59 protein-coding genes, 1 tRNA gene and 1 pseudogene (2 of these 61 cut by a window edge) are annotated in these 57,671 nt (G+C 48.8%); 30 read left to right on the top strand and 31 right to left on the bottom strand.

Annotation, left to right across the window (positions count from 1 at the left end; all coding sequences use genetic code 11):
* The 3 genes from OEY58_04695 to OEY58_04685 all read right to left on the bottom strand — a co-directional run.
* On the bottom strand, nt 1–109 hold the 5' portion of the coding sequence (locus OEY58_04695) for a hypothetical protein (protein MDH5324741.1). 1,523 nt of this gene lie to the left of the window's left edge; only the first 109 of its 1,632 coding nucleotides appear in the window; it begins with the start codon at nt 107–109; its stop codon lies off the left edge, out of view.
* A gap of 125 nt (nt 110–234) precedes the next feature.
* Nucleotides 235–603, bottom strand: coding sequence for a VOC family protein (locus tag OEY58_04690; GenBank protein ID MDH5324740.1), 369 nt, complete (start codon nt 601–603; stop codon nt 235–237).
* Nucleotides 604–664: 61 nt separating this feature from the next.
* Entirely contained in the window at nt 665–1,555 is an 891-nt protein-coding gene (locus OEY58_04685) for a DMT family transporter (GenBank protein ID MDH5324739.1), read from the bottom strand.
* 61 nt (nt 1,556–1,616) lie between these two features.
* On the opposite strand from OEY58_04685, the gene dapC reads away from it, so the two are divergent.
* The 4 genes from dapC (at nt 1,617) to dapE (ending at nt 5,347) form a co-directional block, all read left to right on the top strand.
* Nucleotides 1,617–2,816 (top strand): succinyldiaminopimelate transaminase, encoded by a 1,200-nt coding sequence (dapC, locus tag OEY58_04680; GenBank protein ID MDH5324738.1) that lies wholly within the window; start codon nt 1,617–1,619, stop codon nt 2,814–2,816.
* Between the two features lie 85 nt (nt 2,817–2,901).
* A complete protein-coding gene (dapD, locus tag OEY58_04675; GenBank protein MDH5324737.1) occupies nt 2,902–3,723 on the top strand; it encodes a 2,3,4,5-tetrahydropyridine-2,6-dicarboxylate N-succinyltransferase in 822 nt (273 codons plus the stop codon).
* Nucleotides 3,723–4,070, top strand: a complete 348-nt coding sequence (locus OEY58_04670; protein ID MDH5324736.1) for an ArsC family reductase — start codon at nt 3,723–3,725, stop codon at nt 4,068–4,070. The genes dapD and OEY58_04670 overlap by 1 nt, the downstream gene beginning before the upstream one ends.
* A gap of 149 nt (nt 4,071–4,219) precedes the next feature.
* Entirely contained in the window at nt 4,220–5,347 is a 1,128-nt protein-coding gene (dapE, locus tag OEY58_04665) for a succinyl-diaminopimelate desuccinylase (GenBank protein MDH5324735.1), read from the top strand.
* 148 nt (nt 5,348–5,495) lie between these two features.
* On the opposite strand, the gene OEY58_04660 is transcribed toward dapE, so the two are convergent.
* The 6 genes from OEY58_04660 to OEY58_04635 all read right to left on the bottom strand — a co-directional run bounded on the left by OEY58_04660 (nt 5,496) and on the right by OEY58_04635 (nt 10,712).
* Nucleotides 5,496–5,996 carry a very short patch repair endonuclease gene (locus OEY58_04660; GenBank protein ID MDH5324734.1) on the bottom strand — a complete coding sequence of 167 codons (501 nt, stop codon included), beginning with the start codon at nt 5,994–5,996 and terminating at the stop codon, nt 5,496–5,498.
* A gap of 8 nt (nt 5,997–6,004) precedes the next feature.
* The gene (locus tag OEY58_04655; protein MDH5324733.1) at nt 6,005–6,952 is read right to left on the bottom strand and encodes an HNH endonuclease; all 948 of its coding nucleotides are present in this window, start codon (nt 6,950–6,952) and stop codon (nt 6,005–6,007) included.
* A 5-nt stretch (nt 6,953–6,957) separates the two neighbouring features.
* Complete coding sequence (locus OEY58_04650) at nt 6,958–8,037, bottom strand: DNA cytosine methyltransferase (GenBank protein MDH5324732.1); 1,080 nt, start codon at nt 8,035–8,037, stop codon at nt 6,958–6,960.
* A gap of 11 nt (nt 8,038–8,048) precedes the next feature.
* A complete protein-coding gene (locus tag OEY58_04645; GenBank protein MDH5324731.1) occupies nt 8,049–8,240 on the bottom strand; it encodes a hypothetical protein in 192 nt (63 codons plus the stop codon).
* Nucleotides 8,241–8,523: 283 nt separating this feature from the next.
* A complete protein-coding gene (locus OEY58_04640; protein MDH5324730.1) occupies nt 8,524–9,771 on the bottom strand; it encodes a hypothetical protein in 1,248 nt (415 codons plus the stop codon).
* 62 nt (nt 9,772–9,833) lie between these two features.
* Nucleotides 9,834–10,712, bottom strand: coding sequence for a CPBP family intramembrane metalloprotease (locus tag OEY58_04635; protein MDH5324729.1), 879 nt, complete (start codon nt 10,710–10,712; stop codon nt 9,834–9,836).
* A gap of 164 nt (nt 10,713–10,876) precedes the next feature.
* Between OEY58_04635 and OEY58_04630 the strand changes: the two genes are divergently transcribed.
* The 3 genes from OEY58_04630 to OEY58_04620 all read left to right on the top strand — a co-directional run bounded on the left by OEY58_04630 (nt 10,877) and on the right by OEY58_04620 (nt 12,760).
* A complete protein-coding gene (locus OEY58_04630) occupies nt 10,877–11,497 on the top strand; it encodes a TetR/AcrR family transcriptional regulator (protein MDH5324728.1) in 621 nt (206 codons plus the stop codon).
* A gap of 165 nt (nt 11,498–11,662) precedes the next feature.
* The gene (locus OEY58_04625; GenBank protein ID MDH5324727.1) at nt 11,663–12,304 is read left to right on the top strand and encodes an arylesterase; all 642 of its coding nucleotides are present in this window, start codon (nt 11,663–11,665) and stop codon (nt 12,302–12,304) included.
* Between the two features lie 93 nt (nt 12,305–12,397).
* Entirely contained in the window at nt 12,398–12,760 is a 363-nt protein-coding gene (locus tag OEY58_04620) for a PilZ domain-containing protein (protein ID MDH5324726.1), read from the top strand.
* A gap of 9 nt (nt 12,761–12,769) precedes the next feature.
* Here OEY58_04620 and radA read toward each other — a convergent pair whose 3' ends face one another.
* The 9 genes from radA to rnr form a co-directional block, all read right to left on the bottom strand.
* Entirely contained in the window at nt 12,770–14,122 is a 1,353-nt protein-coding gene (gene radA / locus OEY58_04615; protein ID MDH5324725.1) for a DNA repair protein RadA, read from the bottom strand.
* A 39-nt stretch (nt 14,123–14,161) separates the two neighbouring features.
* A complete protein-coding gene (gene alr, locus OEY58_04610; GenBank protein MDH5324724.1) occupies nt 14,162–15,244 on the bottom strand; it encodes an alanine racemase in 1,083 nt (360 codons plus the stop codon).
* Complete coding sequence (dnaB, locus tag OEY58_04605; GenBank protein ID MDH5324723.1) at nt 15,241–16,635, bottom strand: replicative DNA helicase; 1,395 nt, start codon at nt 16,633–16,635, stop codon at nt 15,241–15,243. The genes alr and dnaB overlap by 4 nt, the downstream gene beginning before the upstream one ends.
* A gap of 776 nt (nt 16,636–17,411) precedes the next feature.
* On the bottom strand, nt 17,412–17,858 hold the full coding sequence (rplI, locus tag OEY58_04600) for a 50S ribosomal protein L9 (protein ID MDH5324722.1): 447 nt from the start codon (nt 17,856–17,858) through the stop codon (nt 17,412–17,414).
* A gap of 69 nt (nt 17,859–17,927) precedes the next feature.
* On the bottom strand, nt 17,928–18,860 hold the full coding sequence (locus OEY58_04595; protein ID MDH5324721.1) for a hypothetical protein: 933 nt from the start codon (nt 18,858–18,860) through the stop codon (nt 17,928–17,930).
* Between the two features lie 156 nt (nt 18,861–19,016).
* Nucleotides 19,017–19,247, bottom strand: coding sequence for a 30S ribosomal protein S18 (rpsR, locus tag OEY58_04590; protein ID MDH5324720.1), 231 nt, complete (start codon nt 19,245–19,247; stop codon nt 19,017–19,019).
* Nucleotides 19,248–19,290: 43 nt separating this feature from the next.
* Nucleotides 19,291–19,698, bottom strand: a complete 408-nt coding sequence (rpsF, locus tag OEY58_04585; protein ID MDH5324719.1) for a 30S ribosomal protein S6 — start codon at nt 19,696–19,698, stop codon at nt 19,291–19,293.
* 187 nt (nt 19,699–19,885) lie between these two features.
* The gene (gene rlmB / locus OEY58_04580; GenBank protein ID MDH5324718.1) at nt 19,886–20,656 is read right to left on the bottom strand and encodes a 23S rRNA (guanosine(2251)-2'-O)-methyltransferase RlmB; all 771 of its coding nucleotides are present in this window, start codon (nt 20,654–20,656) and stop codon (nt 19,886–19,888) included.
* On the bottom strand, nt 20,656–23,193 hold the full coding sequence (gene rnr / locus OEY58_04575) for a ribonuclease R (GenBank protein ID MDH5324717.1): 2,538 nt from the start codon (nt 23,191–23,193) through the stop codon (nt 20,656–20,658). Before rnr ends, rlmB begins: the two co-directional genes overlap by 1 nt.
* 355 nt (nt 23,194–23,548) lie before the next feature.
* Between rnr and OEY58_04570 the strand changes: the two genes are divergently transcribed.
* A tRNA-Leu gene (locus tag OEY58_04570) sits at nt 23,549–23,635 on the top strand.
* A gap of 152 nt (nt 23,636–23,787) precedes the next feature.
* Here the strand turns inward: OEY58_04570 and OEY58_04565 are convergent.
* The 3 genes and pseudogenes from OEY58_04565 to OEY58_04555 all read right to left on the bottom strand — a co-directional run bounded on the left by OEY58_04565 (nt 23,788) and on the right by OEY58_04555 (nt 24,810).
* Nucleotides 23,788–24,207, bottom strand: a complete 420-nt coding sequence (locus OEY58_04565; GenBank protein ID MDH5324716.1) for a type II toxin-antitoxin system VapC family toxin — start codon at nt 24,205–24,207, stop codon at nt 23,788–23,790.
* Nucleotides 24,194–24,427: a DNA-binding protein gene (locus OEY58_04560; protein ID MDH5324715.1), complete on the bottom strand. Its 234-nt coding sequence runs from the start codon at nt 24,425–24,427 to the stop codon at nt 24,194–24,196. Before OEY58_04560 ends, OEY58_04565 begins: the two co-directional genes overlap by 14 nt.
* A 209-nt stretch (nt 24,428–24,636) precedes the next feature.
* Nucleotides 24,637–24,810, bottom strand: a pseudogene (locus tag OEY58_04555) (NAD(P)H-binding protein).
* A 108-nt stretch (nt 24,811–24,918) separates the two neighbouring features.
* On the opposite strand from OEY58_04555, the gene OEY58_04550 reads away from it, so the two are divergent.
* The 3 genes from OEY58_04550 (at nt 24,919) to OEY58_04540 (ending at nt 29,080) form a co-directional block, all read left to right on the top strand.
* The gene (locus OEY58_04550) at nt 24,919–25,503 is read left to right on the top strand and encodes a TetR/AcrR family transcriptional regulator (GenBank protein ID MDH5324714.1); all 585 of its coding nucleotides are present in this window, start codon (nt 24,919–24,921) and stop codon (nt 25,501–25,503) included.
* Between the two features lie 158 nt (nt 25,504–25,661).
* On the top strand, nt 25,662–28,187 hold the full coding sequence (locus OEY58_04545; GenBank protein MDH5324713.1) for a PKD domain-containing protein: 2,526 nt from the start codon (nt 25,662–25,664) through the stop codon (nt 28,185–28,187).
* Nucleotides 28,188–28,336: 149 nt separating this feature from the next.
* Nucleotides 28,337–29,080, top strand: coding sequence for a glutamine amidotransferase (locus OEY58_04540; protein ID MDH5324712.1), 744 nt, complete (start codon nt 28,337–28,339; stop codon nt 29,078–29,080).
* A 12-nt stretch (nt 29,081–29,092) separates the two neighbouring features.
* Here OEY58_04540 and OEY58_04535 read toward each other — a convergent pair whose 3' ends face one another.
* A complete protein-coding gene (locus tag OEY58_04535; protein MDH5324711.1) occupies nt 29,093–30,511 on the bottom strand; it encodes an ankyrin repeat domain-containing protein in 1,419 nt (472 codons plus the stop codon).
* A 180-nt stretch (nt 30,512–30,691) separates the two neighbouring features.
* On the opposite strand from OEY58_04535, the gene gorA reads away from it, so the two are divergent.
* The 13 genes from gorA to OEY58_04470 all read left to right on the top strand — a co-directional run bounded on the left by gorA (nt 30,692) and on the right by OEY58_04470 (nt 42,237).
* Complete coding sequence (gene gorA / locus OEY58_04530) at nt 30,692–32,101, top strand: glutathione-disulfide reductase (GenBank protein ID MDH5324710.1); 1,410 nt, start codon at nt 30,692–30,694, stop codon at nt 32,099–32,101.
* Nucleotides 32,102–32,130: 29 nt separating this feature from the next.
* Nucleotides 32,131–32,616 (top strand): GNAT family N-acetyltransferase, encoded by a 486-nt coding sequence (locus tag OEY58_04525; GenBank protein ID MDH5324709.1) that lies wholly within the window; start codon nt 32,131–32,133, stop codon nt 32,614–32,616.
* 185 nt (nt 32,617–32,801) lie between these two features.
* Nucleotides 32,802–33,440 (top strand): CDP-alcohol phosphatidyltransferase family protein, encoded by a 639-nt coding sequence (locus tag OEY58_04520; GenBank protein ID MDH5324708.1) that lies wholly within the window; start codon nt 32,802–32,804, stop codon nt 33,438–33,440.
* The gene (locus tag OEY58_04515; protein ID MDH5324707.1) at nt 33,441–34,316 is read left to right on the top strand and encodes a phosphatidate cytidylyltransferase; all 876 of its coding nucleotides are present in this window, start codon (nt 33,441–33,443) and stop codon (nt 34,314–34,316) included.
* A 14-nt stretch (nt 34,317–34,330) separates the two neighbouring features.
* Nucleotides 34,331–36,154 carry a bifunctional alpha/beta hydrolase/class I SAM-dependent methyltransferase gene (locus OEY58_04510; GenBank protein ID MDH5324706.1) on the top strand — a complete coding sequence of 608 codons (1,824 nt, stop codon included), beginning with the start codon at nt 34,331–34,333 and terminating at the stop codon, nt 36,152–36,154.
* Nucleotides 36,075–36,614 carry a DUF4440 domain-containing protein gene (locus tag OEY58_04505; GenBank protein MDH5324705.1) on the top strand — a complete coding sequence of 180 codons (540 nt, stop codon included), beginning with the start codon at nt 36,075–36,077 and terminating at the stop codon, nt 36,612–36,614. Before OEY58_04510 ends, OEY58_04505 begins: the two co-directional genes overlap by 80 nt.
* A complete protein-coding gene (locus OEY58_04500) occupies nt 36,581–37,201 on the top strand; it encodes an isoprenylcysteine carboxylmethyltransferase family protein (protein MDH5324704.1) in 621 nt (206 codons plus the stop codon). Before OEY58_04505 ends, OEY58_04500 begins: the two co-directional genes overlap by 34 nt.
* Before the next feature lie 37 nt (nt 37,202–37,238).
* Complete coding sequence (locus OEY58_04495) at nt 37,239–37,655, top strand: hypothetical protein (protein ID MDH5324703.1); 417 nt, start codon at nt 37,239–37,241, stop codon at nt 37,653–37,655.
* Between the two features lie 164 nt (nt 37,656–37,819).
* Nucleotides 37,820–39,529 (top strand): galactose oxidase early set domain-containing protein, encoded by a 1,710-nt coding sequence (locus OEY58_04490; protein MDH5324702.1) that lies wholly within the window; start codon nt 37,820–37,822, stop codon nt 39,527–39,529.
* A gap of 231 nt (nt 39,530–39,760) precedes the next feature.
* A complete protein-coding gene (locus tag OEY58_04485) occupies nt 39,761–40,219 on the top strand; it encodes a hypothetical protein (protein ID MDH5324701.1) in 459 nt (152 codons plus the stop codon).
* Nucleotides 40,220–40,284: 65 nt separating this feature from the next.
* Complete coding sequence (locus OEY58_04480) at nt 40,285–40,593, top strand: DUF3240 family protein (GenBank protein MDH5324700.1); 309 nt, start codon at nt 40,285–40,287, stop codon at nt 40,591–40,593.
* On the top strand, nt 40,593–41,738 hold the full coding sequence (locus OEY58_04475) for a HupE/UreJ family protein (protein ID MDH5324699.1): 1,146 nt from the start codon (nt 40,593–40,595) through the stop codon (nt 41,736–41,738). Before OEY58_04480 ends, OEY58_04475 begins: the two co-directional genes overlap by 1 nt.
* 31 nt (nt 41,739–41,769) lie before the next feature.
* On the top strand, nt 41,770–42,237 hold the full coding sequence (locus OEY58_04470) for a DUF6488 family protein (GenBank protein ID MDH5324698.1): 468 nt from the start codon (nt 41,770–41,772) through the stop codon (nt 42,235–42,237).
* Nucleotides 42,238–42,330: 93 nt separating this feature from the next.
* Here the strand turns inward: OEY58_04470 and OEY58_04465 are convergent, their stop codons facing one another.
* The 3 genes from OEY58_04465 to OEY58_04455 form a co-directional block, all read right to left on the bottom strand.
* Nucleotides 42,331–43,095 (bottom strand): anti-sigma factor, encoded by a 765-nt coding sequence (locus OEY58_04465; protein ID MDH5324697.1) that lies wholly within the window; start codon nt 43,093–43,095, stop codon nt 42,331–42,333.
* Complete coding sequence (locus OEY58_04460) at nt 43,092–43,628, bottom strand: RNA polymerase sigma factor (protein MDH5324696.1); 537 nt, start codon at nt 43,626–43,628, stop codon at nt 43,092–43,094. The genes OEY58_04465 and OEY58_04460 overlap by 4 nt, the downstream gene beginning before the upstream one ends.
* A 111-nt stretch (nt 43,629–43,739) precedes the next feature.
* Nucleotides 43,740–44,168: a CoA-binding protein gene (locus OEY58_04455; GenBank protein MDH5324695.1), complete on the bottom strand. Its 429-nt coding sequence runs from the start codon at nt 44,166–44,168 to the stop codon at nt 43,740–43,742.
* 340 nt (nt 44,169–44,508) lie between these two features.
* On the opposite strand from OEY58_04455, the gene OEY58_04450 reads away from it, so the two are divergent.
* From OEY58_04450 to OEY58_04435, 4 genes are all read left to right on the top strand, one after another.
* A complete protein-coding gene (locus tag OEY58_04450; protein ID MDH5324694.1) occupies nt 44,509–47,034 on the top strand; it encodes a hypothetical protein in 2,526 nt (841 codons plus the stop codon).
* A gap of 313 nt (nt 47,035–47,347) precedes the next feature.
* Nucleotides 47,348–47,731: a hypothetical protein gene (locus OEY58_04445; GenBank protein ID MDH5324693.1), complete on the top strand. Its 384-nt coding sequence runs from the start codon at nt 47,348–47,350 to the stop codon at nt 47,729–47,731.
* A gap of 235 nt (nt 47,732–47,966) precedes the next feature.
* The gene (locus OEY58_04440; GenBank protein MDH5324692.1) at nt 47,967–48,917 is read left to right on the top strand and encodes a paraslipin; all 951 of its coding nucleotides are present in this window, start codon (nt 47,967–47,969) and stop codon (nt 48,915–48,917) included.
* Nucleotides 48,914–49,393 carry an NfeD family protein gene (locus tag OEY58_04435; protein ID MDH5324691.1) on the top strand — a complete coding sequence of 160 codons (480 nt, stop codon included), beginning with the start codon at nt 48,914–48,916 and terminating at the stop codon, nt 49,391–49,393. Before OEY58_04440 ends, OEY58_04435 begins: the two co-directional genes overlap by 4 nt.
* A gap of 55 nt (nt 49,394–49,448) precedes the next feature.
* Here OEY58_04435 and OEY58_04430 read toward each other — a convergent pair whose 3' ends face one another.
* A complete protein-coding gene (locus OEY58_04430) occupies nt 49,449–50,501 on the bottom strand; it encodes an LbtU family siderophore porin (protein MDH5324690.1) in 1,053 nt (350 codons plus the stop codon).
* 521 nt (nt 50,502–51,022) lie between these two features.
* Between OEY58_04430 and OEY58_04425 the strand changes: the two genes are divergently transcribed.
* Nucleotides 51,023–51,484, top strand: a complete 462-nt coding sequence (locus tag OEY58_04425; protein MDH5324689.1) for a hypothetical protein — start codon at nt 51,023–51,025, stop codon at nt 51,482–51,484.
* Between the two features lie 113 nt (nt 51,485–51,597).
* Here the strand turns inward: OEY58_04425 and OEY58_04420 are convergent, their stop codons facing one another.
* Entirely contained in the window at nt 51,598–51,975 is a 378-nt protein-coding gene (locus tag OEY58_04420; GenBank protein ID MDH5324688.1) for a hypothetical protein, read from the bottom strand.
* Between the two features lie 405 nt (nt 51,976–52,380).
* Between OEY58_04420 and OEY58_04415 the strand changes: the two genes are divergently transcribed.
* Nucleotides 52,381–53,109 (top strand): glutathione peroxidase, encoded by a 729-nt coding sequence (locus OEY58_04415; GenBank protein ID MDH5324687.1) that lies wholly within the window; start codon nt 52,381–52,383, stop codon nt 53,107–53,109.
* A 107-nt stretch (nt 53,110–53,216) separates the two neighbouring features.
* Here OEY58_04415 and OEY58_04410 read toward each other — a convergent pair whose 3' ends face one another.
* The 4 genes in view from OEY58_04410 to OEY58_04395 are tightly spaced (at most 34 nt apart) and all read right to left on the bottom strand, a layout consistent with a single transcriptional unit that may run on beyond the window.
* Nucleotides 53,217–54,548, bottom strand: coding sequence for a DUF58 domain-containing protein (locus OEY58_04410; protein MDH5324686.1), 1,332 nt, complete (start codon nt 54,546–54,548; stop codon nt 53,217–53,219).
* 34 nt (nt 54,549–54,582) lie between these two features.
* Nucleotides 54,583–55,569 (bottom strand): MoxR family ATPase, encoded by a 987-nt coding sequence (locus tag OEY58_04405; GenBank protein MDH5324685.1) that lies wholly within the window; start codon nt 55,567–55,569, stop codon nt 54,583–54,585.
* Complete coding sequence (locus OEY58_04400) at nt 55,566–56,837, bottom strand: DUF4350 domain-containing protein (GenBank protein MDH5324684.1); 1,272 nt, start codon at nt 56,835–56,837, stop codon at nt 55,566–55,568. The genes OEY58_04405 and OEY58_04400 overlap by 4 nt, the downstream gene beginning before the upstream one ends.
* Nucleotides 56,827–57,671: the 3' portion of a DUF4129 domain-containing protein gene (locus tag OEY58_04395; protein ID MDH5324683.1), read on the bottom strand. The gene runs 784 nt beyond the window's last position; 845 of the gene's 1,629 nt are visible here — the last part of the coding sequence; its start codon lies off the right edge, out of view; it ends in the stop codon at nt 56,827–56,829. Before OEY58_04395 ends, OEY58_04400 begins: the two co-directional genes overlap by 11 nt.

The raw sequence follows: 57,671 nt of genomic DNA, 5'->3' as shown, positions 1-57,671 counted from the left end.
CATCCGGGCGGGTATCTGCCGGCTCAGATCCGGATAGATTGGCAAACACCGGAGTGTTGAATAGCAATAAACCTGCGGGTAATAAATGCAAAAAACCAAGCGCCTTCATAACCACCGTAAACTCCGGAATTTCTGAACCCAATCTCAATTTATAACGACTTCCCACACCCAAACCTTAGACCCTTGAGCGCAGACAAGCTTCACATTCTCAACACAATGATTTACAGGGAATTCTTAACCCCCTACGAACTCCAAGGCATTACCGTCCGGATCGCGTAAAAACAACGCATTGCGCCCGGACCGGCTGCGGGTAAAGGAGATCCCGTGTTGCTCCAAGCGTTGTATCAATGCCTCTATATCATCCGCTGCAAAAGCCACATGGCGGTCATAGCCGCCGTGAAGCGGCCGTCCCTCAACCGGGTCGGGGTTGGGCTGCTGAATCAGGTGAAGCTGTTGTGGGCCCAACTCAAACCAAACACCGGGATAACCCAAATCCGGTCGATCTGAGGATTTTTCCAGGCCGATAATCTCCTGGTAAAATCGCTCTGATACGACAGTGTCCGCCACCAATAAGCTGACGTGTAGCAAGGTAGAAATGGTCATAGTTCCATCCGATAGTTTTATTAGTAAACGGGCAAAACGCTTTTACCCGGCGCGGCGGAATTTACGATTGTGGCGACATTTGCGATCGAGCTGACAAATACCCCGCCAAAACAATGAGTAAGCCACCCAACCATTCCTCTTGGCTCATGCGTTCATGACTTAACCAGTGGGATGACAGTGCCGCCGCAACCAACTCGAACAGCAATATTATGGCTGAACGGTGCAGGGGTAAATGGGTGACTCCATACTGCACTGTGAACGTCATGAGCATAACCAGCGCTCCACCAATAAACAAAGTACCGGTCACCACACCGGCACTTATCTGGGGCACACTGGCGCCCTGCACCAGTAGCAAAACCGCGCTAAGTACGGTGACTCCCAACCATGCCGCCAGATTTTTTGCCGGTACCGAGGTTTCCTGTAATTTACGCACCGCTGCATTGCCCAACGCAAATGCCATCCCCGAGGTGATAGCCAACACATCCGCCCTGGACTGGGGCCAGGGGAATCCTATAGCCGGGTCCCACAACATGATCAACGCCCCCACAATAGCCACAACCAACGTCGACCAGGACAACCATGTGAGCCGTTCCCCCAGCCACCAGCGACTCAGTAAGGTCGCCCACACCGGCGAGAGGTAAAACAGCAGTAACACCCGCATCACATTGCCTTCCAATATCGCCAGAATAAAGGCCACATTGCACCAGGCATTACCTGCCGCTACCAGAAACACAATGTGGGGCAATCGAGAAAACTCTTTCAAGTGTTTGTAATAAAACAACATACCTACGGATAGAGCGACACTATAGACCATTAATGTGATCCAAAGCCCACTCAGTCCGCGCGTTTCGAGAAACCTCAAGGGATACCAGGACACCCCCCACAGGGTGGCGGCTACCAATAGTGAAATAATGGGCCAAAATTGATTTTGGGTATTAGGATTGGTTGACATAGAGTGAATGATTTATACTACACAGTTTTGCGAAACCACATCGTGGCAAAAACCAGAATCAATGAATCCGGACCTGAACAAATTAAAATCCTACCCGTTTGAGAAATTGTTGCAATTGAAAACGGGCATCACTCCGCCAGAGGGTTTGGAGCCAATTGCGTTGTCCATTGGCGAGCCCAAACACGAAGTGCCGAATTTTGTCGCTCCCGAATTGCTCAAACACCTGAGCAGTCTGGGGCAATACCCCTTGAGCAAAGGCACGGACGAATTACGCCAATGCATTAGTGACTGGCTGACGCGTCGTTTCCATCTGAACGAAGGCAGCGTAAGCCCCGCCGAGCATGTCATTCCAGTCAATGGCACTCGCGAAGCCTTGTTTGCCTTCGCCCAGGCGGTGGTCGACCGACAGCAAAACCCGCTTGTCATCATGCCCAATCCCTTTTACCAGATTTATGAAGGAGCCGCCTTATTGGCCGGCGCCGAACCCTATTACCTTAATACTGTAGCAGAAACACATTTCGTTCCAGATTTTGAGCAAGTCCCGGCCCAAGTGTGGTCCCGCTGTCAACTGCTGTATTTGTGTTCACCCGGCAACCCCACCGGAGCCGTCATGGACTTGCCGTCTTTGCAAAAGCTGATTCAACTGGCTGACGAACACGATTTTATTATCGCCTCGGATGAGTGTTATTCGGAAATTTATTTTGATGAAACCGCACCGCCACCAGGCTTATTACAGGCAGCACAGGCGATGGGCCGGACCGATTTCAAACGTTGCGTGGTATTTCACAGTTTGTCCAAACGTTCCAATGTGCCCGGACTACGATCCGGCTTTGTCGCCGGCGACGCCGCCGTCTTGAAGAAATTTTTACTGTACCGGACTTATCACGGCTGTGCAGTACCATTGTTTATCCAAGCTACGAGCATCGCTTTGTGGAATGACGAGGAACATGTGCGACAAAACCGGGATATATACCGACACAAGTTCGACTCCGTATTAAAAGTGTTACAACCCCATTTGCAAGTGGAGCACCCACAAGCCGGATTTTACTTGTGGCCGCAAACACCCAGCGATGACGAAACCTTTGCAAAAGAATTGTATCGCAGCCAAAACATAACCGTATTACCCGGTACGTATTTGTCCCGCGATACCAGCGACGGCAATCCCGGTAAAAACCGAGTCCGCATTGCCCTGGTCGCCACCGAGTCACAGTGCCTGGAAGCAGCCAATCGCATGGTGAGTTTCATACAAAAAGGAATCTAAGAGATTATCCGCAATTAAGCGAACTAGTGCTTAACATTTATTAAAACAGTTTAAACGAACATTACTGACATCAGGAGCAAGCAGAATGACCGATTTACAAAACGTCATTGAAGAGGCATTTGAACACCGTGCCGACATTACCCCTCGCAGCGTAGACACCCATGTGAAAGAAGCCGTAACCATGGCTATCGACCAACTGGATAAAGGCCGCTTGCGCGTTGCCGAAAAAATTGACGGCGAGTGGGTGGTGAATCAATGGCTGAAAAAAGCGGTATTACTGTCTTTTCGCATTGAAGACAACCGCTTTATGAAAGGCGGTTTCACCAACTATTTTGATAAAGTGGACTCCAAGTTCGCCGATACCAACTCGCGTGAATTCCGTGAAAGCGGTGTCCGCATTGTACCGCCGGCCACCGCTCGGCGCGGTTCTTACATTGCTCCCAATGTGGTGTTAATGCCCTCTTACGTCAACATCGGTGCTTATGTAGACAGCGGCACTATGGTGGACACCTGGGCCACCGTAGGCTCCTGTGCACAGATTGGTAAAAACGTACACTTGTCCGGGGGCGTCGGCATTGGTGGTGTGTTGGAACCTGTACAAGCCAACCCCACCATTATCGAAGACGATTGCTTCATCGGCGCTCGTTCCGAAGTGGTGGAAGGGGTGATTGTGGAAAAAGGCTCGGTTATTTCCATGGGGGTTTACATCGGTCAAAGCACGCGCATTTACAACCGTGACACCGGCGAAATCACCTACGGTCGTATCCCCGCGGGTTCGGTTGTGGTCTCCGGCAACCTGCCCTCCAAAGACGGCAAATACAGCCTCTACTGCGCAGTCATTGTGAAGCAAGTGGATGAGAAAACCCGCAGCAAAGTGGGCATCAATGAGTTATTGCGAGACATTTAATGCTGACGTTGTACGGCATTAAAAACTGCGATACGGTACGTAAAGCCCGCAAGTGGCTGGATGCTCAAGCGGTGGCATATGCATTCCAGGACTTGCGCGAACAGGCCGTACCGCAACAACAGTTGCAACAATGGCTGCAACAGTTAGGCTGGGAAACCGTGGTCAATCGCCGCGGCACAACGTGGCGACAGTTAGACGCCGGTGACAAAGACGCCATGGACAACAACAAAGCCCTGACTCTGATCAGCCAACATCCTGCTTTAATCAAACGCCCGGTACTGCAAGGACCGGGCATATTACAGGTAGGATTTTCGGAATCTAATTACACTGAGCTGTTAAAGACTTAAGTTGTTAAAGACTGATGTTGTTAATGACTGAGTTGTTAGAGACTGAGTTGTTAGAGACTGAGTTGTTAGAGACTGAGTTGTTAGAGACTGAGTTGCGGAAATACACGCACAAATAAAAACGCAAAGACCGATAGCAAAAAGGAAAGTCCGTGTCCAAGACCTTAGAACTGGCTAAAGACCTCATCGCCAGAAACTCCGTTACTCCCGCCGATGCCGGTTGCCAGGAGATGATGGGCCAATTTCTCCAACCCTTGGGCTTTGATGTGGAACCCATGCGCTTTGGTGAGGTGGACAATCTGTGGGCGCGCAAAGGCACCGCAGAACCCTTGTTGGTCTTTGCCGGACACACGGACGTAGTCCCCACCGGACCGGAACAGCAATGGCGCTTCCCGCCCTTCGAACCCACAGAGCACGATGGCTATTTGTACGGTCGCGGCGCTGCCGATATGAAAGGCTCTTTGGCCGCCATGTTAACGGCGTGCGAATCTTTCCTGGCCCAACATCCACAGCACAAAGGCAGCATCGGTTTTCTCATCACCAGCGACGAAGAAGGCCCCGCCGTGGACGGCACAGTGAAAGTAATTGAAGCTTTGGAAGCCCGGAATGAAAAAATCACTGCTTGTGTGGTGGGCGAACCCACCAGCACTCAGCATGTGGGTGATGTGATTAAAAACGGTCGCCGCGGTTCCCTGGGTGCTGAACTGACCGTTTATGGTGTACAAGGTCATGTGGCCTACCCACATTTGGCACAAAACCCCATTCATCATTTTGCCCCGGCATTGCAAGAGTTAACCGCCATGCAATGGGATATGGGCAACGAGTTTTTCCCGCCCACCACCTTTCAAGTGTCCAACATCAACGGCGGCACCGGTGCCACCAATGTCATTCCCGGCGAATTGAAACTGCTGTTTAATTTTCGCTTCTCTACCGAAACCACACCGGAACAACTGCAACAAAAAGTGGAACAAGTGCTAAACCATCACGGCATCAAATACCAGCTGGACTGGAACCTATCCGGTATGCCCTTTCTAACCCCCAGCGGCACACTGGTAACCGCAGCCACTCAGGCTGTGCATGAAGTCAGCGGACGTGATACGGAGTTATCCACCAGCGGCGGCACCTCCGATGGCCGCTTCATCGCGCCTACCGGTGCTCAAGTACTGGAACTGGGCCCCTGCAACGCCACCATCCACAAAATCGACGAATGCGTCAAAATCCAGGACCTGGATGATTTGTCCGCCATGTACGAGCGGATTATGGTGCATATGCTGGCTTAAACAAGTCACACTTCATTTTAACCATCAGTAGACTGGATTAGCTCAGCGTAATCCGGTGACACGCTTGAAGGCCCCCCTCAATCTTTCATTGGCACACGATTTCCAATACCTATAGTCGCGCTCATCACAGTGATACATTCGCGATGTATTATAAAGCAAGCGACTTGACTCGAATGGTTGTTTCACTTCCAGATTGAATATGGCCACGTATCTCCAGGTCACAAGCTTCAGAAACCAACCACAAGGAAATTCGGTTAATTAGAGTGTCTCGTCCTAATTTCGCCGTCCCTTTGAGAGCGCACTCCCACACCGTTAATACATACCAACCCCCGGCTTTCAACTTTTCACAATTGAGCCCATCCAATTCTTTATTGCGGGATAATTTTTTTCGCCAGAAATTTTTATTCTTTTTGGGCCAAGTGAATGCCGGGCAATCGTGTTGATGCCAAAAACAACCATTTATAAATATAACTGCATTGTATTTGGGAAATACTAAATCAGGCTTTCCCGGTAACCGTTTATCATGTAGTAAATATCGAAAACCTTTTTTGAATAAGCCCTTCCTGATAACCAACTCCGGCTTCGTATCCCCCGCCTTGACCCTGGACATGCAAAACTTTCTCTGTTCCTTGGTCAGGCTGTCAACCATAGTCGATTCTAAAGTTGGATTGAATTCGCATGGACTCTATCGTGACATAAGTTGCATAGAGTTATTAGATTTTCCACAGTATTCGAACCACCCTCTGCATGATGAACTTTATGATGCAACTCCAATATCCTTGGGTCAGCGCGATTATATTCACTTATATGCCACCCGCATTCCGAAACCTGACATTTATATCCGTCACGGCGTAAAACTTCACGACGAGTTTGGTCTGAAATCCGCCTGTCATGTTCATGCGACTGTCTGTCCATTTCCAATAAATAGGTACCGACCGGCAGTTCCGGCATACCCGTTTGTTTAGTGACCACGGGCCAACCAAACTCAGTTCGCAACTCCCTTACCCTCCTAGCCCATTCGGAGCGGTTTTTTGCTAAGTAACGAAGCTCTTCACCAGTCACCAATTTTCCTACATTCATTCTCAAATACTTCAGAAGTCTTGCACGTACTCCTATATCTTTCATATTACGTATGGCATTGGCTTCGTTCCAGCGATGCGCGCCCTCTAAATCTTGTCCTGTACTCAACATAATGTATTGGTCAGGCCGCAAATTTGCTATATCTTGTCCTGAAAGATCCTTTACATATTCTTCTTTTGCCATTTCTTGGTAGGTTACACCGGACATAATAGGCCACCCAAACTGTACTCGAAGCTCCCGAACCCTTCTGGCCCACTCACTTATACCTGCCACCACCATTAACTCTTCACCTTCGATTACTGTATCGGGATACTCTAACAAGTAGTGGAGAATTCGATCACGCGCAGACGACTTATCAGTGGAAATCAATGAACTTCCCAACTCCCACAATAAATAGTGTGCAGGAACCAATCCTTTTACCTGATTCCTCAAACCACCCGAGGCCAACTTCCTTTCGAAATCAAGCAATAGATCAACCAGCTCTTTTCTTAGTTCTTCAGGTGACCAACCGGAGTGCTTCGTCATAGCATCTATGCTACGCGTCGATGTTTCTTTCGTAACAATTCCAAAACCACTTTCGCAACCGCACCTCCAAGTTGAGGAGGAACTGCATTTCCTATTTGCTTGGCGATTTCAATTTTTGACCCTACGAATTTAAACTCATCAGGGAACCCCATCAATCTCGCCGCTTCTCTGTGGGTTATAGGCCTATGCTGATCCGGATGAAGATACCTTCCCTTTTCAGGTTTAAAAAATTCTGTTCGAATCGTTACTGAAGGTCGATCCCACCACAGTCTTCCAAAAAGATCTGTACCGCCGGTTTTTTTCTTTATCCAACACTTTGGTGTCAAGTGTGGCGCATTTTTCTGTAAACTAAATCTGTTCCCTCCCTTGGGAACTGCTCTATATCGTTCTTGGCTCAGTTTTGTTGGGTTGCGACCAAAGTGTAAATTCAAAGGAGGATCGCAAGAACGAATTTCCGTGCCCAAAGGCTTTGGCAAATCTTTAATACATTCAGCTACAGTTTTCCACTTTAATCTACCGTCTTTACCATCCTTCGAATGAGTTTGTTTTGGCGGAAATGAAATAAACGCATCGGACTTACCGGACTTCCAACCTATTATAATGGCTCGTTTTCTGGTTTGAGGAGCACCGTAGTCAGCAGCATTTAAAACATCCGCCGCGGTGTTGAATCCAAGAGAAGATGCCCGCTCGCATATAGCGGAATACTCCGGCGACTTCAATAAACCCTGCACATTTTCAATAACAAATGCCTGTGCACCGGATAATTCCACTACATCCATAAAAGGCTCCCACAACTCCCTCCTTTTGTCGCCCTTTCTTTTTTTGTTCAGCAAACTGAATCCTTGGCAAGGTGGCCCACCGACAACAACATCAGCTTTCGGGACTTTCGGTTTACGAGCCAACCAAGCTTCAATATCCTCACATACCGGCTCACAATTTTTAAAGTTTTCCTTGTGAGACTCCACGGCACTGATATTATTATCCAAACTGAAAATGCAGTTAAATCCTCCACCATATCTGTTATCAGTGAAACCCAAAGTCAGTCCGCCCGCTCCCGCAAACAAATCAATCAACTTTAACTCCATTGGCACCTCTGTTATTTGTATTCTATTTCTTCTTCGGCCACAAAAAGCTCGCGCTGCTCAACCGGAGGATATTTGGCAACATACTCGCGCATAAATTCTCTTAAAACCTGAGCAGCTGGTTTGTCTTGATTTCTGCATGTTGTTAAGAACTCGCTATGCAAGTCCGGGTCAATCCTAATTCTAATTGAAGAACTTTTGATCATTTTTTAGCCGTTTTGGATACACATTTGTGTATCCATTGTAGCTACATTTGAATTCAATACAAGTCACAACCTAGTTGTCAGGCAACCGTTAAGGCGTGCTGCCTGCATTGAAAATTTGGAATCCAAATGATCAGCCGACCCATTCTACTTCGTCGTTTGACAGACAACTGTGTTTTCGAATCTGAAAGGTATTTGTTGATCTAAGTGCAGACTGAAACTCCAGCGAATCGCTTGGCTGAACCACCCACCTATAAAATTTCAGAGAAATTATTGTTACCAATAACTACCACGGATAATTAAACACAACCGTCAACTCGGTTCCTTCGCTGCCGCTGGCTACGTCAGCACGGTATACACCACCGGAAGCAGTAATGAGTCTGACGCCGGTACCTACGCTGACACGTTTTTCGCGCCACAGGGCCGATGTGGTTTCGGAGACAGATGCAGCTTCCACGAAGAAAGCGGTTTGGATGCCGGTGCGTACGTCTCGCCATATCCAGTAGTCGAAGGGTGTGGCTTCCTGAAAGAAATTCCAACGAAACTCTACGCCCAAATAAGCCGAATGAGCGCCTTTGTAACGGCTGCCGGGATAGGAACGCAAGCGTTGGTCACCCCCCATGTCGCGGGCGGTGCCGTATTTTCTTTCATTGTAGGTAGTCAATGCCAACGCATTGCGCGCATCCTCGCAGGCAGTGTCGCCGGGGGTGCAGGGTTCCAGCTCAGCAAGAATCGCTGTCATATTGGTTTCGCCTTCGCGAGTGACATGGGCGTCGGATTGAAAATAGTTTAACGCCAGTGTGTTGTATTTGCCTACGGGAATGTAACCAAAAAGACTGGTATCCATCACCCACAGGTCCGGTGATTTAATGTCTCTGGCTTTGTGCTTACTGTAATTCAGGTCCAACCTGAAGCCTCGCCTGGGGTCGAAATGGTCGTCGGTTAAATCCAGCTGAAAAGATAAGCTGTTTTGGGTGTTTTTTTCCTGGATATTTACGCTGTTAAGAAACTCACCATTGCTGTCTCTTAATGCATCAATGCGATATTCCATCCGGTTGTGGTTAATGCGAAAGTTGAATCGCTTGTCATAAAAACTAAAGACCAGGGCATTGTGGAGACTTTTAAAGAACCCGACTTCCATAATGTTAAAATCATTCTTGGCGCCCTCCATGCCGCGTTTGGAATAGAAGTTGATGCTGGCTTTAGTGATATTCTGATAGGCCGCTTCCATACTGAGCCACTTACCGGCCAAGGGAATTTCGTGCAGAAAAAGCATGGAACCACCGGCATCACCACCGATGGCTAATGCATCTATGTCGATGGTGGTCCCATAGACATTGGAGAAACTGCCCAATACCGTAAGCCCCGAACCAATACCTGGCACACTGTAGGGCAAGGGAAGCACCACGTAGCCGCTCTGAGTGATGTATTGATCGGTTCGTCTTTCCGGTATCTGTACGTCTGCCACTGCGCTTTGCGCTTGCAGCAAGAGCATTGTGCAAACTATTGCGAGGTATGTGCTTTTGTGATTCATCTTGATATCCTTTTAAGACCTTTTATGTCCTTCTAAAAGCATAGAGTCTTATAAACAGGTTACTAGGATTTTAGCAGGGATAAGCCAGCTACCCCGGCCGTGGATTGCGAATTTGTCGGCTCATCCGCTACGTCTTTGCTGAAAAAATAGGATTTTTGACTGATCAACAAGAATACCGTCAGTGCCAGTAAGAACACCGTCTGGATGACTTTACTGTCGGGATGCGTCGCAAAGATCTCGTTAAACACATTGGCCGTCAGATGCAGTAACACCGCGACGAGTATGTTGCGATTGGCTTTGTAATACAGCCAATTCATCAGCAGCACGAACGGGAACAGACTCAGCAAAAAATTTATACTGTAAATAACCCCATCCACCACCAAGTTACTGTGGTAGTAGCCATTAACAAACGCCAGGGGTAAATGCCAAATGGCCCAATACACGGCAAACAGCATTGACGTGGTAAACAGGCTGTAGCGCCTACGCAGGCAGTCGGTACCATAGGAATGCCAGGCCAATTCTTCAATAACGGGGGCCATGATCAAGATAAACCAGACAGGCAATACTCCCGAGCTAAAGCTCGCCTGTCCGCTGATGATGAATTGATCACTACTATGCCCTATTAAGAGCGAAAGGAGCATGGACAGCAGAATACTTAGCGGCATGAGTAACACAGAAAGTAGTAAATAGGGCAACGTGGATTTTTGGAAATTCGTCAGGCGCGATACGACATCCCTCATCACCTTTTTATCTTTGGCCGAATAATACAACGCGACCAACAAGGGGCCGCATAAGCCCAACAAGCCGAAAAAACTGACGTAAGCGCTGTAGTCCGCAGCATCGGCTCGGTGGCTGAGATAAGCGGCCGGTGCCCAACAGGCCCAGGCAGTCAGCGCGCTATAGCCATAGAAGCGAAAAGCGAAGCGGTAATGTGTGACCATGATGACCTCCAAGTGGTGGAAAACCTGGCGAAAACTTTTTCTTTTAGCTGACTAAAAGTTTAGTCTTTAACGCCATGCTTGTCAATAATTATTTAGTCGACTATAATTTATATATCTTTCTTTTGTAATATCAAAGATATAATTCCGACGAGGAATACCCCATCATGACCGAATTTGGCAAACGAGAACTGAACAAGGCTCGAACCCGGCTGAATATTCTCAATGCCGTTTACGAACTGAGTTCGACGGTAAATTTCCGCGATTTGAAAGTCATGCGAATTGCAGAATCCGTTGGCATCACGGAAATGACGTTTTTCAATTATTTTCAAAAAAAGGAAGATATCCTCAAATACATGATGGGGCATTGGGGTTTGAACTTGCTTTATTTGCAGCGACAAGCACCCCTCGCAGGTGAAGCGGCCATTCGGCGCTTGTTCGCCCACACTGCAGGCTTGGTCAACAAGCACCCACGGCTTCTCGCCAGTTTCGTTGCCTCTTTACTCAGTAATGAAATCGAACCCCATGCCATGGAAATAGAAGGCGCGGATCGCTACTTGCGCTATCCGGATGCGCCCGATTTGTATGAAATCAGAATTCCCACAGGTAACGACACCATACTGCAACACTTAGCGGAAATTGAATCCGACAAGGACCATACTGCGACCTTATTGCATTTGGCTTCCAGTTTTTATGGGGATGTGATCCTTGCCCATACGGCGGGATTGGATCTGGAACAGCTGTATGAAAATAGTTTGGATATGATATTTGCCAATCCATACCCATAACACCTCGCTAAAGAAGCGCGAGTTGTGCGAACAGAGCATTTTGCCCTACTTTCTATTTCCTTTCCCTTCCCTCTCTTCAAATTCACAAATTCTGTGCATTGGATCCCTGTTTATTGTCAATTCTTGGTTAAACTTGTAGGTACACCGATCACCTATTGTAGGCCTATGATATTTCAAAGCATAACACCGAAAAAACTCCGGTATTTTCCGGCCCTGTTTTTCTGTTTGACCTTATTGGCGGCGTGCGGCGGTAAGAACCAACCGCTGCTGCCCAAACTGGCCCCCGGAAGTACTATCTTAAGTTTCGGTGACAGCCTCACCTTTGGCACCGGCGCCAACCCGCAAAGCAGCTACCCGGCCTTGTTGCAGCAACTCAGTGGACTGCCGGTCATCAACGCCGGTAAGCCGGGGGAAATCAGCGCTGACGGCGTCCAACGTTTGCCTGCCTTATTGGACCAACACCAACCGGCGCTATTGATCCTCTGCCACGGAGGTAATGACATGCTGCGTAAGAAAAACCTCAGTGAAACACAATCCCACTTACGCGATATGATCCGGGAAGCCAAAAGCCGGGGGGTGGCAGTGGTGTTGCTGGGCGTACCTAAACCCAAACTGTTGTCTTTAAAGCCTGCAGCATTCTATCAAGAGCTGGCCACGGAATTACAAGTTCCTTTTGAGGCCGAGATTATTGCAGAAGTGTTAAGCGATTCGGATCTGAAATCCGACCCTATCCACCCCAATGCCAAAGGCTATGCACGGATAGCCACTGCGGTACACAAATTGCTTATCTCTACGAAGGCATTGTAGTTCACGAAGGTGCCGGTGTTCACCAAATGGGTTAACAAAAGTATTGGTTCAGCCGATATTATTTGCAGCAAATTCAATTGAGGAGTACAGGCAGTGGAACAGCCATCCGAAAAACGTCATTTTTCCCGCATACCTTTCCAGGGGCCGGTCCACGTTACCAGTGTTAACGGTAAATGGGATACAGATCTATTGGACATTTCCCTAAACGGAGCTCTAATCAGGAAACCCGACAATTGGCCCGGTAAAACCGACGAGCACTTTATGTTAGTCCTGGACCTCACCAACAGCGATGTGGATATACGTATGGAAGCTGTAATCGCTCATGAAGAGAAAGACCGCGTGGGCTTACAGTGCAAACATATAGATCTGGACAGCATCACTCATTTGCGCCGCCTGGTGGAACTGAATCTGGGCGATGCCCTTATGTTAAAGCGAGAATTGTCCGCATTGGGTTAAGAATGAGCTTCAAATCAAAGCTAAAGCTTCACTGAGTTTGCTCACCGCCATTACTTCCATAGACTCTATGGCAGTCTTAGGTTTGTTCGCTGCAGGAACAATTGCGCGCTTAAAGCCGTGTTTTGCGGCTTCACGCAGCCGCTCTTGACCGCTGGGTACGGGCCGAATCTCCCCGGACAAACCCACTTCCCCAAACACCACCAAATCCTGCGGTAAAGGCCGATCACGCAAACTGGAAACCACTGCCAACAACACAGCTAAATCCGCACTGGTCTCCACGATTTTTACCCCGCCCACCACGTTGATAAAAACATCCTGATCCCCGGCAGCCACGGCACCATGTCGGTGTAACACAGCCAGCAACAAAACCAATCGATTCTGATCCACTCCCACCGCCAAACGCCGAGGGTGGCCGTGACGGTTTTCATCCACCAAAGCCTGCAGTTCCACCAACAATGGACGTGATCCTTCCCACACCACCATGACCACACTGCCGGAAGAAGCTGCATCACCGCGACTCAGAAAAATTGCAGAAGGATTATTCACCTCGCGCAAGCCCTTGTCGGTCATGGCGAACACCCCTAATTCGTTCACTGCACCAAATCGATTTTTGTTGCTGCGCAGGGTTCGGTAACGATTGTCGGTGGAGCTTTCGAGCATTAAAGAACAATCGATCAGGTGCTCTAAAACCTTGGGTCCGGCCAGAGAACCGTCTTTGGTCACATGCCCTACAATTAATAACACAGTATCACTTTGTTTGGCGTAGCGCGTTAAATAAGCCGCACTTTCTCGCACCTGCCCCACCGCCCCCGGTGCCGATGCCACCTCAGCCAAATGCATCACCTGAATCGAATCGATAACCAACACTTTGGGCTTAACCGGTTCTATCACCGAGCATATGGTCTCGACATTGGTTTCGGTAAGCAAATGCAATCGATTGGTGGCCAGACCCAGACGTTTAGCCCGCAAGGCCACTTGCTGCAAAGATTCCTCGCCGGTGATGTAAACCGCGTTTAAATCCGACGGCAATTGACATAAAACTTGTAATAACAGCGTACTCTTTCCCGCCCCCGGATTTCCGCCGATCACTATGGCAGAACCGGGCACAAAACCACCACCCAAGACTCGGTTCAGTTCGCTGATTCCGCTGTCAATTCGGGGATGATTGGCAACATCAATACTGTCCAGAGTACACAAGCGGGCTTGGGTTGACCCCGCATAACCATCGATATTTCGCGAAGCTTTACCCAATCGCACCTCTTTCAAGGTGTTCCACACACCACAGTGATCACACTGCCCTTGCCACTTGGTATGCTCACCGCCACAGTCGGTGCACACAAATGCAGATTTTTGTTTTGCCATATTAAATGATCGCTTTAAAGGCCCTGGACACCGCTACTATCAAACCTCGGTCTCGGTAAACTCAACACGCCCGGTGATACCACAAAACAATTCATACGAAATGGTACCCGCTTGCAACGCGATTTCATCGGCGGGCAATCCATCACCCCATAAGGTGACATTGTCACCGACTCTGGCCTGTGGGCAAGCACGCAAGTCCACAGTAATCATATCCATGGAAACCCGCCCCAGCAACTGGCAACGTACCCCATTGACCAGCACAGGGGTACCGGTGGGAGCATGACGTGGATAGCCGTCACCGTAACCAATGGCTGCCACTCCCACCGACATCTGCTCCGGACAAACCCAGGTGCCGCCATAACCAATGGCATCACCTTTTTTCAGTTGCTTAATTGCGATCAATTCCGTGCTCAGCGTCATCACCGGTCGCAATCCCAATGCCTGTGCGCTTTGATCCAACAGTGGACTGCCGCCATAGAGCATAATCCCCGGACGCACCCAATCCCTATGGCTTTGGGGCCAAGCCAATATGCCGGCGGAATTAGCCAGTGAACGAGGTGCGTTCACCTCATGGGTGTGGTCATCAAAAAAGCGGATCTGTTTTTCTGTGGTCGAGTTATCGGTATCGTCTGCACAGGCCAAGTGAGACATAAGCACAAATTTAAAACCGGATTGTTGCACCACAGTCAGCGCTTGGTGAAATTCTTCAACGGAAAATCCCAGACGATGCATGCCGCTGTCCAGTTTCAGCCACAAAGTGGATTGTTGTGGTCGCTCAAAAAAACCGTTTTGTTGCAGACCGCGAATTTGTTCCAGACTGTGAATCACCATGTCCAGCTTGTTGTGGTCAATCTCCGCCAGCTCCGAAGTATGGAAAAAACCTTCCAGGAGTAATATGGGAGAAGTGATACCACTCAAGCGAAGTAGCAAGGCCTCGTCCAAACTCGCTACACCATAGGCATCGGCCGTGTGTAAAGCATTGGCTACACGGAGCACACCATGACCATAGGCATTGGCTTTAATTATGGCAACAATGCGTCGACCCGGCGCGTATTGGCGCGCACACTCAAGGTTATGCTGTAATGCGGATAAATTGATGCCGGCGCGTGTAGCTCGGCTCATGCATATCCTTCTTCGTACACATGGGATATGTGATTTTCAAAGCGGGTATATTGCCCCAAGAAGGTCAAGCGCAAAGAACCTATGGGACCATTACGTTGTTTTCCGATAATGATTTCCGCCGTTCCTTTATCTGGACTGTCTTCGTTATAAACCTCGTCACGGTAGATAAATACAATCACATCCGCGTCCTGCTCAATCGCGCCGGACTCCCGCAGATCAGACATCACGGGGCGTTTATTGGGACGCTGTTCCAAACTTCGGTTCAACTGCGACAAGGCGATGACGGGCACATTGAGCTCTTTAGCTAACGCTTTGAGCGAGCGGGAAATTTCAGAAATTTCATTGGTACGATTCTCTCGACTGCCATGGACCTGCATCAACTGCAAATAGTCAATCACAATCAAACCCAAACCGTGTTCCCTGGCCAAACGCCGTGAGCGGGCGCGTAATTCATTAGGCGTGAGGGCCGGGGTATCATCAATGAACAATCGGGCTTCCGCCAACAAACCCACAGCCTGAGTCAATCGGGGCCAGTCATCATCATCCAATTTTCCAGTCCGTACCCGGTGTTGATCAATTCGACCAATGGAAGAAAGCAAGCGCATAGTCAACTGCTCACCAGGCATTTCCATACTGAATACCGCTACGGGAGCCTGTGCATGGATGGCGGCATTTTCAGCCAGGTTCATGGCAAAGGTGGTTTTACCCATGGAAGGCCGACCGGCAACAATAACCAAGTCCCCTTTCTGTAACCCTGAGGTCTTGTCGTCAAAATCGGTGTATCCAGTCGGTAAGCCGGTAATCGGGCTGTCCTGCTGAAACAAGGCATCGATACGATCAACCGCTTTGACCAACAAATCTTTAATCGCAACAAACCCGGCACGGCCACGGGAACCTTTCTCAGCAATTTCGAACACCAGTTTTTCGGCTGAATCCAGAAGTTCCTCACTGCTGCGTCCCTCTGTTTCATAGCAACTGGAACTGATGGTGTTACCCACGGTAATCAGTTGTCGTAACACTGAACGTTCCCGTACGATTTTTGCGTAAGCGATAATATTGGCGGCACTTGGTGTGTTTTTCGCCAAGTTACCCAAATACACCAATCCACCCACATCTTCCAATTGATTGTTTTTCTCCAACCATTCGGACAAAGTGACCACGTCATAGGGGCTTTGCTTATCGACCAGTGCGGCGATAGCACGAAAGATGCTTTGGTGATCGCGCCGGTAAAAATCCCCTTCAGTGATAAAATCGGCGATCTTATCCCAAGCGCTATTATCCAGCATCAAACCGCCCAACACGGCTTGTTCCGCTTCTATAGAATGAGGCGCTACTTTTAAAGCGGCCATCGCCGGGTCTTTCAATTCAGATAAATAGGCTGGTTCTTGCATTGTGTCTTTATCAAACGAGCGATAGTGATTCAAATTGCGTGTATTACCAGCGACAGTACCGCTTGAGCAATGCACGGGAGTAGCCCAATTCTCTTACATCAAACCCCGCTCTGTGGGTTTATCGTAATAGTGAGCAAGTAGGCCCCGTTTATTCAGTGACTTTGGTGTTTTTTCTACACAAGTCACTATTTTTTTGAAATACAATAGCTGCAAAGGTTCCGTCATTACATTTTTTATATCATTGTAAGCGATAGCCTTATAAAAGTGAGCGATAGCGTCAACCCGGATAAGCGATCAGTTCCACTATTAAGCGATCAGTTCCACTATGTCGCTTAGCTTTGTGTAAAAGTACAGCTAGCCTATCAATGTTGACGAATATACTGGTATTCCAGTATTTTCACGTATGCTCGGCATCGTCACAAAATTTAGAGAACTGATGTTAAATAATTCCGAGCGAATTTCATAGAGCGTTTTTCGACTTTATTTTCCCTTATTGACTTGACAAGGAGCAATCTTAAGCTCAAATCAGACATCGGGATCAAGGTATTCTTTTAATCCCAGTGTTATATCGCATAGATTCAGGCGCTTGTCGTTAATAGTGACAAAAGAGTAAAAACCGGTCGCTGAGGATAATAGATAGAAAAATATTTTTGCAGTGCCACAATGCAAGACTGCTTAGACGGCATCAAAGCAGGGCGTTGAACGCCCCACTTTGAACCAGGCATAACCGCAAAGCACGGTTAAACCAAAAAGGTGTGAGCTTCCTGACGAACTGATTACTCGGCAACCACGTTGATCTTGATAGTCGCCACCACATCGCTGTGCAATTCAATATCGATATTGTGCTCACCCACTTGGCGAATCACACCTTGGGGCAAACGAACTTCACGCTTGGCCACTTCCACTCCGGCGTTGTTAATAGCGTCAGCAATATCGGGAGTACCCACAGATCCGAACAACTTACCTTCGTCGCCGGCTTTGTGCTGGATAGTCACGACTAAGTCCGTCAACTGCTGTTTGCGGGCTTCTGCTGCCGCCAGTTTTTCACCGGCTACTTTTTCCAGTTCAGCACGTCGTGCCTCAAATTTAGCCACATTGTCGGCAGTTGCCGGAACGGCAATTCCTTTGGGAATTAGAAAATTGCGACCATATCCCGCCTTTACGGAAACATTATCACCCAAGTTACCCAATTTGTGGACTTTTTCTAACAGAATAACATTCATCGTTCACACCTCTAGTTCTATATAATCGTTCCAAATTTATAGTTCACACAAAATCCAATGGCGAATCCCTTACTGTGGATCATTAGGAAACTGCGCCTGCATACGGCCGCGCAAATTGGCCCATGTTTCCACATACCCCTGCACCATGAGCAGCAGGGTAAACACTAAAACATACTGCAACAATCCCTGAAATACCGGCGCCATAATCACCGATAGAGCGATAAAGCCATACATACCGTATAAAACACCCGGCGGCAGTTTCTTCACATGAAACAGCACATGCAGCACAGAAACACCTTGTAAAAGGTACAATATCGCCGCCATCATGATTGCATCTTTGGCAATAATGCTAATCAAACCCAAATCCCACATAGCCAAGCCAATCAGAGCAGCGACCACCACAGCAAAGACTTTACCCAGATTCAGACTATAAAATTCCTGACGAAATCCTCCGGGGTTGTACAGCATGGCTTGCCAGGCTCTGGCAATAAACAGGCATAGCAGGCTGTGCATTAAAAACGCCGCGGCAAAAATGCCGACAATTTGAGGCGCCATCAACTCCAGGTTTGCATAGAGTTGCTCCCGATTGGGCAAATCTTCCTGGCGTAAGGCGGCAGTATCCATTTCTTTAACCATGGACAACCACCAGGCACCCACATCGCCTACCGCAACATGAACCACTGCAACGGTAAGACACAATATGCCCGACGCCACCACTAAGGTCAGCGCCAGTGAGCGTGTAAGTCTCACTATGAGCGCTAACAACACTACAAAGGCCAACGCTATGGCGTACGGTGAAAGCGAAGCCATCGTCAGTATAATCACAGCCGTTGCCAGAGGCGGTAACACCTCTTTCAGACCGTGTCGCAGAGCCACCAAAGCGACCGCCGGCACACTAAGATACATAAACGGAGAAATCACCAACGATAAGACGGTAAAACCCGCCACCGCGGCTATGGCTTCTAGCCGACCCCGCATTATGTATGAGACTAACGCTTTCATCCTTCCTAGAACCTACTCAAAATCCGCTTCCGAAGTTGTCGCAAAAACAAGCCCCGACAAGCAAGGCTGTCAAACTTCGCCATTTTGAGGTTCTAAGCGTGAGCTGCACACCCGGACCCGGAGACCGGGACCAGGCCTGAAAACTCGACGCTTTGATTAATTGCGATGTGAATCGCTGTACGGTAACAGAGCCAAATAGCGTGCGCGCTTAATTGCAGTAGACAATTGGCGCTGATACTTGGCGCTGGTACCCGTAATGCGGCTGGGTACGATTTTACCGGTTTCAGTGACATAAGAACGCAATGTTCCTAAATCTTTGTAATCGATTTCCTTAACACCTTCTGCGGTGAATCGACAGAACTTTTTGCGGCGAAAAAAACGAGACATATGCTTAACCTCTATATCAAATTAGTTAGGAAGCCGTGACTGCTTAAATCACAGCGTCTTCGGCAATTTCATCACCTTCTTCCAAATCATCATCTGTATCTGCACTGCGAATCGGTTCCGCATCTTCAGATTCTTTTTGCTTGGCGAAGGGAGAAGCTTCAGTAATGGCTTCCTTACGGGCAATGACCATTTCGCGCAATACGGCATCATTAAAACGAAATGCACTACGGATTTCTTCCAAAGCATCACCGCCACATTCTACGTTCATCAACACATAGTGCGCTTTGTGGATTTTATTGATAGGGTAAGCCAGCTGTCTGCGGCCCCAATCTTCCAGGCGGTGGATGCTGCCACCGTCCGCTTCAATAATCGCTTTGTAGCGATCAGTCATGGCAGGTACTTGTTCACTCTGGTCAGGATGGACCAGAAACACAATTTCATAGTGTCTCATTAAGACTCCTCATGGGTTACCAGCCTCCCACCAGCCGGATGTGCCGGAAGCGGTGAGGCAAGGAGAAAGTCCGGGCTCAGCCCGGAAACCGTAAAAACGTGCGATTCTACTGCAAAAAGACGCCAAATAGCAATGTCTAGAGCGATGAATCGTCCAATTAAAGGGAACGGTTTAATGGAATGGGCCGCTAAAGTCGCTGCCGCACCGCTTCAAACAGACAAATTCCGGTGGCCACAGACACATTGAGACTTTCCACCACGCCCGCCATGGGTAATTGAGCCAGGAAATCACACTTTTCCTTGGTCAAGCGCCGCAAACCCTGCCCTTCAGCACCCAATACCAGCACCACAGGGCCACGCAAATCGTGCTCGTACAAAGACTGTTCCGCCGCCCCATCCAGCCCCACGGTCCATAACCCCATCTGCTTCAACTGCTCCAAGGTTCGAGCCAGATTAGTGACCGTAACAAACGGCAGGGCCTCGGCAGCTCCACAGGCCACCTTCCGCACCACCGGGGTTAAATCCACACTGCGATCCCGCGGTGCGATGACCACGTGCACCCCCGCCGCATCGGCACTGCGTAAACAAGCTCCCAGATTGTGCGGATCCTGCACCCCATCCAGAGCCAATACCAGAGGTGGCCTTCCCTGTTCCGATACCTGTTGCAACCATTGCAACAAACCGGACTCATCCAAGCCCACCTGTGGTTTGAGCCGAGCCAACACCCCTTGATGTTTCACTGGAGCATTGCCGGGTTTATGTCCACCCAAAGTTTGAGTCAACCGCTGCTCCAGCTCCGGCCGCTCCAGATAATGTGTGGCCACATTATGCCCGGCCAATTCCAATAACTGGGTCATCCGTTTGTCATGACGACTGCGATCAAGCCACAGACTCTCTACCCGATTGGCTTTTAAAGCCGCCTGAACAGCGTGTATACCATAGACCCACACCTCGGACATTATGGGGTTCCACGAGACTTAGGCGTTCTGGCTTTTTTGACCCCAGCCTTTTTTGATGCCGTCTTTTTCGGTTTGGTTTTGGGTACCGCCTTTCTGACCCTCTTAGCCCCTTTCTTAGCACCATCTTTAGTCCCTTTCGAGGTCTCTTTTTCGGCATTTGAGGAAGTTTTTTGCGGTTCAGACTTTTTGCCCGCCTGCTTGGGCGCTTTTTTCTTTGGTGTATTTCTCGCCGCTGCAGTTTTCTTTTTCGTGCGGGAATTCCCTTTGCCTTTGTCTCTGGCTTTGTCCTTCTTTTTATCTTTATTTTTGTCTTTTTTGCCTCGCTTGGATGACTTTTGCAACTCCTCACGAGTCTTCAATGAATCTGCCGAAGCAGGGCCAAGATCACTGACCAATTCAAAATCGATTTTCTTATCGTCCAGATCCACGCGTACCAGCTGTACTTGCACCCGGTCGGCAAGTCGATATTTGGTGTTGCTACGCTCCCCCAACAGGCAGTGACGGACCGGGTCAAAATGATAGTAGTCACTTTTCAAGGAGGTCACGTGTACCAAACCTTCTACATAGATGTTTTCCAACTCCACAAACAACCCAAAGCTGGTAACACTGGTTACGATACCGTCGAAAACTTCCCCCACTCGGTCCATCATGTATTCGCACTTGAGCCAATCCACCACATCCCGGGTAGCCTCATCTGCGCGACGTTCGGTCATGGAACAACTTTCCCCCAGGCTTTGCATATCACCCAGGTTGTAGAAAAATCGCTGCGGCGGTTTGGCGGCAATCACATGTTTTAAAGCGCGGTGCACCAATAAATCCGGATAGCGACGTATGGGTGAAGTAAAGTGAGCGTACTCTTCCAAAGCCAAACCAAAGTGGCCCACATTGTCCGGACTGTACACAGCCTGGTTCAAACTGCGTAACATCACGGTTTGAATCAAATGCCAATCCGGCCTGCCTTGGATTTGTTCAAGCAAGCGGGTGTAATCTTTGCCTTCCGGTTTTTCTCCTCGCCCCAAAGTTAAACCAAAACCGCGCAAAAAATCCCGTAAGTCGGTCAGCTTTTCCAGCTTGGGAACATCATGAACCCGGTATAACACCGGCATATCGTTTTCAGACAGAAACTGCGCGGCACACACATTGGCGGCAATCATGCACTCTTCAATAATCTTATGGGCATCATTGCGAACCAGCGGCCGAATCTTTTCGATTTTTTTATTTTCACCAAACTCAATTACGGTTTCGGTGGTTTCAAATTCGATCGCGCCGCGAATGTTGCGTTGTTTCACTAAAGCGTGATATAGGGAATAAAGATTGCGCAGGTGCGGTTCCAAATTCGAGTACTTTTGCTGCAACGCCGCATCCCCAGCCAGCAGGGCGGCCACATCGTCGTAGATTAAACGGGCATGGGAGCGAATGACGGCATTATAAAACCGGTGTGATTTGATTTTACCGCTGTTGCTCACCAGCATTTCACACACCATGGTGAGACGATCCACCTCCGGTCTTAAGGAACACAAACCGTTGGACAAAATTTCGGGCAACATAGGAATGACTCGGCCGGGGAAATACACTGAATTCCCCCTGTTTTGAGCTTCATCGTCCAAGGCTGAGCCGGGCCGTACATAGTGAGCCACATCGGCAATGGCAACAAACAAACGCCAGTTATTACCCGCCGGCTCACAGTACACCGCATCGTCAAAATCCTTGGCATCGGCTCCGTCTATGGTGACCAGGGGCAGCTCACGTAAATCTTCGCGGCCGCTTTTAGCCGAATCCTGTACCAAAGGACCAATGGCATCCGCTTCATCCGTCACCGCTTGCGGCCATTCAAAGGGTATGTCATGGGAGCGTATCGCCACATCAATTTCCATACCCGCCGCCATGTGCTCGCCCAGTATTTCCATCACCCGACCGATGGGCTGACGCCGCATGGTCGGCTGCTCCACAATTTCCACCACCACAATCTGGCCGTTCCTGGCACCGGCACTGTCTTCCTGCGGAATCACAATCTCATGAGTCACGCGTTTATTGTCCGGCGTCACATAGGCCAGACCCCGATCCTGGTAATAGCGTCCTACTACATGATGGGTATTGCGTTCCAGCACCTCCACCACCGCCCCTTCGCGGCGCCCGCGTCGATCGATCCCGGCCACATGGACCAGCACCTTGTCGCGATGGAACAACTGTCGCATTTGCCGCCCGGATAAAAACAAATCCTCACCACCTTCATCCGGCACCAAAAACCCGAATCCGTCCGGATGCGCCAAAACCCGGCCTCGCACCAGATCCATTTTATCCACCAGCCCGTATCCTTTTTTACGGTTACGTATTAACTGTCCATCCCGTTCCATGGCGCGTAAACGCCGCCGCAAGGCGTCCAGGTCCTGGGGCTCTTCGAGCTCCAAAGCTTGTGCCAATTGTTCCCGTGACAGCGGCCGCCCTTTCTGAGCCAGGATTTCCATGATGTATTCCCGACTGGGAATGGGACGTTCGTACTTTTCCGCCTCGCGTTCGGCGTGTTGGTCCTTAGTCAAATTCTTCTCTTTATTTTGAATTTCGTTTGTCGTTGGATTTCGTATGAGTTCACAATAGAATTGTCATCGGAGGCTCTGTTTGGAAATCCGCCCGGTTTGTAGTGGCCTAATCATGGCCTGTTGTAGTGAGCTGTTGTAGCGGGTTTAGTGTGGCAAGACCCGGACAAGCTCCGGCAATGCGCCGATTATACAGACTCTTAAGCACATATACACATATAGTAAGTATAGGAGCAGGCATTGGAAAAATCCCCTGTCTCACACCCCCCGTCACAACCCGTTCCCCCGCCCCGGCAGCCCTCCCAAATATTGACAAGCGTGCCCTCTCCCGGTACAGTGGCGCCCTTTCCCGTCCTCGGCCGAGGTGGCGAAATTGGTAGACGCGCTAGCTTCAGGTGCTAGTGGGGGAAACCCCGTGGAGGTTCAAGTCCTCTCCTCGGCACCATTGTAACTTGCTGATAGTAAATTATTTTCACAAGTAACTTTTTAGCCTCGTCATTTCCTTAGAGAAGATATAGCGTGAGTAAAATTTCATTACCACTGAGGCTGGGGTAAATGTTTATTGCTGGTTATCTTCGCAGCCATAATAGATGCTAATCATTCTTCGAACGGATTCAAGACAGTCACCCCGGTTTTGCTAAAGTCTTTAGTATTTCTTGTTACAACTGTTAATCCGTTAATGAGTGCTGTCGCTGCTATCAGCTTGTCCAGCGCATTTTCCGGATGCGGCACTCTTAGTTTGCCCCATAGTTGAGCAATATCCTCATTGATATCCAATATATTATTCTGATAATTTTCCAGGATCACTTGCAGCCATTTTTCGAGTTGCTTAGCTTGCCGAATATCACTACGATGGCGGATCAATTCAATCCCACGCCTTAACTCACCGATACTGACTACAGAGATGTATAGCTTATCTTCGCTATTTATGACTGAGTCGAAATATCGCCGTACACCTTTGTTCGCCTTTTGTTTCTTGCGGATTTCGCTAATAACATTGGTATCAATTAAATACACTGTCGCTCTCAGAGTCATCCACTCGCTCAAAATCACTGTCCTGCCCTACATTCGGCATTGATAACAGAACCTGGGCAAACGATTTTTTCTTAGGGCCTAGCAGCGCTTGTTTTAGTATTTCTCGATGCTCAGCTTCCGCGCTACGACCATGTTTTGCAGCTTGCTTTTTGAGTGCTTTCGCTATTTCTGGATCTAAGTCCCTAACTAATAGCCGCGCCATATTAATACTCCAACACAAAACAACTGATATCAATGATAGCACTCCTGCACAATAGTGCAAGCAATGATAGCATCGTGTAATTTAGTCCGCTGAATACCTAGCGGCTGCGATTAGATCGACCGAAGTCGCAAGGCATTATGTCATCCATGGTCTCCACGCCTCGCCATAAACGAGGCTGGACAGGACATGAGAGCTAATGCAATGTAAGACTAATAGGATATCCCCGGCGATTGATGTAAGTAGGTTTTATCACTCAATTGCCTGAGGATGAAGTCGGCCACATCCTGTCTGGAGATTTTTAGTTTTGTCGTCCGGTCTGTTGCGGCGAATCCTTGGCGATAGGCGCCGGTATAGTCACCATCGGTAAAAGCACCGGGACGGACACTTTCTCCTTTTCAAAGGCTTATCACTTTTCATTGGATTACTTTTTGGATTGTCACTTGACACCGTGTCAATTGACATAGTGTAAAGCGTAATCTAGACTTTACAGCATGTCAAGTGAACCAGCCGATACTCGCAGCCGCATCCTCTACACCACCTGGCAGTTGCTGGAACAGCAACTGGGCCAGGGAGTTAAAATGAGTGATATTGCCCGCCAGGTCGGTATTTCACGACAGGCCGTGTATCTGCACTTCCCTACCCGTACGGACCTGCTCATTGCCACCATGGCCTATGTCGATGAATTAAAGGGTCTGGATAAACGCTTGGCGAAATTACAGCAAAGCTCCAGTGGTAAGGACATGCTCATGGCCCTGGTGGATACCTGGGGGAATTACATTCCGGAGATTTACGGCATGGCCAAGGCCATGCTCGCAGGCAAAGACAGTGATGAAGCCATGGCTGCCGCATGGGACAACGGCATGCATTGCCTGCGCGAAGTCTGCAAACTCACCATTGAAACAATCGAATCCGAAGGACACTTACAACCACACTGGTCCACGGCAACCGCCACCGAGCTGTTGTGGACACTATTATCCGTATGCAATTGGGAATTACTTATCCGTGAATGTGGCTGGAAACAGAAACACTATGTGACACACCTTCAGCAAGTCGTTGCCCGAACCCTGATCCAATAAATGGAAAGTTAGTGCCATTTTTCCTTAGTCATGGTTCGCCATGGCTACATCCTGCGACACTTTTGTGAATAATTCGTGACCTTCCCGTAAATTGTTTCAGCGATAGTTCTGGATCCAGAAAGATCCATGACTATCTAAAATTCTACGGAGGGTGTGTGATGGTAGCTAAGCATGTTTTTGCGGTTTGTATCACAGCGGTTTTTTGTAGTACGGGTTTCGCTAAAACGATTCCTATAGCCACAAGTGCAGAAAAAAATAATCAACTTTCCAAATTAACCATCCCTTTTATCAAAAACCAGGGGCAACAACATCAGGACGTTGCCTATTATGCAAAAACCTTCGGCGGTACCGTGTTTATCAATAAGCAGGGAGAGCTCATTTATTCGCTGCCAACAACACAGGCCGATCGCAGCAATGCCTGGGTTATTAAGGAAAAATTGCTTGGTGCAAGAGAAATCACGCCCGAGGGAGGAGCCTCTTCCAAGGCGAACATCAATTACTTTGTAGGGAAGCGGCGCGATTGGCAGTCTACGGTATCGAGCTTTGAAAACGTAAGACTCAACAATGCCTACCCAGGCATTAAGGTACAACTGCAAGCGAAAAGCGCTAATATCGAAAAACTGTTTTATGTCCAACCCCATGCCAACGTGGAACAGATTCGACTTCAAGTTGACGGCGTCGACACGCTTGAGATCAACGAACACAAGCAGTTGGTGTTAAACACCGACATCGGTGCAGTAACATTTACCGCACCGGTTGCGTTCCAGGTGATTAATAATCAACAAGTCCCTGTAGACGTAGCCTATACGGTTCATGAAAACAGCTATGGATTCCGGGTAGGCGCATATGACCCATCCAAAGAATTGATCATCGATCCGTTGTTGGCAGCAACGTTTATCGGTGGCACCAATACGTCGTCAATTAGTGATTTTGAAAGTGTCGCCGACATCGTAGAACACAATGGGTCAGTTTTTATCACCGGCACCACCGACTCAACCGACTTTCCGGTAACCACGGGGTTTACCACTTATCAAGGCAGCTATTACGATGCTTATGTGGCCAAATTCAGCGCCGATTTGTCTACGCTGGAGGCCGCTACCTTCCTGGGCAGCACAGGACCGGATACGGGCGATGCGTTGGCAGTGGACGATAGCGGCAATGTCTATGTCGCCGGTATTGCCATCGGTTCTGCCACGGGATTTCCAATTGTAGGTGGCGGTATCGATACAAGTCCTTATAGTAACGGAACCTTTGTTGCCAAGCTCAGCAATGATTTGAGCACGATTTTAGTGAGCAGCATTCCCATTAGCAGCAAATCCTATCCAAGGAAACTGTTACTGGCCAATAACAGCTTGTATATTAGTGGCCGCACCAATTCACCCAACGTTCCCACCAATGAGAGTTCCTGGGACAGCACCTGCGCTGGTGATGGTTCTTGTGACCCTTCGGGCAGTTTTAGTACGCCAAAGTATTACGGCTATATTGTGCGAATGGAAACGGGACTTACTAATATTATGGCGGCCACGTATTTAGGTCGATCCGGTGGTAATGATATTGCAGTAGGCAGCAATTCCAATGTATACGCCATTTCGGTGGGCGATGTTGTTGTGGGTGCCGCCGTAATCGGTCTGGATGCCAACCTGAGCAGTTCATTTGGTGGCATTTCATATCGCTACAACAACACCATCAGTGCATTGGCCGTTAATGATACTGCCGTTGCCATTGTCGGCTCCTCACGCGACCCCAATTTGCCGGTAACGGGTAATGCCTATGATTCGGGTTGCGGTACGGACGGCGCCTGCAATCCCACTGGCACCACCAACTATTTAACCGCCGACGGTTTCATTGCTCAATATACGCTGGACCTGCAGACCACCAATACTTTAAGTTATTTTGGCGGAACAAAAGCTGAGGTTATCGGCAAGATCTATTATGAGCCCAGCGGTTCTTACTTACTGTTAGGCAGCACGGCCTCTTCTGACTTTCCTACGACCAATGATGCCGAGTCCGGTTCCTTATCCGGCAGCAGTGACACTTTTGTTGCCAGGTTCAACGCAAGCATGACGGGGTTGTTGTACAGCAGCTATCTTGACACACCAGCCTTGGTTGGAGCCACGCACTTAACGGCAAACGGCAACGTCTATTTTGCGGGCTCCGCTGACGCCTCTTTTCCGGTAACTCAAGGGGCTTATGACACATCCTTTAATGGCGGAGACAAAGATGCCTATGTGTCACTTTGGGCCATTGCAAACGGCAGCGGTGGTGGTGCTGAGCCGGCCCCGGAACCTACACCGGAACCTACACCGGAACCTACACCGGAACCTACACCCGAACCCACACCCGAACCCACACCCGATCCTGCACCGGAACCGACCCCCGACCCGGCTCCGGCCAATGAAGCCCCTACTGCCAATGCCGGGCCAGACCAGAGCGTAACTCAAAAAACCACGGTAACACTGGATGGCAGAAACTCCAGCGATAGCGACGGCAGCATTATCAGTTATCGCTGGGAACAGGTTTCCGGCAGAAGCGTCAGCATACAGAATTCCAACAGCCCTGTAGCTTCATTTACTGCACCCGGAACTCGTCGAGGAAAAACTCGCGTGCTGGTGTTTGAGTTGACCGTCACAGATGACGCCGGTGTCACCGATACGGACCAGGTAAGCATTACCGTGACACGATAATCGCTTTATCACTGCAAAAAGCCCGGCATATACCGCAGTTTAGTGTATAGCCGGGCTTTTACTTTATAGTCAAGCATCGACTTTGCCGCCACAATATACCGAGGTGGAGAGATATCGTTTTTCTATGCCATAGCTGCAATAATACAACCATGGCAACCAACAAACCCGTTCTGATTTTACAACTGCGCCCCGAAACGGCAACTTCCGACAGCGAATACGCCTGTTTGTTGAAGTACGGTGGTTTAGATAGTGAGGATACGCACAGAATACGCATCGAAACGCACGGCATCCCGGATAATCTCAACTTAGATGATTATTGCGCCATTATCGTTGGCGGCAGTCCGTTTGACATCAGCACGCCGGAACACAAAAAGTCAGAGATCCAGAAAAAAATAGAAGCGGATTTTAATCGGCTGCTACAGCAAGTGGTGAGCCGGGACTTTCCATTTTTAGGCGCTTGTTCCGGCAACGGTCTCTTGGGTAATTATCTGGGCACGTCTATTTCCACCCGCTATGGTGAGCCGGTCAGCTGCGTGACCTTAACCATTACTGAAGCGGGTCGTCTCGACAAACTACTGCAAGGGTTCCCGCCTCAAATTGACGTATTGCTGGGCCACAAAGAAGCGGTGGATTCCACGCCCGAAGGCGCCACCTTACTGATGACCGGGCAGGACTGCCCGGTGCAAATGTTTCGTGTGGGCAAAAACGTTTATGCCACTCAATTTCATCCCGAAGGTGACGCGGAAGAATTTGCTTTGCGAATTGACGTCTACCAACATCACGGCTATTTCGAGCCTCATGAAGCAGAGGAATTAAAACAACAGGTGAGTAGAAAACCGACCCCGTATGCACAGGAAATCCTCAAACGATTTGTACAGAGCTATTGTTACTGAAACTACTCTTCTTTATGACATAAACTCACCGCCACCGTCACGCAATTCGATGTGAAAGTGGTCGTGGTGGGCTTTGTTATAATGCGGTGTTAATACCCAGTGGAACAAGCCTTGTTTATTAATATCGCATATCAGTTGACGCAACAGGATTTGTTTTTCACCATCGCCGTCTTGCGCTTCGCAAGGGCTGACCCCACGGCGACGATCCGTCCAATCTTCTACCACACTGTACTCGTCACCCTCCGAGGTGGTTGCCACGGCAAAATCGATAGCCAAGGCAAAACTGTGACCACTGACATTGCCTTTGCCGCCGATGCGCGCATCGGGAGCATAAGCACGCATGTGTTGTATGTCCACAATATTGTATTTTTGCAATACGGGCCCGATACCAATTAAAGCAACCACCAGCCGACAATCCATAACGGAAAATTTTTTGGAGTTCCCGGTGTGACGATAAGCCACACCGGCCACTGTGGATTTCAACCGCAATGGAATACCAACGCCCTTGGTGTTGTCCAACAGTTCATATTGTACGGAATGCTTATCCAATAAGGCCAAGCAATCTTTTTGAGACAACAACAGCAAACGTTCATTGCTCATTCCCAGAGCGTTGTCTGCCTTATAAACCGGGTCCTCCCACTGCACGTTCGGGTCGACGTGTTTTTCTTTCACAAGATAGTCCACAAACGCCGTTATGGCCTCTAGCTGCTCTTTGTTGGCCCAGCGCAAACCCGTAAATGCCTCAACGGCTGGCGGCAGACCGTTGGACGAAGAACGAAACATAGGGTCCGCCCCGGCCTCGATCAAAGCCCGCGCATTGTCAAAGTGCTGCATTTGGATGGCGGCATGTAAGGGTGTACGCCCATTCTTGTCCGTATGGTTAGGCTTTGCACCCAGTCGCGCCAACAGCCGAATAATATCGGCGCGGTTTTCAATACTCGCCGCTTCCAGCAACGGTGTGCGGTACGTGTTCGGATTCAGGGCCGCGCCCTGCTTCACCGCCTGGCGGACTTTATCGCCCTGATTATCACGAATACCTTCGCGCAGCAGATTTTCGCTCAAGTGCTGTTGTTTGGTTTCAGCCATTTTGCGCTTTACCGCCTCGGCCTCACGCGGCAGATACACGGCACGAATACTGTCGTACGATAAATTGAGATAGCTTCGATGATTGTGTGCAACTTGTGTCAACAGGCTGAGTTTATCCCCTGATGAGCCTTTGCGGTCGTATCGACCTTCATACAGAGAGTGACTGCCAAAACGGACAACGATCTCGTCGCCATCCTTCACGCCCTTTTGTTTCAATACCAACATGACATGCTGTTTTCCCGCGATTATGCTGCTCGGGGACATCATCCGTTTGCTGTCTACGCCACCACAAGCCAACAGGCTCAGGCTTAAATAAGCCAGCAAGAGCTTGTTTATAAAAGACATTTCTACCTCGACCGGACCATTTAAATTGCACACTCACTGGCTACTTCGGCCTATACGCCCCATAGCTTTAAGGCTAAGAGGTAAATTGGTAATACCTATGTTTTTCATACTAATAAACGATTGTACTTATCATTATTCTGAATCGATAATCCTTGCATTGATGAGCGACCGGAGTTTGGCATGAATACACCCTATGATTTGATCGCTATCGGCGGCGGTAGCGGCGGGCTGGCCGTAGCCGAGACTGCCGCACAACTGGGTAAAAGAGTCGCCATTATCGAAGGCAATAAAATAGGTGGTACTTGTGTTAACAACGGTTGTGTTCCAAAAAAGATCATGTGGATTGCCGCCAATCTGGCTCATGCGGTGGATGACGCCACTGCCTTTGGTATTCCGGCGCAACGGGGTAAGACTGACTGGGCCCGTTTAGTCTCTGCTCGCGAGCAATACATACGCAATATCAACGCTTATTGGGACAGCTACATTGTCGACAGCGGAATCGACCACATTAAGGGGTACGCCCGGTTTATAGATGCTCACACAGTGGAGGTCAATGGGCACCACTACGGCGCCGATCATATAGTGATTGCCACCGGCGGCCAGCCGCGCATACCTTCGGTTCCCGGCGCTGAGCTGGGCATGAGTTCCGATGGCTTTTTTCAGCTGGAACAGCAACCCAGACGTGTCGCAATTGTTGGTGGCGGCTATATAGGTGTGGAACTGGCCGGAGTCCTGCGTGCCTTGGGCTCGAATGTTTCCCTGATTGTGCAAAGCGAATTGTTACCCCGTTTCGATACACTGGTGAGCCGTGTATTAAGTCAGGAAATGCAAAAACAAGGGATACGTGTTCATTCGCAATTTCGGGTCAGCGCGCTGACTCAAGATGGCGAATGCATATCCATTAGCTCCGACGACGACCAAACCTTATTCGGCTATGATTCAGTCATCTGGGCCACCGGCCGCGTGGCAAACACCCGTTACCTGGATTTAAAGGCCGCCGGTGTTAACACCCTGGACAACGGTAACATTCCGGTCGATAAGTATGAAAATACTAATGTGGAGGGTATTTACGCCATTGGCGACGTCACCGGAAAAGCTGCTTTAACACCTGTGGCTATCGCCGCCGGTCGCAAATTAGCCCAACGTTTGTTTAATCACGAACCCAACAGCAAAGTCGACTATGACAATATACCCAGCGTGGTGTTTTCACACCCGCCGATTGGCACGGTTGGTTTAACTGAACTCGAATCGCGGCGAAAATTCGGTGATGATCTTACTGTTTACCAGGCGGAATTCACCCCCATGCGCCACGCCCTGTCAGAGCATGGTGTGACCACGGCCATGAAACTGGTGTGCGTCGGTCGTGATGAAAAAGTGGTGGGCGTGCATATCATTGGTGACAATGCCGATGAAATATTGCAAGGTTTTGCCGTCGCTGTAAAAATGGGTGCCAGTAAAGCCGACTTTGATGCCACCATTGCCATTCACCCCAGCAGCGCCGAGGAGTTAGTCACTATGAAAACGCCGGTCACACAGGATGAAATTCTGCACCCGGTGGATGATGGCCTTTCCTGGCATGAGCACGCATGAACAAACAAGAGAGCTAAACAATAAGCACCATGAGCTCGGATAAACTGCACATACGGCCGGCTCACCCGGCTGATTTAGAGGCCATAAACCGGGTAATCGAAAGCGCCGTTATGAGCTGGAATCTGCCGGAACGGGTGAAGCGATTATCCTTATCCAGTTACCGCTACAATGACATCGATGTTCAACACCTGGACATGGTGGTGGCTGAAGATGAACAGAAACATGTCATTGGCGTCGCCGCCTGGGAAAACGCCGATCCCAAAGACACGCCCGATCAGAAACCGGCTTTATTGTTACACGGCATCTATGTAAGCACGAGGCTGCAGAGGAAAAACATAGGTACTCAACTATTTCATTGGGCTGAAGTGGCCGCACAAAAACAACATTGTGATGGTTTGTTGGTAAAGGCTCAAAAAGATGCGGTTGCATTCTTTCTGGCCATGGGTATGAAAAAACTACAGCAAGAAGACCATAGGCGGCAGTTTGCCAATCGATTCTGGAAGTCGCTACGCTAGACCCTCAATGAAACGGGCGCATCTCAATAGCAAACACAAACTGATCAATAATCCACCACTCTCGCCACAAGGACCTAACCGGATCCCCCGTCGATCTGGAAAACCCAATAGACAGGATCAATTCCATCGCCTCTTGCGCACGTTTGTGTGTATAATTATTTTTCACTCATACCCCACAAGTGGCAATGGACAAGGAAATTTCTGCCCGTCAATTCAGCACCTATGCATGGAAATCAGGGTTTCAGACCCTGTTACTGCCCCTGCGCGATCGGTTAATTTCTCACGGAGTATCAGCTAACCAAATCACGGTAGCCACTGTAGCACTGTGCGTGTTGTTTTCACTGCTCTTTGTTTTACAACTGATTGTTTTACAAATGACGGCTACCCTGGGTCTCATTCTATTACCTTTTTTTCTGCTTCTGCGCATGGCGTTAAATGCCCTGGATGGCATGGTGGCCAAACACACCAACAGTTGCAGCCCTAAAGGTCAGGTATTCAACGAACTGGGTGATGTCATAGCCGATTTGTTTCTTTTTGGCGGATTTTTGATTCTGCTATCCAATCACATAATACCATGGGCACTGCTCATGCTGTTGGGGCTATTGATTGAATTTACCAGCCTGGCGTTAATACCCGCTTTAGGACAACGACCCAATCAAGGGCCCTTCGGCAAAAGTGACCGGGCCGTTTATCTGGGAGTATTGGCCGTCTTATTGCTGGTCTTATCTCAAAGTCATTGGCTCGTTCAAACATATATTTGGATAGGTATTGTGCTGGCCTTATTGACTTTTACCAACCGTTTAAACTTGTTGGAAGCAAACTGAATGTTGGCACTATCCATAGCCATACTGCTATTACTCACTATTTCAGCCTGCACTGTGTCCTACCGACTACGCAGTCGACCGTCCCCGGAATTGTTCAACAACCGTCGCCGCATCCACACTTGGTGGATCATCAGCGCAATATGTATAACCGTGTTTTATTACGGTGACTGGGCCCTACAAGCCTTGATTTTTACTTTGGTCTGCTGGGCCTGGCTGGAACTGTTGCGAATGGAAAAAATAAATTACCACCCTGCGTTAGTCGCATGCCTGATGTTGGTATCACTGTTATTAACCACCCGATTCTATGCCAATCTGCAACCATCGGCCATTCACTTTGCCCTACCGTTATTGCTATTGGCAGGGTTCCTGTTACTACCAGCGCCCGGATTGCGTTTTAGTTTTTTATTGTTGTTTTGTTTAACCGCCATTGAATCGGTTTTGCTCATCGCCCAATGGAGCCAAAGCGCCGCTTATGAACCCGGCTTGATCTTATTGTATTTATTTTTACTGACCGCCTTGAACGATATTGCCCAATACTTTTGCGGACAGCTTTGGGGACGCACACCTCTGGCGCCCACTTTAAGTCCCCACAAAACGCTCCAGGGTGCACTGGGGGGTATTGTATTCACGGTACTACTTACCGGCGCTACCCTGCCCATGCTTTTAGCCATAGAAAAAACCACCGCACTGCTGATTGGTTTCACGATCTCCGTATTGGGCATCACCGGCGACTTATGTTTTTCCCACTACAAACGTTTATCAGGCATCAAAGATAGTGGCGCTTCTCTGCCGGGCCACGGTGGCTTGCTGGACCGCATCGACAGCCTTACACTTACCGCCCCGGGTTTTGGGCTTTGTCTGAGTTTGCTGGGTTAATTTTTATATCACGTATGTCACGCTGGCAAACATCCACCTTTCACAGCTTTGACGGTTTAAAACTGTTTTACAGGTTTAAAACACCTGAAGGCCCCGGTACCAATGCCTTACTTTTTCTGCACCGCGGCCACGAGCATTCCGGTCGTATTGTGGATTTTGCTGATCGTGTCAGCGACAACAACTACTGGTGTTTTGCCTTTGACTTACGCGGTCACGGTCGCTCCCAAGGTCGACGTGCCTGGGCGGAAAACTTTGATGTGTGGGTAAAAGATCTCAACAGTTTTGCAGGCCATATTCGTCAAACCTATGGAATCCAAGTGCGCGATACGGTTTTGGTAGCCAATAGCGTGGGCTCGGTGATGGCGGTGCGTTGGATTCTTAACTATGGCGCTAACGTCAAGGGTTGTATTCTGGGCGCTCCGGCGTTTTCCATTAAACTGTACATTCCCTTCGCACTACCCTTTCTGCGCGTATTTAAGCGGTTTTCGCCACACCTGTTTGTCAGCAGTTACGTACGCTCCGGCCTGCTGACCCGTGATCGTGCAGAAGCAAAAGCGTATGACGATGACCCTTTGATTACCCGGCAAATCGGCGTCAATGTGTTAGTCGGTTTATTCGATGCCGCAAACAACTGTTTTCAACGTCTACAGGATTTTGAAGTACCGGTTCTACTGTTTACCGCAGAAAAGGACTATATAGTTGACAATCGTAAACACAGTACGTTCCTTCACGGTATCAGCAGCCGCATTAAAAAACAGGTTATACTGAAAAATTTCCGCCATGCCGTATTTCACGAAAAAGAACAACACATTCTGACTCAGGCAACGCAGAAATTTCTTGATCTGCTGTACCAACAAGATGGAAAACAACTACCCGCCGTCATGCCTCAAGCCAAAGACCACACGGTGCGCGAGTATGAACAACTGCAATCAAAGCCAACACGGATAAAACATGTCTATTACACTCTCTACCGGCAATTGTTTCACCGTTTAGGCCCACTCAGCCATGGTATACGCACAGGCTTACAAAGCGGTTTTGACTCCGGCTTATGTTTGGACTATGTCTACCGCAATCAAGCCGGCGGTGCTTATTTGCTTGGCCCGTTGCTGGACCGCATCTATTTAAACGCCATAGGTTGGCGAGGCATACGCCTGCGTAAAGCACATCTACAGCAAACCTTGTTAAACCTCAGCGAAATGATGCACAGCCGGGGCAAAACCCCGACCATTTTGGATGTAGCATCCGGCGTAGGACGTTATTTGTTTGAAGTGCAAAAACAGCAAAACTTTACTATCTATTTACACTTAAACGACCTGGATCAAAACTGCATAGCGCAAGCGCAACAACTGCAACAAGAGATGCAAGCAGAACACGTCAGCTATTCCAACTCCGATGTGTTCACGCTGTTTCAACAGGAAACCTTTTCGCCCAGACCCAATGTAATTGTAATCTCAGGTTTGTTTGAATTATATGAAAACAATCATCAGATCCATAATGTCATTCGCAGACTTTACACATTGTTGGATGAGGGAGGCTATTTGGTCTACACCGGACAACCCTGGCATCCACAGATAGAAATGATCGGCCGGGTATTGAACAACCGCCACGGACAAGCCTGGACCATGCGCCGCCGCATTCAGTCAGAAATGGATCAATTGGTGGAATCGGCCGGATTTGAAAAACTCAGTACAGAATCGGAATATTTTGGCATTTTCACTGTATCCTGTGCTGTAAAACCCACGAAGACCAGGAGTCCCTATGGACCTACAGGAAGCGCAGAAAACAGATCTGAACGAATCCGAACGCGAGAAACTGCGAGCCATACAGGTCGTATTTGAACAAGCGGTGGCAAGCAACAATATAGAAGCGTTGCGTCCCCATACGGACCCGGAGTTTTCCTATGTCTCTTTCACTGATCGCAGCTTTGCCGATTTTGACGCATTCAGCAAACAATGGGACTTGACCCGCAAGGAAATGGTGGGTAATGGCAGCTTTACCACGCAGTTGAACCCGCAACCGTCCCTGTTTCTGGGAGACATTGCCGTGTGTACCGGTAACTCGGAAAATACCATGGTGGACAAGCGCGGCCAATCCTTTACGTTCAGTTCCCACTGGACCGTGGTCATGAAAAAAAGCGCTGGGGATTGGAAAGTGCTCCGAGCCCACAACAGCCTGGACCCTTTTTCCAACCCCATGCTGGTACACGCGGTCAAATCCAAAGTCCTGCAAACCGGCGCATTGGCCTTTATTGTGGGTGGTGCTTTATGTTCACTGCTGAGCTATTTAGTGCTGGGCTAGACCAAGCGGCACGTCTCACCGCAACACTGCTGGTGAGCACAGTCTTTGCCGGCATGAGCCTGGTTTACACTCGTAAAAGAGCTCGGCGGCACTATGCCCAAACACGCCTCGCCGCGCCGTCACTTAAGGGTTTCGGAATCATTAGTAAATCGCTGTTCGTCGGCAGCATGGTTTTGACTTTACTGAGCCTCTGGCTGGACGCACCATGGCTGCTCAAACTACACGATAGCAGCTTCATGCAATTGTGGGGCAGCATGATGGTCTTCATGGGTTTTCTGGGTTTACAAAAAACGTTTCGCCAACTGGGACAAAACTACTCCCCCTCCTTTGACGCTTACATACCCGCTACTTTGCTGACCCAAGGCATGTACCATCTCGTTCGCCACCCGGTTTATTTGTTTAACCTGTTTGTCAGTTTCGGCCTGGCTCTGGCGTCCGGCTCGGTATTGGTTTTGCTGTGCGCACTGACCGGTTTGGTTTTTGTATTGCGAATTATTGCCATTGAAGAGCAGTATTTAAAACTGCATTTCCCGGAATACGAACACTATGCAAAACGCACAGATCGATTGCTGCCCTATTGCTATTGAATTGATATTAAGGAAATCATACTAAGGAGCTAATACTATGACTGATCTTATTTGCCCTTTCAGTGCGCCGCAGATCAAAAAGGATTACGACTGCTGCCATGCTGAGGAGATCGTCCGCCGCGGCGGCTCCGAATACGCCTGCCAGGATACCGCAGCCCATACTCGTTGCCTGGAACTGTATGGAAAACTCAAACAAGCCTGTTTATCCGCTATGAACCTGGAAGACGATTTACTCAGCGTGCCCCACAACACCTGGGTGAAGATTCAATACGGCAGCCTGTTGGCCATACACAATCTGCTTAACAGTTCACAAGAAAAGCACGCATCCATAGAAAACATTGCAGCACTGATGGATCAATTGGCTAGCAAGTTCTCCCAATTGGATGAACTGCCCTTTGAGACTATTCAAGAAACCGTGATGCAATACAAAACCAAGCGGCGTAGTGGTCGTTGATACAAGTTTTTGTTTAATACTGCTTCATAATTTTCCGAATAATAGTATTTTAACCGCCACAATTCATAAACCTTTTCAAAATGGCCACCATTTAGTGTCTTTTGTAAGCGTATACAGCGATCAATAGCGCTTCCAATTACAAATATTAAGCAAGGAGGTTTATTATGCGGCCTGGTCTCGGTCTTGTCTTTACAACTTCTCTGTTCCTGTCTTCGTCGCTGCCGGCCGAGGGCTTTTCAACGTTAATACAGTTGAAGCACAGTCAGCAACCTGACCTAGGCTTGTCGCCCGTGCACGGCACGCTGTTGCCCGATGGGCGTATCATGTTTTTTGGCAGTGCTCAACGTGATGGAAATACGGTAACGACCGACGGTCCTTTTGAGGCCGTATTATCTGTTCCACCCAATCTTGCCCCGTTCCCCGACACAGTCCACCTAGACTTGGAAAACGCCCCCTTGGAATGTAGCGAACCCGGCGCTTGTGTATTCAGCGACAACCAGGGCAACAGTGCCTTTGTCTTCGATATGCTATTTTGTTCCGGACACACCCTGCTGGATGATGGCAGGCTTTTCACCCTTTCCGGTACTCGGTTCAGCGCCTACCTGGGCGCAGACGGTCAAACAGCTACCGAAATGTCAGGACTGAATTACAATATGACGTTCACTGCTGCAACCAACAGCTGGAACCGAGTTCCCGGTTATTTGTTATCTAAAGGGTCGGGACCAAAATTCGGCGGTGGAAGGTGGTATGGAACCAGCACTCGGCTGCATGACGGCCGCATTTTATTGACCGGAGGATATGACGTCGTCCAAAAACAATACAATAATACGCCCGTTCCCATCCCTGAGGCGGTGGAGTTGAATATCAGCACAGAGATTTACAACCCCGCCAATGGGGAGCGCGAACTCATCTCCGCGGTGGGCGCAACGCCACAAGCCATATTTAACCCCGATTACGCACATGTGTTCCAATTGCCATGGAGCGCTGAAACCGGTCAAGACATTGTGATTTTTGGCGAAGCGGCCACTCCGGTTTTGATGCAGGCCAATACTGCACTGGGGGGAAACTTTGCCGAATTTAACTTACCTCGTCCCGGCCCGGCAAACGGAGGCAATGGTGCTTCGACACTCATGCTGCCTTTACGGCTCGATCCAACCGCATCGGGCTATCAAACAGGTGCCATCATGATGGTCGGAGGTGGCAGGGATAGCCAGTTGGCATCTGCCGATGTCTTTGACTTTGGCGGCGGCGGTTGGACGCACCGCGTCGCGCTGGATAGCGAACGCCACCACCCCTCCACCACCATTTTGCCGGATGGAAAAATCTTTGTTGTGGGCGGACATCCAAAAGCCAACACTCAAAAACCTCAAAACGCCTTGCTTATCGATCCGCAACAGAACTTTTCAGTGGTGTCCTCAGGACAAATGGCCACGCCCCGAGGCTACCATACGGTTTCCCTGCTGCTTCCGGATGGTCGGGTACTGGTGGCGGGAGGACGAAGCGGAGGGGCGACCGGCATCAACGATGAACAACCCACGATGGAAATCTATTCTCCGCCCTACCTTGACTCACCCACTCGCCCTGTGATCGACTACGCACCCGATGTCATTAAAAATCAACAAGCTTTCCCACTGCTTTACCATGGCACAAGCAATATAAGCGAAATCGTATTAATCGGGCTGGGTTCTATGACACACTCCTTTGATCAAAATACTCGCAGTATCCAAGTTTACGCCTACAATACAACGCCTGGTGTCGTTTGGGGCTACAATTTTTTCGACAATCGCGCCACACCGCCGGGTATGTATATGCTGTTTGTACTCGATGAAAATAGAATTCCATCGGTAGCGAAAATCGTTCAGGTGACACGGTGAAACGTGTAGGACTAGTTAATTTCCAGCTTTAGTTCTTATTTGCTGAACTAGTCCATCGCATTGCTTGCTTCTGCGTGGGCACAAAAACGTGCCCACATTAGACCACTCCTTGCAGTTGTGCAGATATTCGCAGCGCCGTATTGTAATAGCGAATTATAATTCCATAAAACAATAACTTATAAAAACACCCTACTCATTGCCTTTAGCCAAGCATGTGTCTAAACTATCGCCATGCAATGGTCTGGTAAAAACACCTCTTTCTCCCTGTATTTTTGGGTGTTCTATGTATGCCTGGCCCTGGTGTGTGCTCGGGAGACCACCTTGCATTTACATCAATTGGGTCATGCCCATGAGCATTCGCAAGTTCATATTCATGAGGACAATATTGACCCAGTCCTTAGTGATGATTCCGTTAACCATACCCATGTCAGTAATGCGCATTTATCCTCGGACGATTCCCACGATTCACACCATGATCAAGTGATGTCCGAGAGTGATGTGAGTCCGAATGGGGTGGTTTCCAAGGAGAATCCCAAGGCACCATTGCTGGCATTGATACTTGTGTTGATCTTGCTGTTACAAATACCCAGCAAGTCCCGACAAGCGCGCTTCGTTACCGGAAAACAGCGGCGTTGTTGGCGCCCCCATTTCACCCCCCCCTCCAGAGCTCCCCCCGTTACCCTGCAGTAACTCGAAATTGAAACAGTTAGGGCGCAGCAGCGCCGTTCTAGATTATTGCAATACAGGAGGAGTATATGAAATTACTCACAATTATTGTGCACACTCAAGTGCAGCAAGATTTGACTGCATTGTTGCGGTCTATGGAAATGGTATCGGGCTTTAGTTTCAGCGCGGTGGAAGGGCATGGTATGGAAATTGAAAAAGAATCCTATTTGGCCGCCAAGGACGATGCGGTGGGCCATGTACCCAGAGTACGGGTTGATATTTTATTGCAGGATGAGCATGTGGATTCGGTTTTATCACACATACGCGACCAGGATGCCGGTGTGGGGCAAGGCGTTTTTTGGGTGACTCCTGTGGAACAGGGAGGGCATTTGCTGTGATGAAGTATTTTCAAATCCACCAGTTTCCCAAACGCGACAATACGCTTATGTTTTTCTGGTTTGTCGCCGCCATTTTACTCTTGTTCAGCAGTGCGGCTTTTGCGCACGGTATGTCTGAAGAAGAAAAACAGGCCGTTATCGCCGGCGGTAATTTGCGCTATATGTGGCTGGGTGCCACGCATATGCTCTCCGGCTATGACCATCTGGCTTTTGTGTTTGGGATTATCTTTTTTCTAACCACATTTCGTGACATCGCCAAGTATGTCACTGCCTTTACGGTTGGCCACAGCATCACCCTGATCTTTGCTACCTTTAACGCCATCCAGCTCAATTATTTTCTGATTGACGCCATCATCGGCTTGAGTGTCAGCTATATTGCTTTTGCCAACCTGGACGGCTTTCGTAAATATTTTAACGTCAATCCGCCCAATATGATGTTTATGATCGTCACCCTGGGGCTCATTCACGGCTTTGGCCTGTCCACCCGTTTGCAGGAACTGCCCTTGAGTGAAGACCAGCTCTTGCTAAATATTATTTCCTTTAATGTGGGCATAGAATTGGGACAGATCAGTGCCCTGGCAATAATGCTATTATTGATCGCCGCCTGGCGCAAAAGCCACTTTTTCCAGACTTTCAGCAGCATAACGAATACAAGTTTGGTTGTGGTAGGAGCCTATTTGTTTTTGATGCAAATGCACGGCTATGAACACGCTACTAATGAAGAACTGCGTGGAGGTGCAGCCGTTGCAGCGACAGTGGAACCGGTAGATCAAAACCAGCTTACATGGAGCGACACTATCGAAGTGCTGATACCGGCGCGAGGCGACAAGGAGTACAAGCTGTACCTAACCCAAGGAGCCACATTTAGCTATGCCTGGCAAACCGACGGTAAAGATTTGTTTTTTGATTTTCACGGGGAACCGGCTGCGGATAGTACGGGTTCATTCCAGAGTTTCCAGAAAAATACTTTAAACAAATCCACAGGAACACTCACTGCGAGTTTCGAAGGCACCCATGGATGGTATTGGAAAAATAACAGCAACAAAGCCGTCACCGTGACTTTAAAGGTCAGTGGCGATTACGCCCGCTTGGACGCGGATAAAGCTGGAGCGGATGCTGAAACTTATGTACACGACAGTCTTTAATTTTTTTTAAGTTTTAAATAGGAGACATAAAATGAAAAAGCTAATTACCATCAGCTTATTTTTAATCGGCCTAGTGTCCATGCCGGTCATGGCCGGTGGCAACCATAGCCACAGTCACGACAATGATGGACACGGCCATGATGATAAAAGCCAAGGACACAATGGCAGTGGACACGGCCATGATAACGATAAGGGCGGCCACAGCCACGGCGACAGCGGTCACGATGACGGCCACGGGCATGCCCATGGCCCTGTGAGTCAAGATCAAGCGGAAAAAGCCGCTTTTTCCCAAATCAAGCGGCTGGTAAAGAAAGGAAAAATAGACGCCAGTTGGAACCAGGCTAAACTCGCTAAGGCGGAGAAAAGAAAGTTCGGTAAAAAACTGGAGTGGGTAATCAGTTTTAACAACGATAAAATCAAAGACTCCGGTAAAAAAACCCTATATGTTTTTCTGAGCCTGAGCGGGGAATATGTGGCTGCGAACTATAGCGGCAAGTAAGTTTTGAGCATTTCGGGGCAGCTCTGTGGGTGCTGCCCCGATTGGCTTGGCGGATTACGATGGTGAGCAGGATGGTATTTACATTAACCGGGTTCATGGTTCCCATTGACGGTAAATGAGATTAGCCACTTGCAATAGATGCTCCCGTGTCAGCTCACCGGACAAAGCATACCCCAGGTTTCCGTCGATCCAGTAAAATGTACTGATACCCTGATCTTGCGCAAACCGAAACGAAGTATCCACTACGGCTTCAGTTTTGACGCGCACGTACAGGGTTAAACGTCTGCCCAGATTATTTTCGTACATAAACTGAGCTGCCGGGTCAGTACCTGCGGGCAACAAGCGTCCCCCAACCAAATTAAAGCCCAATGATGTAAGGTCAGCGGCATGCACCGTTACGCCCAGGCGCTTGGACAGCCATTTAATCAAATGGGCTTCCTGTTCCGCTGCCACCTCCACCGGATGTACTACTTCCGGTATATATGTAGCGTGGGCTACCATAGCAGGACGGACCAAATTGACTTGCAAACCTTCCTCTGACAACAAATCCCCATGCCATAACCACCCCACGACCAAACCAATAAGCAACCAAGTAACGGACGCAGCAATAAGTAAGGGTTTTTGGCCTACACCGGGATTGAAATCCAGTTCCATACTGCTGGGAATGGGCTGCACCAGCTGTTCGCGGTGGCGCAACTGCAGTAGTTGGTTTAACTGCCGCAATTGCTGCAAACGAATTTTCTCTTGCGGGTTATCCTCCAGCCAACGCACCACTTGTGCTTGCCGCTCTGAATCCAGTTGCCCATCCAGAAACGCATGCAGATCCTCCTCGGAAACGGGTCTTAATTGCTCACTCATTTGACCCTCCTCAGATTGTTTGGCTTGTTATCAAACATCATAGCCCGCAGCTGTTCCCGGGCACGACTTAATCGTGACATCACCGTACCTACGGGAACTTGAAGAATATGTGCCACATCCACGTATTTCAACTCCTCCATACACACCAGGTGAATCACCTCCCGCTGCTCGGGAGCCAAACCGTCCAAGGCCCGTTCCAAATCGTCCATCATAGGCGCGATCTCAGGATTAGCACCGCTGCTGACCGCGCTCAGGACTGCACTATATTCATCACTGGAAACAAAGGTCGGGCCGTTAACATCACGTTTTATGCGATCCACATGCATATTGTGCATAATGGAAAACAACCAGGCTCGCATATTGGAACCCGGTTGCCATTGATGCATTTTTTCCACAGCACGCGACAGGCAGTCTTGTACCAGATCGTCAGCCGATTCCGGATGGCGGTTTAAAGAACGAGCATAGGCCCGCAAATGGGGGATACACTCCACCAGCAGTAGCTGTTGCTCCGATGTTAACGATGTCCTGAACAAAAACGCCCCCTTCCGGTTAAACTGTGCCACATCAGGCCGCGTCCATGTCCAATAAACGGCTGCCAACCGTTTTTATTCCATCGAAATACTTTCTTCAACAAAACCAACCGCCTACCGGGTGGTCAATCCCAACAGATTGACACTATCCCTGTAGATGCAGCGATCCATCACCACCGTAATGCCTGCGGCTTGAGCCCGTTGCGCCTCGATCTCGTTAACCACCCCATCCTGCAACCACAGGACCGGAACCCCGCGCTTGATACAGGCATCGACAATGGGTGCAATGGAGTCCGGATGACGAAAAACATCCACGATATGAATTTCGCCCGGTACCTGCATCAAATCGGCATAGGCTTTTTCGCCCAACACATGATCCACAGCCGGTCTCACGGGAACGATTTCATAGCCGAATTGCTGCAGTGCTTTTGCGACCGTATGACTGGGGCGGGAAGTCTTGGGAGACAAACCCACTATAGCGATACGCTGGGCCTGTCGCAGCAGTGTTTTAATGTCTTCGGTCGTCGGATTGGTGAAACTCATAAGATAGACCCCCAAATCAGCATCCAAAACCGGATGTAGAAGCGCATGATAAAATATGTACCATAGAATTACACGAGGAGTTGATTTTTCGGCGCCCAATTGATTTACGTCAAGCCTGTATACACTAGGCTCTAATTTGTTTCTAATCAATAAGATAGTCACTGTACCCAGTTGCCCGTACCCAATGTCACAGAAGCCCTTTGCTATACTCATACTAAGAGTAAGTTTATAGAAACGTTGCACGATATTGGTAATAACACATGGAGTGCGGCAGGAAACTTGTTTCACTCTCCAATAACAGAAGTGATATCGGCACATGCAGTTCCATGGAGGTTGTGCCATGAAAATTAATCCCATTTCCACCCCTCTGACATTTTCAAGCAAGCTGCTTCAACGGATCGGTTTCACCGTAATTGTACTACTGGGCCTGTTCACCATCCTGGCCACCGGTGGCAATGGCGATGACCCACCTAAACCGGGTGTTCTGCAATTGAGTGTTACCGCCTTTAGCGTCAGTGAAAGCTCTGCAGATTTACTCATCAGCGTCACTCGTACCTCGGGTGATGATGGCAGCGTCAGTGTGGACTTTGCCACTGAAGACGGAACAGCTGTCGCTGCATCCGATTACACCGCCAACAGCGGCACCTTAAGCTGGGGCGATTCAGACTCGGTGACTAAAACGTTTAGCATTGCCATTACTGATGACACCGCCGTGGAACTGACCGAATCTTTTTCTGTGGTTCTGAGCAATGTCTCCGGCGCAACCCTGGGAGCCGGTTCCAGTGCTGTAGTTACGGTCAACGATAATGACTCTATCAGCATAATTGGTACAGTAAAGGCTCCAAACGGTGTAATCGCGATTACGGAACCAAACCTAATGGAGCGCCTAACGGACAGGCTTCTAACCTTACTTTGGGGAAAACCGGTGACTGCCGCCATCGCCGATCTGGTCTCACCTGTACCCAGTGCCACGGTAAGCGTATTTGAAGTGAACGCCAATGGTGATTTGGTCAATCCCAACCCCATCACAACATCCACCACCGATGGCAACGGTAGCTATGCACTGGCCGCACCGTTAGACGCTCCCGCAGTAAAATATATTGTGCGGGCATTAGGTGGCGCGGGACATTTGGACAGCCGTATCCATTCAAGCACAGTGGATGTGGACCCCGTTAGCGATGCTGCCAGTCGTCTAATTACTGATGTCACGGCGGACCTCAGCGTTATAAGTAACAATGAGGTTGTTCTGATTCATGAGCTGGTTGCGGAAAGGCTACCTGATATCCAAAGCGCAGGGGCCACAACCTTACAGCTGACAGATCGCTTGGTTCAGGAATCCAATAATCACATTGGCACAAACAACCAAATTAGTTCTATGGCGGCCGCGGGTACGATTTGCGGAAACATCAGCAACAGCGGTGCCGCACCCTTGTCCAATATCAAAATCAAAGTGCGAGACTATCTCGACCGAACCATGCGTGCCCAAACCTACAGCCAGAACGATGGCAATTACTGCGTCAACGTCCCCTTTGGCAGCTATATTGTCGGAGCCGTCAATACAAGCGATGACAGCAATGACCCTTCCCGTTCGGCCAGCGAGTGGTATAGCGCCGGTGGAGTCGCCTATAACCCTATTGACGCGGAAGTGGTCAATGTAAACAGTTCGACCACGGTATCGGGCATTAATCTCCAACTGGAAAACGGCGCTCGTATTGCCGGCACAGTAACGGCAGCAGACACCAATGCGGCACTGGAGGGCGTTCAAATTAGGATTCGAGATTTCGACAACCGCTATGTCGTCGCTGTCGGACGCAGTGAAACCAACGGCCAATTCAGTTTCAATGTCATTGCAGGACGATACCTCTTGGAAGCACAAAACCAAACCATTAAGGCATACGCCTCTGAGACCTACGCCGGTATTGACGGCAGCAATAATCGCAATATTGGTATACCGGTAACATTAGCGACGGGGGATGAGATCAGCATCGACTTTACCCTGGAACCGGGATATCTACTCAGCGGCAATGTGTCGGAAAATGGCACACCACAAACAAATACACGGGTAGTAATAGATATCAACGGCTCCGCCGCCAACCGCATCAGAACAAACAATTTGGGTGATTACTCACTTTGGTTGCTTCCGGACATTTATGATGTATATGCCTACGGCCAACAAAATCCAGCAACAGATTTGAGCACCTCAGGTCAAGTTGTCAATTTCAATACCGCAGTCACTCGCATCAACGGCAGCTTGCGCAACGCAACAGGGACTGTCACACCCCGATACGTGGAAATCCGGATTATGGACGCCGTCGGTACGCTTATTGACAGTGAAATCTCTTGGGCCAATGGCAGTTTCACTGCACACAGCAATCAGACCGGCGACCATCTGATTCTGTTCCGAATCTTACACACGTCCGATATTGCCGGAACCGTCTATAACGGTCACACTCGCCTTTTGAGTGGAGACCCGGTTACCATCACGAGCGTGGGTTCCCACCAAAGCCTCGGCACCATCAACCTGCCGGACGGTGTCACCCTAAACGGTCATGTTTATGCAGAAAGTTCCGATAGCGTCAGTCTCAGCGGCATAGCCAACTTTCGAGTTCAATTGCGAGACGACGATGACTTAAGCACTACAGGAACGGGTAATACGCTGGATGATCGTTTCCAGCAAACCCGCACTCGCGGTGACGGCTCCTATCGAATCACGGTTCCGGCTACTGCAGCGGTGGGCACCTATGATCGCATCAAGATGAGAGATGCCACTCTCAATGGTAACTGTGATGGCATAACCTTATCGCCTCTACTGAGCAACATACTGAACTACTATAATGGCGACAATGTTTGTGAACTCAATCCCTGAAGGACATCCGTCACAACAGCGCTTATCGTACCGGTGGTGAAAACCACCGGTAGGAGATAAAGCAGGTTATTACAGCGGAAGTTGCAAAATCCGCCTTTCGCGTGGCGGTTTAGCTTTACCAGCCCGCCCTACAATCGGAGCGCATTTCAATGGAGGAACTATGCATTAACATTCGCTCATGTGGCACACTACTGCGTCGCCACGGTTCCTTAGTCGTAAATAGGCACGTTCGGTTGTTATTGGCAACAGTGAACAGTTGTGTAACAATTCTCGATCCACGGACCCGTGGAGAAAAATAATAGGGAGAAAAACAATGAATGCAATCACCAGGGCCTGCACAGCCGGTCTTTTGGGCCTGTTATTATCCTTTAGCGTTTCCGCTGATGACAATGAATGGGGCTCTTCCAATTTAAAACTTGAGGTAGACACCACTATGTATGGCGGTGATCCGGGCAAGGTTAAAAAGGCGATTTTTTTATCTTTTCTTAATCGTGGCTGGATAGTTGATGAGGTAAGCACCAGCCGTTTTGTGGGACACTTCGCTGAACGTGAAAATACGAAAGCCCAATTTATTCTGAACGGTAACAAAGTGACCATTACCACGGTTAAGGGTGCCGATGAACCCAGAGAGTCATGGCTGGGCAATCTAAGAAAAGACTTTTTGGTTTATCTGGTCCAGCAAGTCGACTACAAATAAGGTTCCTGATCGGCTCGATGAATTGTATTAAATTTGAACCTGATGAATAGCTCTAAAACCCCATCCCGGCTCAATGCGATGGGGTTTTTTCTTCCTTCCTATCACATTCCGTAGCAACTGAACAAAATTGATTGGCGGATGTCTTACGGAAAAGCGGGTGATTCAAGCCCCAAGCGTTTAAATTTCGTAAAAAGCGCATATAATTATTTCAACAAATTAAAAGAAGGACAAAAAAATGGTTGATATTCTGGATATTGTTTTCAGTTTTTGGGTAGGACTCGCCATCCTGCTGATTATCCTGGTTAAATCCTCAATCAAATTTGTACCCCAAAACATGGCTTATGTAGTGGAACGCTTTGGTAAGTACAACAAATCCATGGAAGCAGGTCTGAACTTCATTGTACCGTTTATCGATAAAGTAGCCTACGACCGCACCTTGAAGGAACAAGCGCTGGATGTTCCCAGCCAAGCCGCTATAACCAAGGACAATATCCAACTGGTGGTGGACGGTGTTTTGTACATCAAGGTTTTGGATCCTTATAGAGCCTCTTATGGCGTAGACAACTACCGCTACGCCGTCACCCAATTGGCCCAGACCACCATGCGTTCGGAAATCGGTAAAATCGATCTGGACAAAACCTTTGAAGAACGCGAGAGCCTCAACACCAATATTGTCAGCGCCATCAATGAAGCCTCCGCACCCTGGGGCGTACAGGTCCTGCGTTATGAGATCAAAGATATCGAACCACCCCGCTCTGTACTGGAAGCGATGGAACGACAAATGAAAGCGGAACGGGAAAAACGTGCCGTCATACTGGAATCAGAAGGTGAACGCCAGTCATCCATCAACCGCGCCGAGGGCGACAAACGAGCCCGAGTACTGGCTGCGGAGGCAGACAAAGCCGAACAAATTCTTAAGGCCGAGGGTGAGGCCCAAGCCATCATTGCGGTTGCGGACGCCAAAGCCAAGGCTCTGGAAGTGGTAGGTAATGTAGCAAAAACCGAAGAAGGCCAAAAAGCCATTCAATTGGATCTGGCGGGTCGGGCCATTGACGCTAAAGAGGCTATCGCCAGAGAGTCATCCGTGGTGCTGTTGCCGGACAATAATACCGGTGCTGCCAGTATCGTAACGGAAGCCATGACCATTATTAACCGCCTCAACCAAAGCGGCGGAACGACACAATGATAGAGTACATTCAAGCACACCAAGCCGGTTTTTGGATTGCGCTGGGATTTTTACTACTGGCAGTGGAAGTACTCATCACCGGCTTCAGCACTATTGTTTTATTGTTCGCCGGCCTGGGTGCGGTCGCCACCGGCTTGTTGATAATGGCAGGAATATTACCTCAAACCTGGCTGGCAGGGATTGCAACCTTCGGTATCAGTACAGGAGTACTATCCGCGCTTTTGTGGGGGCCGATGAAACGCTTTCAAGACAAGTCGGAACCGCAAAACAAACAAAGCAGTGATTTTGTGGGGCTGGAATTTGTGTGCAACAGCGACATCAGCCTGACCCAGCCGGGCAGCCATAAATACTCCGGCATTACCTGGAAAGTGGAAATAGACACCGACACTGGATTGGATCAGATCGCCAACGGCACACCCGTGGTGGTATCCGAGGTGAACGTGGGTCTGTTCAAAGTTAAACCCAAAATTGTTTAACCAAGAGATCAGCGTGTCCGTAACGGACACGCTGACAACTTAATTTGGAATGCCTTTAGAACTCAACCGCCATTTGTACCGTAATCATACTGTCGCTGTTGCCGCTGCCCACAAACGCCCCGCCGGCTAACAACTCACCATCTACAGATGACGAGTACTGTTGGGTTTGCATATATTCCACAGATACGGTCGTTCTGTCCGCCGGTGAAAAGGAGTAAGCAAACAGAAAACGATATTCGGGCAGTCCCAAAGCAAGAGCTTGCGCCGTATGTTGATAGCCGGCCGCCACCGTATCGTCACCCAGTTTGTAGCCCACTTCCACACCCATGGCCGACGGTGTGGCTCCCCCGCCGTTGTGAGCTATCTCCAACGGATCAAATTTGTCCATCGCCGTAACGTATTCTCCAAAGACACTCAGATCCCCCATTTCCAAACGTCCGTGGACAGCATAGCCTGCCACATAACTGGTGAGTGTTGTACCACCGGCAAAATCCAAGGCATCCTGCAAACCGTCCGAATCGGCAAAAGAGGAGATATAGTCAAACCCCACGCCGTAATTCATGCTTTCCGATTCTGAACTGTAAGATACACTGGCACCGTATTGCGACAAGGTATCCTCACCCGATGTGTCTATACTGTCGCCGTTAAATACATAAAAAGACGCGCTCAGTGGCCCCATATCCGTTGAAAACAAAAAGGCCGCTTCACGAGTTTCCGCCAACTCCAAGGTCAGAGGATCGGAAACCATATGACTTTCAAAGGCCCCAAAGGGCACATATTGACGGCCGCCTAGGACATCCACCATATCGGTTTTCATGGTAATAGTGCCGGTGTCAACTTCCCAGGTATCCGGATCCTCGTGCAACATGACCACTTGCGCCGACACATTCTCGTTAATTTGGGTTTCGATGCCGATTTCTACTGTCGCCAAGGCCACACCGCTCACATCCACAGTGTCTTCAGTGCCCATATTGGCTTCCACTTCCACTACCCCACTGATGGACATGGTTCGGGTCCAATCCCGGTTTTCAGCGGCTTCCGCCCCCAAAGCCAACCCCCCCAAAATGGAACCCAAAACCAGTTTACTTCCAACAGAATTACGATTCATATTATGATCTCCTCGGAGTCTTCATTTTCCGGTACGCAAGCCCGGATTCTACTTATTATGTTTTCATCCTTTTGCGGATTCATAAATCCATTTACTTCTGATAAAAGGATGCTACTGATTTCTTTCTGAATGTAAAGATATATCCATAAATGGGTTAGCATTTTCCTTTCTTAATTGTTACAACTCAGTAACACACCATCCAATTTGTACAATATTTGATCTCACTTTGAATAATTTCAAATTAAGCACGCCGAATACGTATTGTCTAAAATTTCATACTGGTGTAGTTTTGGCTCGGTCGATGGTTGACTAATGGACCACCGAGATTCGCCTCATAAACCATGTGAATTGCAGGAGATCTTTAAGACCGTCAAACGCATAGACGCTATAGGGATGCTCGTTTACATCTTAAGACCTGGAGTTTTCGGGGGCCAGTCAAAGCAGTCAAAAAAGGGGGCTATCCTCTTAGGGGTAGTTGCACATAGCTCATATAACTAACGTATAAGAAGGGGTTTTTCATCATGAAAATAGCAAGCGTTACGGCAAAATTAATCACAATTTGCTTTCTTGCATTTGCATGCACAACTGCATTCGCCGGGGGCAATGAAATTAATATTGATGTGAATGAATGGAGTTTAAAAATCAACAAATCCAAAATCAAGGCCGGTTCCATTAGCTTTGATGTGCTGAACAGCGGTAAGGAAACACATGAACTGGCTATTATCCGGCTGGATAATAAAATGATGGCGGATGTGGGTAAGTTACCCGTCAACAAACACGGCGGTATCGACGAAGACAATATGAACTTCGGTGAAGTTGTGGGTGAAATTGAGGACATCGTCTCCGGCAACAAAGCCAGCAAGCATTTTAAACTGGCACCCGGTCGTTATGCGGTAGTCTGCAATATCCAGGAAACCGAGCCCGATGGTTCCGTGGAAGCCCACTATTCCATGGGTATGCGTGCATTATTGGAAGTGGAATAAGCCGGCGGGCAAAAAAGACAGGGGGTTATTCTACCCCCTGTAGTCCGCTACTGCCCCCAGGAATATGCTTTCGTAGTAATCACCTGCACGGTACGCCGCCCCGATGATCTCACTTATCCTTGCTTCCATCCCGGCATTGCCTTTCCCAAAGCCAAAAACCAAATGCCTTGAAATACACGCACAAACCACCATACTAGTGCCACAATTGTAATAAGGTAGCCAACGCCATAGAACAGGGTACCCATACCTGCCATCACCAATACCGATACAAAAATAAACGTTCGAATTAACCAATGGTGATGACTGGCCAGCAGGTTCAAGTCCGTTTTATTCGCGACTTCGACTCGCCCTAAACAATGTTCGTATTGTTTGGATTTAAAGTGACTGACGGCGCAGCCAAAAAAAGCGGGGATAAATAAAACATACGATAAATAGCTGCCCCACAGAATGACCGCCTGAGTTTTGTTGACTTGGCAAACACTCGCTTTCATGTGGACCTCCTAGATGCTGTGAGCCGATTGTTCCGGGCTCATTACAAAAAAGCATAACAAAGAAAATTGGGAATTGTTCAAGCAATAACCACTTTCACTATCCATGAATTCGATGACCCGGTTCTTCGTCGTATCCTTTCCTTCGGTTTTTGAAGCAATTAGCTAATTACTTAGTTTATACGTAGGCAAAGCACCCGCAAGAATCTCTGATTTTACTGATGAAACAACAGGAGGCTTACCACCGCGGTAAACTCCAGCGACATCGAGAGATAATCGGTATTACCTTTCGTTTTCATTCGATTAAACGATTTTACCTTTCATCATCCAGGTCCGATAATTTGTCTCAAGAATTGCAGTGTTTGTCTCAGTGAAACAGTTTATAACTATTTGATATATTGGAGAAAAATGATGGAGAATCGTGAAGGTCAAAAAGTTCCGGCGGTTACTTTTCGCACTCGGCGTAACCACGAATGGCTCAATGTAAGTTCGGACGAAATCTTCAAGGGTAAAACGGTTGTGGTTTTTTCCCTGCCGGGTGCCTTTACGCCCACTTGCTCGTCCACCCATGTTCCTCGCTACAATCAATTGGCGCCTGTATTCAAACAAAACGGTGTCGATGAAGTGATTTGCATTTCCGTGAACGATGCCTTTGTCATGAATGAATGGAAAGCAGAACAAAAAGCGCATAACCTCACCTTCCTGCCCGATGGCAACGGTCACTTTAGTGAAGGCATGGGCATGTTGGTGGACAAGGAAGACCTGGGATTCGGCAAACGCTCCTGGCGCTACTCCATGTTGGTTAAAGACGGTGTGGTAGAAAAAATGTTTATCGAACCCAACAAACCGGGCGATCCGTTTGAAGTTTCTGACGCTGATACCATGTTGAATTATATCGCCCCTGACGCGACCAAACCTAAAAGCGTCAGTATTTTTACCCGTCCGGGATGTGAATATTGTGTTCGTGCAAAAGGCCTGCTCAATGATGCCGGACTGAGCTATGAAGAGTTGGTCCTTAACCGGGACTATACCGAGGCCACTTTACGTGCGATTTCCAAAACTTCCACTGTACCGCAAGTGTTTATTGACGGAGAGCACATTGGTGGTGCGGAGGATTTGGAGCGCTACTTGGCCTAAACCTAGTCGCGTCGGGTTTTTACCCGTTGCTTTTTGCCATAGTTTGCAGACATCGTTTGTTACCATGGCCGGTGACTCCTCCCCCGGAGTCACCATTTTTTTTGACTTTAAATCCTACCGCTGCGTTTTAAGTTCAGGTATTGATTGGCCAGATCGATATGAAAATGTTTGGCCAGGGAATCGGTAATCACCACTCCCTGCTCCGCCAATCGTTCCAGGACCCGTTGACGCTGTTCTTTAAATTGCAGCACACCGGTGTATTGCAGTGCGCTTTCAAAATCATTTACTTGAGTGGACTCGACATCATCCAGAAACTGCTCGCGAATACTGGCTACCATGACCAAATGATGCTTTGCCAGAGTTTTCGTGGCCACCTGTAAATCCTGGCGGTCCTCTTCACGAATATTACTGACAATAATCACCAGTGCGCGCTTACGCTGATAGGCCATCATGATTTCGGCAGCCTGAATAAAATCACTGGTATTGGTGGTACTGTGTAAATCGTAGATGCGATTCAACAGGGTATTAATAGACGTCTTTCCCTTAACCGGCGGGATCCAGCGAGTGTCCCCGGCAAAAGTCAGCAACCCCGCAGCATCGCCTTGATTTAACGCCATGTATGCTGTCAGTAATACCGCATTTAACGCTTGATCAAAATGACTCAGTTCACCATCGTGGGTACGCATACGTCGACCGCAATCCAATAGAAAAATAATATCCTGGTCGCGCTCGTCTTCGTATTCCCTGGAAATGAGCTTCACATGTCGCGCGGTGGCTTTCCAGTCAATCTGCGACATGGCATCGCCTTTACGATACTCACGCAGTTGGTGAAAGTTCATGCCTTCACCGCGACGTTGTTGTACGTGTATACCTAATTGGTTGATTTGTTGACCGTGTTCCAATTTTAAGAAAGTATTGATATTGGCAAAATTGGGGTAGATCTTCACGGTGGCCGGCTCACCCGTTTTGATGCTGTAATCCCACAATTTCCATCGCGACCGTATGCGCAATTCAACGTTTCCGAACTGCACGTCACCGCGAATCACCGGTTTGGCCTCATAATGGATCTCAGCGTATTCCATGGCCGGAATAATAATGTGACAAGGAAAGGCATCGACCACAAGCTGCTTAGGGAACTGATCGAACACTGTCATCTCCAGTGCACGTTCGAAGGGATTGTTTATGGTTAATTTGATGGCATTGGAGGCCCCCAGAGAAAAACTGCCCGGCATTTCTCGGCTTACACTCACCATGCGGACTTCACGCAGAGCAAAGGCATCCATAACCGCGACGAAGAGCACGCCTAGGCCGCTCCCCCACCACAGCATGACATAGAAAGACACCTGTTCCGACGTCAACCAAGACCTGGCCAACGCCAGTCCCAGCGCGAGCAATACCCATAGCCCGAGAACACGCAGTTGAATATTACTGGGTCTCATTCGTCGCAGCCACTACAATTCATACCAATATTCATCACAGGCGTGGCGCTTCTACGGTATCCAAAATTCCCGCTAAAACGTTGTCTGCCGTTTGGCCGTTAATTTCCATATCCGCAGATAAAATGATTCGGTGTCGCATCACCGGCAGTGCCATCGCCTTAACATCATCAGGTAATACAAAATTTTCCCCGCGCAAAAAAGCATTGGCACGCGCCGCCCGAACCAAACCGATACAGGCCCTGGGACCGGCGCCTTTCACAATGGCGGGGCTGTTTCGCGTTGCCCGGACAATGCGCACAGCATAGTCCATCACTTGTTGGTCTACAGCGATATTCGCCACCATTTTTTGCAGTTGCAGTATATCTTGCGGGGTATGTTTGGCATCGCCCACATCCACCGATAAGGCGTCGTCGACGCTACCATGGGTGACTGCTTGAGTCAGCTTCACTTCGTCCTCGTGACTGGGATAGTCGATAAATATTTTCAACAAAAAGCGATCCAGCTCCGCTTCCGGTAAGGGGTAGGTGCCTTCTTGCTCAATGGGATTCTGAGTAGCCAATACCATAAAGGGTAACTCCACCGACAGACGTGTTCCTTCGATGGTGACCTGCTTTTCCTGCATGACTTCCAATAAAGCCGCCTGGGTCTTTGCCGGTGAACGATTAATTTCATCAGCCAGTAGCAGGTTGGTGAACACCGGCCCTTTGCGTACATGAAATTTACCTTCGCGCATATCGTAGATGGTGTGGCCGGTAATATCCGCAGGCATAAGATCAGGCGTAAATTGTATACGCTTATGACTGCCATCGAAACAAGCTGCCAGGCTCCGCACCAGCAAGGTTTTACCCAATCCCGGCACCCCTTCAATGAGTACGTGACCGCCGCATAGTAAAGCGATCAACACCTGATCAACCACGTCGTTCTGACCAATCAGGATGCGGCTGATGGACTGGCGAATCGCGTTCACTTTTTCACTGGCAACGGCAGTGCCGTTAACCATGCTGTCTGAATCATCATTCATAATCGATTTCCAATTTTTTGTATTAAACTGATTACGTAATAAAATTCGTCTTCCGAATCAATATCGGTACGATATAACGCCATTTCCACATCCGCTGAGGAAATGTCACATTGCTCTCTAAGCCAATCCTTTTGTCTGGTTTCGTCCAAAGCACTAAACCGGGGATTGGCCCGGTGGATTTTCCGAAACACAATGGCATGCATATCCTCAATCAATTTTAACCGGTGCTTCGAACGCCAAAAATAACCACTGGTGGCACTGATGTGCTCGTCCAGACTACGCCGGGTGGTAACATCCAGTTCCCTCACGGGACCAAATCGCTTGGTTTTGATAAGTAACCAGATAAACAACCATACCAAGCACGCCAGCAGCAATTCGGGTGTATGCTGTTGCAACAACTCGAACAGAGTAGGCATTTGCATACCATAAACCAAGAGCACATTACCCTTGTCTCCCAACAGTATGGTAGCCAAATAAGCGTGGTCTACTTTTTTGATTTGTTCAATGTTCCAGATCTCAGCATCTGCCAGCACAGTCAACAATCCCGTGCCCACTTCAAACTGCATAATCTGCGCACCGGCACTATTGCCATCCCAATAAAAAGGCGTAGGGCCGTTGTGTTTTTCACCGGACAAGGTCGGATGTTTTAAAGCGGAACCCCGATCAAAATGAATACGCAGTGGTTGATCTATGTTGTTAAAAAACAATTTTGTCAGTTCCGAATCGGGAATGGAATTGTCTATTTTGTTCTCAGGTATAGTATCCTTTGCAGTCTGGTCCGGATCGGTTTTGGCTTTTTTATTGGCGTCACGCAACAGCTCACTCAGTTTTTTGTCCAGCAAGTCTTCGTTTTCGGTTTGTTCCTCACAATCACAGTCAACCTGTTCCTTGCTCACACTAAATTGCTCTAACAAAGCGTTTTTTTCATCTCCGCTGCTGATGTGAGCGCCCACCACCAGATTCCCCCCCTGCTCCATCCATTGCCTCAAAGCGCTGAGCCGATCTGCTTTTTTCAACTGACGAGTATCGGTAATTAAAATCACACCGCTATCCGGCAACTGATCCAATTGGGCCATGCGCGCACTACTTTGTACCGTATTACCGCGCAACTGCAAATACTGCTGTAAGGCCAAAAATGGATTACGCTTGGCCTTGGCACTCCAACCTTGATTAACGGTCTCTTCATAGGTCTCTATAGACACATAAAGAACATAACCTATCAGCCCCAGGATCAAGCACAACACCGCCACACCCACTTTAAGCTTCATGAGAAAATATCCCCGGCCAATCCCGACATAAAGCCACTACATCCGACTCTTCCGGCATGCGATGCCCGTATGCCAGTCGTTGCCAAATGCGCGTCAACTTCTGCATATAAACATCCAACTCCTGCAAAGCCGATTGGTGAACGATGTCCGCGCATTCCTTTTCCGTATGCGATTCGTTGAACTCAATGTGATATTGGTGAATCAAGCGAGATAATGTGGCTCGATATAGCAGTCCCAAGGCTTCACGGGCCGCACCGCTTTGCCAGATGGACAAAACTTTGTCGGGTACGTTTTCCGGAAGACTTTCTTTACGCACATCCAGGCCAAAAAGAATTTCCGGAGGCTGCACCTTGGGTTTCCTCGACGGGCGCATACCCTTTGCCAGTGATTTTATATAGTCGCGATAGTGGTAGACCAAGAACACCACCAACACAACCACGCCAACCCATAACAATATCTCCAACATTTTCGCCAAAAGTATTGCCAACCCGCTGATATTGCTCTTTTCGTCATCCGGTTTTGATTCAGATTGATATTTTTCCAAAAACTCAATAAAGTTAATCAGCCATTCGGGTATTTGATCGCTTTCTTGTAAATCCTTGCTGTTTTTAAAACGCCAGTGGGTTTCCGTTATCTCCTGATTAAAGTCCTTGCCTTTTAGAACTTGCTCAATATCTTCCTGAGATCGTTGTGCGGCTGGTGTTAAAACAAATTTAGCGGGTTCAACAGGAGTTGCTTGTTGCTCCTGGGCATAACCTTCCGCTGCCGGAAAACACATTAAGCCCAGGAACAACAACAGTATAAGCTGCGCAACGCTTCCTACGGCAGATTTAT

It is taken from the genome of Gammaproteobacteria bacterium, assembly GCA_029882975.1.
In the GTDB taxonomy this organism is placed as follows: Bacteria; Pseudomonadota; Gammaproteobacteria; order SZUA-152; family SZUA-152; genus JAJDNG01.
Note: the sequence above shows the minus strand (reverse complement) of the source record. Positions and strands in the feature narration are given on the sequence as shown.

Excerpts from the sequence above, each read along its gene's own strand:
- OEY58_04630 (MDH5324728.1), top strand. The coding sequence starts at position 10,877 with ATGACCGAATTTGGCAAACGAGAACTGAACAAGGCTCGAACCCGGCTG.
- OEY58_04540 (MDH5324712.1), top strand. The coding sequence starts at position 28,337 with ATGGCAACCAACAAACCCGTTCTGATTTTACAACTGCGCCCCGAAACG.
- gorA (MDH5324710.1), top strand. The coding sequence starts at position 30,692 with ATGAATACACCCTATGATTTGATCGCTATCGGCGGCGGTAGCGGCGGG.
- OEY58_04560 (MDH5324715.1), bottom strand. The coding sequence starts at position 24,427 with ATGGCGCGGCTATTAGTTAGGGACTTAGATCCAGAAATAGCGAAAGCA.
- OEY58_04435 (MDH5324691.1), top strand. The coding sequence starts at position 48,914 with ATGATAGAGTACATTCAAGCACACCAAGCCGGTTTTTGGATTGCGCTG.
- OEY58_04625 (MDH5324727.1), top strand. The coding sequence starts at position 11,663 with ATGATATTTCAAAGCATAACACCGAAAAAACTCCGGTATTTTCCGGCC.
- OEY58_04650 (MDH5324732.1), bottom strand. The coding sequence starts at position 8,037 with ATGGAGTTAAAGTTGATTGATTTGTTTGCGGGAGCGGGCGGACTGACT.
- OEY58_04510 (MDH5324706.1), top strand. The coding sequence starts at position 34,331 with ATGTCACGCTGGCAAACATCCACCTTTCACAGCTTTGACGGTTTAAAA.
- OEY58_04465 (MDH5324697.1), bottom strand. The coding sequence starts at position 43,095 with ATGAGTGAGCAATTAAGACCCGTTTCCGAGGAGGATCTGCATGCGTTT.
- OEY58_04415 (MDH5324687.1), top strand. The coding sequence starts at position 52,381 with ATGATGGAGAATCGTGAAGGTCAAAAAGTTCCGGCGGTTACTTTTCGC.
- OEY58_04500 (MDH5324704.1), top strand. The coding sequence starts at position 36,581 with ATGTTCACTGCTGAGCTATTTAGTGCTGGGCTAGACCAAGCGGCACGT.
- OEY58_04480 (MDH5324700.1), top strand. The coding sequence starts at position 40,285 with ATGAAATTACTCACAATTATTGTGCACACTCAAGTGCAGCAAGATTTG.
- dapC (MDH5324738.1), top strand. The coding sequence starts at position 1,617 with ATGAATCCGGACCTGAACAAATTAAAATCCTACCCGTTTGAGAAATTG.
- OEY58_04445 (MDH5324693.1), top strand. The coding sequence starts at position 47,348 with ATGAATGCAATCACCAGGGCCTGCACAGCCGGTCTTTTGGGCCTGTTA.
- OEY58_04430 (MDH5324690.1), bottom strand. The coding sequence starts at position 50,501 with ATGAATCGTAATTCTGTTGGAAGTAAACTGGTTTTGGGTTCCATTTTG.
- OEY58_04635 (MDH5324729.1), bottom strand. The coding sequence starts at position 10,712 with ATGGTCACACATTACCGCTTCGCTTTTCGCTTCTATGGCTATAGCGCG.
- OEY58_04645 (MDH5324731.1), bottom strand. The coding sequence starts at position 8,240 with ATGATCAAAAGTTCTTCAATTAGAATTAGGATTGACCCGGACTTGCAT.
- OEY58_04485 (MDH5324701.1), top strand. The coding sequence starts at position 39,761 with ATGCAATGGTCTGGTAAAAACACCTCTTTCTCCCTGTATTTTTGGGTG.
- OEY58_04495 (MDH5324703.1), top strand. The coding sequence starts at position 37,239 with ATGACTGATCTTATTTGCCCTTTCAGTGCGCCGCAGATCAAAAAGGAT.
- OEY58_04535 (MDH5324711.1), bottom strand. The coding sequence starts at position 30,511 with ATGTCTTTTATAAACAAGCTCTTGCTGGCTTATTTAAGCCTGAGCCTG.
- OEY58_04450 (MDH5324694.1), top strand. The coding sequence starts at position 44,509 with ATGAAAATTAATCCCATTTCCACCCCTCTGACATTTTCAAGCAAGCTG.
- OEY58_04470 (MDH5324698.1), top strand. The coding sequence starts at position 41,770 with ATGAAAAAGCTAATTACCATCAGCTTATTTTTAATCGGCCTAGTGTCC.
- OEY58_04655 (MDH5324733.1), bottom strand. The coding sequence starts at position 6,952 with ATGACGAAGCACTCCGGTTGGTCACCTGAAGAACTAAGAAAAGAGCTG.
- rlmB (MDH5324718.1), bottom strand. The coding sequence starts at position 20,656 with ATGTCCGAGGTGTGGGTCTATGGTATACACGCTGTTCAGGCGGCTTTA.
- OEY58_04490 (MDH5324702.1), top strand. The coding sequence starts at position 37,820 with ATGCGGCCTGGTCTCGGTCTTGTCTTTACAACTTCTCTGTTCCTGTCT.
- OEY58_04525 (MDH5324709.1), top strand. The coding sequence starts at position 32,131 with ATGAGCTCGGATAAACTGCACATACGGCCGGCTCACCCGGCTGATTTA.
- OEY58_04505 (MDH5324705.1), top strand. The coding sequence starts at position 36,075 with ATGGACCTACAGGAAGCGCAGAAAACAGATCTGAACGAATCCGAACGC.
- radA (MDH5324725.1), bottom strand. The coding sequence starts at position 14,122 with ATGGCAAAACAAAAATCTGCATTTGTGTGCACCGACTGTGGCGGTGAG.
- OEY58_04475 (MDH5324699.1), top strand. The coding sequence starts at position 40,593 with ATGAAGTATTTTCAAATCCACCAGTTTCCCAAACGCGACAATACGCTT.
- OEY58_04660 (MDH5324734.1), bottom strand. The coding sequence starts at position 5,996 with ATGGTTGACAGCCTGACCAAGGAACAGAGAAAGTTTTGCATGTCCAGG.
- rpsR (MDH5324720.1), bottom strand. The coding sequence starts at position 19,247 with ATGTCTCGTTTTTTTCGCCGCAAAAAGTTCTGTCGATTCACCGCAGAA.
- OEY58_04455 (MDH5324695.1), bottom strand. The coding sequence starts at position 44,168 with ATGAGTTTCACCAATCCGACGACCGAAGACATTAAAACACTGCTGCGA.
- OEY58_04400 (MDH5324684.1), bottom strand. The coding sequence starts at position 56,837 with ATGAAGCTTAAAGTGGGTGTGGCGGTGTTGTGCTTGATCCTGGGGCTG.
- OEY58_04670 (MDH5324736.1), top strand. The coding sequence starts at position 3,723 with ATGCTGACGTTGTACGGCATTAAAAACTGCGATACGGTACGTAAAGCC.
- OEY58_04545 (MDH5324713.1), top strand. The coding sequence starts at position 25,662 with ATGGTAGCTAAGCATGTTTTTGCGGTTTGTATCACAGCGGTTTTTTGT.
- OEY58_04410 (MDH5324686.1), bottom strand. The coding sequence starts at position 54,548 with ATGAGACCCAGTAATATTCAACTGCGTGTTCTCGGGCTATGGGTATTG.
- rplI (MDH5324722.1), bottom strand. The coding sequence starts at position 17,858 with ATGAATGTTATTCTGTTAGAAAAAGTCCACAAATTGGGTAACTTGGGT.
- rpsF (MDH5324719.1), bottom strand. The coding sequence starts at position 19,698 with ATGAGACACTATGAAATTGTGTTTCTGGTCCATCCTGACCAGAGTGAA.
- OEY58_04440 (MDH5324692.1), top strand. The coding sequence starts at position 47,967 with ATGGTTGATATTCTGGATATTGTTTTCAGTTTTTGGGTAGGACTCGCC.
- OEY58_04520 (MDH5324708.1), top strand. The coding sequence starts at position 32,802 with ATGGACAAGGAAATTTCTGCCCGTCAATTCAGCACCTATGCATGGAAA.
- dapD (MDH5324737.1), top strand. The coding sequence starts at position 2,902 with ATGACCGATTTACAAAACGTCATTGAAGAGGCATTTGAACACCGTGCC.
- alr (MDH5324724.1), bottom strand. The coding sequence starts at position 15,244 with ATGAGCCGAGCTACACGCGCCGGCATCAATTTATCCGCATTACAGCAT.
- OEY58_04595 (MDH5324721.1), bottom strand. The coding sequence starts at position 18,860 with ATGAAAGCGTTAGTCTCATACATAATGCGGGGTCGGCTAGAAGCCATA.
- OEY58_04405 (MDH5324685.1), bottom strand. The coding sequence starts at position 55,569 with ATGAATGATGATTCAGACAGCATGGTTAACGGCACTGCCGTTGCCAGT.
- dnaB (MDH5324723.1), bottom strand. The coding sequence starts at position 16,635 with ATGCAAGAACCAGCCTATTTATCTGAATTGAAAGACCCGGCGATGGCC.
- OEY58_04550 (MDH5324714.1), top strand. The coding sequence starts at position 24,919 with ATGTCAAGTGAACCAGCCGATACTCGCAGCCGCATCCTCTACACCACC.
- OEY58_04515 (MDH5324707.1), top strand. The coding sequence starts at position 33,441 with ATGTTGGCACTATCCATAGCCATACTGCTATTACTCACTATTTCAGCC.
- OEY58_04420 (MDH5324688.1), bottom strand. The coding sequence starts at position 51,975 with ATGAAAGCGAGTGTTTGCCAAGTCAACAAAACTCAGGCGGTCATTCTG.
- OEY58_04425 (MDH5324689.1), top strand. The coding sequence starts at position 51,023 with ATGAAAATAGCAAGCGTTACGGCAAAATTAATCACAATTTGCTTTCTT.
- OEY58_04690 (MDH5324740.1), bottom strand. The coding sequence starts at position 603 with ATGACCATTTCTACCTTGCTACACGTCAGCTTATTGGTGGCGGACACT.
- OEY58_04640 (MDH5324730.1), bottom strand. The coding sequence starts at position 9,771 with ATGAATCACAAAAGCACATACCTCGCAATAGTTTGCACAATGCTCTTG.
- OEY58_04685 (MDH5324739.1), bottom strand. The coding sequence starts at position 1,555 with ATGTCAACCAATCCTAATACCCAAAATCAATTTTGGCCCATTATTTCA.